Source organism: Pseudoxanthomonas sp. 68-E7, assembly GCF_057773145.1.
The window spans coordinates 168,131-225,801 of sequence record NZ_JBYMTI010000003.1 but is presented as its reverse complement, the minus strand read 5'-3'; the positions used below and the strand labels follow the sequence as shown (position 1 = coordinate 225,801).

Sequence of the window (57,671 nt, the reverse complement as noted above, 5' to 3'; positions counted from 1 at the left end):
CGGCGATGATGCCGATGTCGATGCCATAAAGCAGGCCGCCCATGCCGGCGATGAACAGCAGGTAGCGCACCTGCCAGCGTGGCGAGGCATCGCGGGCGGACGTGGCCAGGGTGGCGGAGCTGTCGTTCATTCGGAAACCGGTCCTGTCGATGCGTGCGCGCAGGGCGCGGGAAGCACCGGGCGCGAACGCACCGGCGCGGGGAGCGGAGAGGGAATCAGGCCAGCGGAATCTCGTCGCCTTCGACGAACACCTGTCGTACCTGCAATTGCGCGTCCAGTACCACCAGATCCGCGTGCGCACCGGCTTGCACGCGACCGCGATCGGACAAGCCCAGATAGTCGGCCGGATAGCGGGAAAGGCGATTCGACGCGTCGGCCAGATCCAGTCCCAGCGAGACCAGGTTGCGCAGCGCCTGATCCATGGTCAGCGCGCTGCCGGCCAGCGAACCGGCCGCCAGGCGCACGCAGCCCAGGCACTTGAACACCCGCTGCGAACCCAGCGCGTATTCGCCGTCGGGCATGCCGGTGGCGGCGGTGGCGTCGGTGACGCAGTACAGGCGCGGAATCGCGCGCAGCGCGGTGCGGATCGCGCCGGGATGCACGTGCTTCAGATCCGGAATCAGTTCCGCGTACTCGGCGTGCGCGAGCGCGGCGGTGGCGATGCCCGGGTGATAGTGATCCACGCCGGTCATGCCGTTGAACAGATGGGTGAAGCCGGCGGCGCCGGCTTCCAGCGCGGCCACGCCGTCCTCGTAGCTGCCGGCGCTGTGGCCCAGCTGCACGCGGATGCCGAGTGCGGCGAGTTGCGGAATCAGCGCCTGGTGCCCGCCGATTTCCGGTGCCAGGGTCAGCACCCGGATCGGCGCCAGCGCGTGCAGGCGGCGCACCTGTTCGAGCGTGGCCTCGACCACCAGCGGCGGCTGCGCGCCCAGCCGTTCGATGCTGATGTAGGGGCCTTCCAGATGGACGCCCAGCATCCGCGCCATGCCCGGTGAGCGTTCGGCGATGGCCGGCGCCAGGCCCTGCAGCGCCTGCACGATGTCGCCCTCGTGCGCGGTCATGGTGGTGCCCAGCATGGCCGTGGTGCCATGGCGCGCGTGTGCGCGCGCCACGGTGCGCGCGGCATCGCCGCCCTGCATGATGTCCACGCCGTCGCCGCCGTGCACGTGCAGGTCGACGAAGCCGGGCAGGATCAGTGGCTCATCGGTGCCTCGGTCATCGTTGCCGGCATCCGCCACGGGATGGAGCGCACGCACGCGCTGGTCGAACCCGATGGTTCCGCGCATCCAGCCGTCGGCGGTGAGGATGCGGCCCTGCAGCGTGCGTGTCGCGGTCATGGTGGTGGCTCGGCGATGATCACCTCGATGCCCAGCCGCTGCAGTCCCTCGCGGTAGTCGTTGCTGATGCCGTCGTCGGTGATGATGGTGTGGATCTGATCCAGGCGGGCGATGCGGTGCAGGCTGACCCGTCCGAACTTGGAGGCGTCGGTCAGCACCACGATGCGGCGCGCGCGCTCGACCATGCGGTGATTGAGGCTGGCTTCGGCCTCGTGGTGGGTGGTCAGCCCGAACTGCAGATCCAGCCCGTCCACGCCCAGGAACACGGTGTCGAAGCTGTAGGTGTTGAGGCTGGCCTCGGCCTGGCTGCCGTGCAGCGACAGCGACTGCTTGCGCAGCAGCCCGCCGGTCAGCAGCAGTTCCACGCCCGGCGCGTTGGCCAGTTCCCAGGCGATGTTCAGCCCGTTGGTCATCACGGTGACGTCGCGGTGGTCGCGCAGGTGCCGCGCCAGGGTCATCGTGGTCGAGCCGGAGTCGATGATGATGTTGTCGCCGGGTTTGACCAGGCGCGCGGCATGCGTGCCGATGGACTCCTTCAGCGGATGGTTGAGCGCATCCTTCTCGTGGATGTCCTGCTCGGTCGGCGGCGTGCGCACCAGGGTGGCGCCGCCGTGGTTGCGGGTGGCCAGGCCCTGCGATTCGATGTGGGTGAGGTCGGCACGGATGGTCACCGACGACACCTCGAAGCGATCCACCAGGTCCGCGACCTGCACGTTGCCGTGCTGGACCAGCAGCTGGAGGATCTGTTGCCGGCGTTGGCGGGTGTTGCGCATGGCGGACCTGTGGACGTTCGTAAGCGGAACCGGAAGCTTACCGTTCCGAAAGCGCGTTGGCTGCGGAAGTTTCGTTTCCGGTGCGCGGACCGGCCTGGTTGCGGGCGCAGGCACGGGCGTACTCGTCCAGCCGCAGGGCGATCCGGTGCTGGATCAGCGCCAGCGGATCGGTGCCGAGGGTGCCGGTCTCGATCGCGCGCTGCTGCTCGGGCAGGAACTGGCTCAGCAGGATCATCGGCGGCACGTGTCGGCGCAGGTTGGCGACCAGCCTTTCCACCGCCGCGCGCACCTCCGGTTCGCCCCAGTAGTAGCGGCAGCGATCACTGAGCGCGTAGCGGCGCAGCAGGCGCAGCCCGGCATCGTCGCCGCTGTAGTGGTTCTGCCAGTGCTTCGGATTTTCCACCATGCAGTGGTCCAGCACGTCGGGCAGGTGCGAGCGTTCGGCGTCCGGCAGCAGTTCATCCTCGATGGCCGCCAGCGCGAACAGCGCTTCGCGATAGGCGAAGGTGGCGGCCGGGCCGACCTTGAGGATGGCGAAGTGATCCCGCACCAGCGCGTGCAGCGCCGCCTCGGTCTGGTAGTCGGTGGAATGCGCCTCGAACACGATGCGCGGCTGGGTCTGGACGAAATCCGACAGCGCGGTGGCGGCGGCCGGATCGTAGCCCTGCACCTGGCTGTGATCGAAGTCCACGCCCGGCTGCACCACCATCGCGATCACCCGCTCCCAGGCCGGCGCCAGGTCGGGATCGGCGAAGGCCTGGCGGTGGATTTCGAGCGTGCGCGCCGCGGCCGCCGGCGTGGTCACCGCCACCCCGCTTTCCAGCGAGGCCTCGCCGCCCGGCACCGGCACTTCCGTGCCGATCACGTAGACCGGCGGCGGCAGTCCGGCTTCGGCGGCGATGCGTTCGGCGATGCGGGCCAGTTCCGCCGAACGGGCGGCGACGATCTCGTCCGGCAGCGGATGCGGGTCACCGGCGCAGGACATGCTGCAATCCAGGTGGATCTTGTGGAAACCGGCGGCGACGTAGGCGGCAATCAGATCGCGCGCATGCGCCATCGCCTGTTCGGCCGGCAGCTTCTGCCACGCGTTCGGGCCCAGATGGTCGCCACCGAGGATCAGGCGTTCGGCGGGAAAATCCTGCTGTCGCGCCAGCGCTTCCACGTAGGCGCGGAACCGGGCCGGATTCATGCCGGTGTAGCCGCCGAACTGATCGACCTGGTTGGAGGTCGCCTCGATCAACAGCACCGTGTCGTAGCGCCGCGCCACCTGCATCGATGCCAGCAGCACCTGCTCGTTGCTGGAGCAGATGCTGTACAGGCCGACGTTCTCGCCTTTGCGATGCGCGGCAATCAGGGATTGGACAGCGGGCACGGAACAGCCTCCGGGGAAGGAAATCAGGAAATCGGATCGTGCTGGCGCGCCAGCAGTGCGGCGCCGCGCGCGCCGCCGGCGTCGCCGAACACCGGCGGCAGGATCGGCGGCACCCGCACGCCGGTGAACAGGTGGGCCGAGATGGCGGCCGGCAGTTCGCGGTACAGGCGCTCGTCCTTGGACAGGCCGCCGCCGAGCACGATCACGTGCGGGTCCACCGCCAGGATCAGGCTGGCCAGCGCGTGGCCAAGCAGATCCCGATGCACATCGAGTGCCTGCATAGCGAGCGCATCGCCCTGGCCGGCGCGCGCGATGAGGGACGCGGCATCGATGTCGGCGCCGCCGAGATGGCGGTGGATCATCGCCAGCCCGCCACCGGAGACGTAGCGCTCCACGCAGCCGCGCAGGCCACAGGCGCAATCGATCACCGGCAGTCCGTGCTTCGCCAGCAGGTGCGCGGCGACGCTCCAATGGCCCCATTCACCGGCGATGCCGTTGTAGCCGCTCACCAGCCGGCCTTCGACGCAATAGCCGCCGCCCGCGCCGGTGCCGAGGATGGCGCCGAACATGCTCGGCTGGCCGTCGGCCGCGCCGCCGTGCGCTTCCGACAACGCGAAGCATTGCAGGTCGTTGCCGAAACGCAGGGGCCGGCCCAGCCGTTCCCGCAGATCGCGGCCGACGGTGCGTCCGGTCAGCGCAGGCACGTTGGCGCTGAGCTGCAGGCCGGTGGCGCGATCGACGACGCCGGGCAGGCCGATGCCCACCGCGCGGGCGGGCTGGCCGAGCAGGGCGTCGGTCCCGCGGATCAGGCCGACGATCGCGTCGAGGAAGGCCGCGTAGTCGTGCGGCGTATCGATGCGCTGGCGATGCCGCACCTCGAGCGTCGCGTCGCAGGCGATCAGTTCGATCTTGGTGCCGCCGATGTCGATGCCGTAGTCGAGCTGCATGGCGCGTTCCCGCTTTCAGCCGTGGCGATGGATGATCACGCCCTGCACGACCCGGTTGACGGTGCCGTCGGGGAAGGGATTGTCCGGGGTCAGATCGAGCGCGGCCGAACGGCGCAGGGCGTATCGCTGGGCGAGCGTCAGCCACACCGGCGCCAGCCAGGGATCCGGCAGCGCGGGCACCGCGAGGGTGAAGTCGCCCGGCGCGGCGGGTTCGCCGTCGACGCGCGGTCCCACCGAAATCACCCGGCCGGCGACGCCGTCGCGGCGCAGTTCGTCCAGCAGGTCCTGTTCGTAGCGACGGGCCACCGGCTGCGCGCTGCGCAGCACGACCACCAGCGTACCGGCATCCAGGGTGGACTTGGGCCCGTGGCGGAAACCGAGCGGCGTGTTGGCCAGCGCGAGCACGCGGCCGGCGGTCAGCTCCAGCAGCTTGAGCGCGCACTCGCGCGCGAGGCCTTCCAGCGGGCCGCTGCCCAGGTAGATCACGCGGGTGCCGCTGCCATTGGCCAGGAAGGTGCTTGCCTGTTCCCAGTCCGACAGCGCGCGCCGGCCGAGCGCGGCGACGGTATGCAACTGCTCCAGGCGCTGTTCCCAGGGCGCGCGATCGAACACCGCCAGCGCCGCCAGTTGCATGCAGGTCAGGCTGCTGGTCATCGCGAAGGCGCGATCACAGCTGGCCGGCGGCATCAGCAGGGTCAGGGTGTCGTCGCGATCGCGACCACGGCGTGCCAGCTCGCCTTCGCCATTGCAGGTGATGTCGAGGAAGCGGCTCAGCGCCACCTGTTCGCGCACCAGATCGACGGCGGCGATGCTTTCCGGGCTGGAACCGCTGCGCCCGAACGACACCAGCAGGGTGGGCCGCTCGCGCTCCAGGTACAGCGCCGGATGGGTCAGCAGGCTGGTGGTGTGCACGGCGCGCGCTTCCGCGGGCCATTGCGCGTTGATGGTGTCGGCGACCATTTCGGCGATGAAGCCGGAACTGCCGGCGCCGGTGAAGATCACGCGGTTGCCGGGCTGGCGCAGCCAGTCGCCGAGGAAGGCGTCGATGGCGGATTGCATGTCCGCCAGGGTTTCCGCCAGCGCATCCCATAACGCGGGCTGCTGCGCGATTTCTTCGGCGGTGTGTTGCCCGCCGAGGCGCTGCCAGGCGGACAAGTCGGAAAGCAGAGGAGCGTCCATTCATCGTTCCTGTTGGGCCTGCGCACGATCTGTGTTTTCTTTCGAAATGTCAAATATCGAAAGATATTGGAAAGTTTGACGTGATCGGCATTTTCCCACTTTCGGGAATCGAAATCGCCATGCGGGAGCGAATGGGCCCACCTGTTAAGCGTCCTGAAGGAGCCATTGCGAAAATGAATAGCGGGTTCTGAAAGTATTGCTTCGCAACAACTTTCGATATCAAGAAAATATCCTTCTTTTTTCTTTGCAATTTGTTGACATATTTCGAGACGCTGCCCTAGAGTCGGCCGCAATGGTTTCGTACTCCCGCTCCGGCGGGCTTGGGGAGCAAGTTGGAAACCCGCGTTTGGCATCGCTGCAACCGGTTCGTCGCCCTCGCCTGGCTGGCGCTGGCCGCGAGCGCGCCCGCGGTCGCCGAAAACATCGGCAACGTGCGCACGTTGCAGGCCGCGCCGTCCCGCGATGGCACCCCCGGCTGGGACATCACCACCGACAGCGGCGCGAAGTTGCGCGTGGATCTGCTGCGTGCCGACACCCTGCGCGTGCAGGCCGGACGCAAGGGCAGGCTGATGCCCGCCGGCGACAAGGCCGCGCCGATCGTGCTGCCGCAGGCGGGCGGCAACGTGGAGTTCGGCTTCGAGGAAGACGCGCAGGAAGCGCGCATCCGCACCGCCGCGCTGGTGCTGCATATCCAGCGCCAGCCGTTGCGCCTGTCGCTTGAACGCGTGGCCGGCGATCGGGTCACGCCACTGTGGCGCGAACTGCAGCCGCTGGATCTGGACGCGCAGCAGAGCGTGCAGGTGCTGTCCAGCGAAGCCGGCGAACATTTCTACGGCGGTGGGCAACAGAACGGACGTTTCGAGTTCAAGGGTCGTGAACTGGAAATCGCCTACTCCGGTGGCTGGGAGGAAGGCGACCGCCCCAGTCCCGCGCCGATGCTGCTGAGCTCGCGCGGCTGGGGCATGTTGCGCAACACCTGGAGCGACGGCAATTACGACCTGCGCCAGCCGGACCAGGCGACGCTGCTGCATCGCGAGGATCGCTTCGACGCGTATTACTTCGTCGGCGCCGGCCTGCACGAACTGCTGGACCGCTACACCGCGTTGACCGGTCGACCCGGCCTGCTGCCGCGCTGGGCGCTCTCCTACGGCGACGCCGATTGCTACAACGATGGCGACAACAAGAAGAAGCCCGGCACCGTGCCCGAGGGCTGGAGCGATGGTCCGACCGGCACCACCCCGGACGTCATCGACAGCGTCGCGCGCAAGTACCGCGAACATGACATGCCCGGCGGCTGGATCCTGCCCAACGACGGCTATGGCTGCGGCTACACCGATCTGCCCAAGGTCGTGCAGGGCCTGGCGCGCTACGGATTCAGGACCGGCCTATGGACCGAGAACGGCGTCGACAAGATCGCCTGGGAAGTCGGCAAGGCCGGCAGCCGCGTGCAGAAACTGGACGTGGCCTGGACCGGCAAGGGCTACCAGTTCGCGATGGACGCCAACCAGTCCGCCTACGACGGCATCCTCAACAACTCGGATTCGCGTCCGTTCCTGTGGACGGTGATGGGCTGGGCGGGCATCCAGCGTTACGCGGTGGCCTGGACCGGCGACCAGAGCGCCAGCTGGGATTACATCCGCTGGCACATCCCGACCCTGATTGGTTCGGGCCTGTCCGGCATGGCCTATGCCACCGGCGACGTCGACGCGATCTTCGGCGGCAGCGCCGAGACCTACACCCGCGATCTGCAGTGGAAGAGCTTCACGCCGGTGCTGATGGGCATGTCCGGCTGGTCGTCCGGCGCGCGCAAGCATCCGTGGTGGTTCGACGAACCCTACCGCAGCATCAACCGCGACTATCTCAAGCTGAAGATGCGGTTGACCCCGTACATGTACGGACTGGCGCGCGATGCGGAAACCAGCGGCGCGCCGATCGTGCGCGGCCTGATGTGGGATTACCCCACCGACCCGCAGGCGTGGACCGAGGCGCACAAGTACCAGTTCCTGCTCGGCCGGGAACTGCTGGTCGCGCCGGTGTACCGCAGCCAGGCCGCGAGCCGCGGCTGGCGCCGCGACATCCACCTGCCGCAGGGCCGCTGGATCGACTATTGGGACGGCCGCCAGATCCAGGCCGACGCGCAGGGCCGGCAAATCGATCGCCAGGTGGAACTGGCGACCCTGCCGGTATTCGTGCGCGCCGGCGCGATCCTGCCGATGTATCCGGCCATGCTGTTCGACGGCGAGAAGCCGTTGGACGAACTCACCCTGGATCTGTATCCGCAGGGCGAGTCGAGCTACACCCTGTACGAGGATGACGGCAACACGCGCCGCTACGCCAAGGGCGAATTCAGCGAGCAGATCATCCGCATGCAGGCGCCGGCGCAGGGCAGCGGCGAAGTGCGCGTCGCCGTCGAACCGGTGCGCGGCCAGTACGCCGGCCAGCTGCCGCAGCGCCGCTACGCGCTGCGCGTGCTGAGCCGCGCCAGGCCGAACGCGGTCGAACTGGACGGGCGCGCGCTGCCGGTGCTGGCCGATCGCGCCGCCTTCGACGCGGGCGCCGAAGGCTGGTACTTCGATGCGCAGGAGCGCCAGGGCACCGTGCACGTGCGCGGCGCGTCCACCGACATCCGTCGCGCGCTGGCGTTCCGGCTGGACATTCCGGTCGCGGCGGCGCCGGCCGACGACGCGTTCCCGGCCGCGCCGGAGCTGGGTCGCGCGCTGCCGGCGGACAGCCTGCTGGTGGTCGGTCGTCCCGCCGAGGAACCCGGCCATCCGCTGGAGAACGCCTTCGACGATGATCCCGCGACCTGGTTCCGCACCGTGCGCAACCAGGCCGTGCGCACCGGCGCGCACGAGTGGACGCTGGGCTTCGGCGAGCGCCGGCTGATCGACGGCGTCGAGCTGGCGCCGCGCACCGATCAGCACTGGAAGCATGGCCAGGTGCGCGATTACGAAATCTACCTGGCCGACAGCAACGGCGAATGGGGCGAACCGATCGCCCGTGGCCGCCTGAAGCTGGAGCAGGGCACCCAGACGATCAGTTTCGCGCCGCGTGCCGGCCGCCTGTTGCGTTTCCGCGTGCTGAGCACACAGAACCCCGACGGCGATGGCGCCGCCGGCAGCGATCCGATGGTGACCGCCGCGCAGGGCGCCACCGCGCGCGCGTTCGATGCCCTGCAGCCGCGCGAAGTCGGACCGATCACCCTGTCCACCTTCCGCGTGCTGGAACACCAGGACGCCGAGCGTCCGGCGCAGCAGCGCTATCTGTCCGAACTCGAACCGCCGGCCGGCATCGCGCGGGACCGCGCATTCGGCGGCCAGGTCGAAATGCGCATGAACGGCCTGCATTTCCGCCGCGGGCTGGGCGTGGGCGCGGACAGCCGCATCGATATCGAACTGAAGGGCGGTTGGCGCCTGCTGCGCGCCGACCTCGGCATCGATGACAGCTGCCGGGAAGCAGGCGGCATGCAATTCCAGGTCTGGGGCGACGACCGCCTGCTGTACGACAGCGGGATGGTGCGCGCGCCAGGCGTGGTCAAACCCGAACTCGACATCCGTGGCCTGCACCGCCTCAGCCTGCGCACCCTCGGCGCGCAGGGCGCGCGGCCGGCGCAGGTCTGCGGCAACTGGGCCAATGCTGTCCTGATGGGACAGGAGGGCGATATCGCCACCATTTCCCCGCCGTAACCCCGCTCCAGAAAAGTTTCACGCCATCTCCCCCGCCTTTGCTGCGGCCCGCCGGCCGTGGCCTGGGACCGCTGTTGCCTCACGCAAGCCCTTCCACCACAGCAGCGCCGCGCGCTGCACCCCCGAAACGAGGAGAGAACCCGATGTCGTCCGCAAGCCGCCGCCAACGCTGTATATCCATCACGCCCCTGGCCCTCGCGCTGGGCACGGCGCTCGCCATGGCCGCTCCGGTCTCGGCGCAGACCGCCGAGACGCCGAAGGAAGACGGCAAGGCCACCGAACTGGCCCGCATCGAGGTCACCGGTTCCAACATCAAGCGCACCGATGTCGAGACCGCCTCGCCGGTGCAGATCATCAGCCGCCAGGACATCGAGAACATGGGCGCCCGCACCCTGCTGCAGGTGCTGGACAACCTGCCGGCCGCGCGTCCGGCGCAGCAGGACTTCAAGTCGCTGTTCACCGGTTCGGATGGCGCCTCGCAGGCCAACCTGCGCGGCATGGGCGCGCAGGGCACGCTGGTGCTGCTCAATGGCCGCCGCCTGTCGTACTACGGCGCTCCGGCCGGCTTCCAGACCCAGTTCGTCAACATCGATGCGATTCCCGCCGCCGCGATCGAGCGGATGGAAGTGCTGACCGACGGCGCCTCGGCGGTGTACGGCACTGACGCGATCGCCGGCGTGATCAACGTCATCACCAAGAAGTCCTACCAGGGCCTCGAGGTCAACCTGACCACCGACAGTTCCTCGCGCATCACCAGCTACGGCGAGCACCAGGCCAGCATCACCGGCGGCTTCGGCAACCTCGACGAGGATCGCTACAACGTCTACGCCTCGCTGAACCTGTACCGCCGCGACCCGATTCCGCTGAGCGACTGGTACGACAAGAAGCCCGGCCAGTACTACGTCAACAACCCGAACTACATCAACAATTTCCGTTTCGGTACCGGCAGCGCGCCCGGAACGCTCAACCCCGGCAGCTACTTCGCCTTCGATCCGGTCACCGGCAGGCGCGTGCAGGAAGCCGCGCCGGGTTGCCAGAACGTGGTCATCGAAGCCGCGGGTCCCCGTTGCATCTGGCAGACCTGGATGAACAACGAGATCGACGCGGGCGCGAAGTCCGAGCGCATCACCGCCTACGTCAATGCCCACTTCCTGATCGGCGAGACCACCGAGGCTTTCGCCGAGGCGACCTACACCGACATCGACCTGCGCGCCAACGGCGGCACGCCGCGCGCGTTCGGCACCACCACCGGCAATCCGACCAGTTGGTTCGCCCGCAACACCGGCACCAACGTCAACCAGTTCTTCTATCCCTACCTGGGTCCGAACAATGTCTACAACCACGCCAGCCCCGAGCTGCGCGCGCTGATGGGCGGCGTGGTCGGCCTGCAATACCTGATGCAGGACGTCGGCAAGAACCACTTCGGGCAGCGCAACACCGACAAGAGCTATCGCGGCCTGGCCGGCCTGCGCGGCAGTTTCGGCGACTGGAACTGGGAAACCGCGTTCGCCACGGCCGGCACCCATTCAGTCACCTACCAGACCGTCAACGTCAACCTGGATGGTTTTGCCCGGGCCTTCGGTCCGTTCACCGTCGATCCGGGCACCGGTCGCGTGATCATCTCTGACAATCCGGCGTACAAGTTCGGTGAGATGAGCGAAGCCAATGCGAAGCTGCTGCGCGAGGCGTATCCAACCTTCGACATCCAGTCCTGGACGCGCCTGCATACCCTGGACGGCAAGGTCGAAGGCCCGCTGTTCAACCTGCCCGCCGGCGAAGTGCGCGCGGCCTTCGGCTTCAACGTCAGCCGCGAGACCTTCTATACGCCGGGCAACATCGACGCGGCCAACGGCAAGATCACCCAGCAGGGCGGTTCGTGGTTCGACGGCAGGCGCACCACCAGCGCGCTGTTCGCCGAAGTCGTCGCCCCGCTCACCGAGAAGCTGGAACTGGACGCGGCGCTGCGCGTGGACAAGTACCCGAACTTCGACGCCAACGTCGCGCCCAAGATCGGCCTGAAGTACCAGGCGCTGCCCACGGTGATGCTGCGGGGCACTTACTCGGAAGGCTTCCGTGCCCCGAGCCTGGCCGAGGCCGGCACCGGCGGCGTGTTCGCCCAGCTGGGTGGCTTCGAGGATGACGTCCGCTGCGACGAAACCAACGCGATCGCCAATCTGCTGCTGCAGTCGAATCGCCCGGGCGACGTGGATCTCGGCAATTCGCTGCTCAACGTGGATTGCAGCCGCACGGTGGCGCGCATGACCCAGCCGAACCAGAACCTGCAACCGGAAAAAGCCAAGATCGCCACCCTGGGCGTGGTGCTGGAGCCGTTCGACTGGCTGTCGGTGTCGGCCGATTACTGGTTCATCTACCGCCGCAACCAGATCGCCGCGCCGGACTACAGCAAGGAAACCGACATCGTGTCGATGACCCGCAATCCGATCACCGACAGCGACCGCGCCGCGGAAGCCGCGGTGGCCGCGATGTGCGCGGATCCGGCCAGCGGGGTGACCTGTCCGGGCACGCTGCCCACCTACAGCGTGGGCAACGTGGCCAGCGTGGTCGGCCAGTACAAGAACCAGGGCCGTACCCTGATCGACGGCTTCGACGTCGATGCGCGCGGCCATTTCCCGTTGGGTCAGTGGGGCGAGCTGAACGTCGGCGTGGCCGCGACCATCGCGCGCCGCAACGAGGCCTACCTGGACGATGAAACCCGCTGGTACTACGGCAACACGATCGGTTACTACGGCAACCCGCGTCTGCGCGCCACCTTGAACGCCGACTGGACCTACGGCGAGGTGACCACCAGCTTCTTCGTCAACTATGTCGGCAAGACCAAGTGGGCGTGGGACCGCGTCGATGCGCAGGACAATTCGCCGGAAACCTGCACCGCCGGATCGCTGCCGGTGGATCCGGACCACTGCGACGGCGTGCCGGCCTGGTGGACCGCCAACCTGGGCCTGTCCTGGCGGCCGGATGATCATTGGCATGCCGGCTTCACCATCAAGAACCTGTTCAATCGCATGCCGTTCTACGATCCGAACAGCTTCCTGGGTGATTCCAGCGACTACGCCAGCATTTTCGGCCGCAGCTACAGCTTCACCGTCGGCTACAAGTTCTGACATAGAATCCGCGCCGGTCCGCCGGCGCCTTGTCACAGGGAGTTACGCTGCAAATGAAACGTAGAGAGTTCATCCTCGCGGGAGCCGCGCTCGGCGCGGCCACCCTGCTGCCGACCACGCCGGCCTGGGCCAGCAAGCGCAGGATACGGCTGGGCATGATCGGCACCGGCATGCGTGGCCAGGTCCTGCTCAAGGAACTGCTGCGCCGCGAGGACGTCGAGGTCGTAGCGCTGTGCGACATCGAACCGATCATGCTCAAGCAGGCGCTGGACATGGCGGCCAAGGCCGGCAAGCCCGCGCCGAAGGCGTACGGGCAGGATGGCGACACGCACGCCTATCGCCGCCTGCTCCAGCAGCGCGGACTGGACGGCGTGATCATCGCCACGCCGTGGGAATGGCATGCGCCGATGGCCATCGAGGCGATGGAAGCCAAGGTGGCGGTCGGCTGCGAAGTCGTCGCCGGCGTCACCCTGCAGGATCACTGGGACGTGCTGGCCGCGCAGCAGCGCACCGGCACGTCCTACATGCTGCTGGAAAACGTGTGCTACCGCCGCGACGTGATGGCGGCGCTGCAGATGGTGCGGGCCGGCCTGTTCGGCGAACTGGTCCATCTGCAGGGTGGCTACCAGCACGATCTGCGCGCGGTGAAGTTCAACTCCGGCAATCCGGCCGAACCCTACGGCAGCGGCGTGGAGTTCGGTCCCAAGGGCTGGTCGGAGGCGCGCTGGCGCACCGAGCATTCGGTCCGCCGCAACGGCGAGCTGTATCCCAGCCACGGCATCGGCCCGTGCGCCATGTATACCGGCATCAACCGTGGCAACCGCTTCACCCACATCAACAGTTTCGCCACCAAGGCGCGCGGTCTGCACGAGTACACCGTGGCCAGGAGCGGCGGCACCACCCATCCCAGCACGCAGGTGAAATTCAAGCTGGGCGACGTGGTCACCACCACCCTGGCCTGCGAGAACGGCGAGACCATCATCCTGCAGCACGACACTTCGCTGCCGCGCCCGTATTCGCTCGGTTTCCGGGTGCAGGGAACCAAGGGCCTGTGGATGGATCTCAACCAGTCCATCCACATCGAGGGCCGCAGCCCGGGGCACAAGTGGGAACCGTTCCAGGCCTACCAGGACGAGTTCGATCACCCGCTGTGGCGCAAGTACGCGCAGGATGCGGAAGGCGCCGGCCACGGCGGCATGGACTACTTCGTCATCCACGCCTTCGTCGAGGCGGTGAAGGCCGAGGCGCCGATGCCGATCGACATCTACGACGCGCTGGCGTGGAGCGCGATCACGCCGTTGTCGGAACAGTCCATCGCCGAGGGCTTCAAGACCCTGGAGTTCCCGGATTTCACCCAGGGCTTGTGGAAATCGCGCAAGCCCATCTTCGCGTTCGACGCCCGCTATTGATCTTGCAGCGCCGGGTTCGCCTAGCTCCCGCCCATCCTCTCTCCACGGAGTCGGGCCGGCCCGGCGCTGCGAACCGCGCGGATTAGCGGAAGCGTCGCGCGTAGCCCAGGTAGATCTGCAGATCCGGGCTGTCGTCATCGAGTCCGGCGTTGACGCCCGCGTCCCATTGGGCGTCTTCGTCCGGCTGCCAGCCGAACGAAAGGCCGGCCAGCGCCTGCGTGCCGTGGCCCGTGGGATCGCGATCGCGCGACAGCGAAACCTCGAACGAACCCGACACCGCATCGGACACATTGAATCCCAGCCCCGCCACCGAACCGTAGGCCAGGTGCCGGCCATCGCCGTCGCTGTCGACGGCCGCTTCGATGTTCGGAGTCAGGCCCAGCGATACGGCGCCCAGCTCGATGCTCATGGGCAGGTTGATGCCCGCGCTCCAATCGTCCGCACCGACCGGCGCGCGGCCCGTGGGCAGGCTCACGTAGGGCATCAGCGCCAGCGAGACGCCGCTGCCGTCGGGATGGCGCAGGTTGCGGCGCAGGGCGAGGCTCACATCGCCGAAGCGCGATGCGCGCGTGGTCGTCGCTGAAACCGTGTCGCGCTCGCGCACGCGGCCGTAGGCGGTCCAGCCCACCTGCGCTTCCAGCGTGTCGGTCAGGCCGAAGCGCAGCAGGGCATCGCCGAACAGGAACTGCTCCGCGCGCAGGCCGGGCGCATCGTCGCCTGTCCAGTCGGCCAGGCCGACTTCCAGCACCGTCGCGCCGCGCTCCACCGTGCAGGCCGGGGTGCCCAGGCCCGGACGGTCGGGACACAGATCGCGCGGTTCCGCGGCAGGCGCGGACGCCGAGGCCAGCCATGCGGCGGCGAAAAGCAGACCACGCATCCTTCTCTCCCTCGATCCCGTTCCTGGCATTGAACCGGGGCCGGTGGCGGGAATCAATGCCGCGCGCGGGCGTGCGTCAGTCGTCGTCGCCGTCGGGTAGCGGTGATGCGGGAGCGCCGGGAGTGAACGTCCCTGGTTGGACATAGGCGGCGAAAACGATGTCGATGACTTCGGCGCCATCGCGCATCAGATCGAACAGTTCCGGTTCCAGCATGGCGCTGTACAGCACGCCGGACAGGCTGGCGTGCAGGATCCGCGATGCGATCGCCACGTCGGCATGCTCGCGCAACTGGCCCAGATCCCGCGCGCGCTGGAAGGCCAGGGCGATGATGTCCAGCTCCTCGCGGGTGCTGTCGCGCTGCAATTCCTGCATCGCCTGGCTTTCGGCCGACAGATCGTTGCGCAGCATGATCTCCATCATGTTGCGCAGGCGTTCGTCGTCGGCCAGTTCCTGGAACGACACCAGCAGCGCCGAGCGCAGGTCGATCACCGGCGTGCTGCGCTTGGTGGACGAGGTCCGGCGCAGTCGCTGGATGAAGGGGATGCGGTCGCGGTTGATCAGCGCCTCGAGCACCTCGGTCTTGTTCTTGAAGTGCCAGTAGACAGCGCCGCGGGTGTAGCCGGCACGCGCCCCGATCATCGCCAGGGTGGTGCCGACGACCCCGTGTTCATGGAAACAGGCCTGGGCCGCGTCGAGGATGCCCTCCCGCGTGGCCTGCGCCTCTTCTTTGGTTTTTCTGGCCATCTGCCTTGCGCATTCGCTGGGTGAAACCGGGCTGAATTGTACCGGTTTGCAAACAAACATTCATGCATGTATATTTCGCGTCCCGTTGCTTTCCAGTTGCCGGCCGGCACCTTTCTGGCTGCTGCCCAGGCTGGTTTTTATCTTCTTTTTGGCGGCTATTCACCCATCTTTCCGGGCAGTTTGCCGCCAATCGATACCGAACTTCCTTTTCGAACCCACCCCACCGCCATGTCCCGAACCTCCCTTCCCCTCCTCGCCCTGTCCCTGGCGATCGGCCTGACCCTGTCCGCCTGCGGCGGCGGTGAACCGGAGGCGCCGCAGGGCGGCCCCGGCCAAGTCACCGTGACCACCCTCAAGACCGAACAGGTGGGCCTGACCCGCGAATTGCCGGGCCGCACCAACGCCTTCCTGGTCGCCGAGGTACGCCCGCAGGTCAACGGCATCGTTGCCCGCCGATTGTTCACCGAAGGCGGCGAGGTCAAGGCGGGACAACCGCTGTACCAGCTCGACGACGCCAGCTATCGCGCCCAGGCCAACACGGCCCGCGCCCAGCTGGCGCGCGCCGAGGCCACCGCCCACGCCGCGCGCCTGAGTGCCCGCCGCATCAGCGAGCTGGCGAAGATCGATGCGGTCAGCCAGCAGGATCTGGAGAACGCGGTCGCCGCGCAGAAGCAGGCCGAAGCCGATGTCGGCGCCGCCCGCGCTTCGCTGGACGTGGCCAATGTCACCCTCGGTTACGCGCGCATCACCGCGCCGATCAGCGGGCGCATCGGCAAGTCCACGGTCACCCAGGGCGCGCTGGTCAACGCCGGCCAGGCCGAAGCGCTGGCGACGGTGCAGCAACTGGATCCGATCTACGTCGACCTGAGCCAGTCGTCCGCCGAACTGCTGCAACTGCGACGCGAGCTGACATCCGGACGGTTGCAGGACAACCAGCAGCTGCCGGTGAGCATCCTGCTCGAGGACGGCAGCACCTTCGAGCACAAGGGCACGCTGGAGTTCTCCGAGGTCAGCGTCGATCCCGGCACCGGCAGCTTCGGCCTGCGGGTGAAGGTCGACAATCCCGAGGGCGTGCTGATGCCGGGCATGTACGTGCGCGCGGTGATCGGCGGCGGCGTGCGCGGCAACGCGCTGCTGGTACCAATGCAGGGCATCGCCCGGGATCCGAAGGGCGACACCAGCGCGATGGTGGTCGGCAAGGACGGCAAGGTCGAAGTGCGGCCGGTCAAGGTCAGCCGCGCGCTGGGCGACAAGTGGCTGGTCGAGGAGGGCCTGAAGGCCGGCGACAAGGTCATCGTCGAAGGCCTGCAGAAGATCGGTCCCGGCATGCCGGTACAGGCCACCGAACTGGGTGCCAAGCCCGCGCGGACCGCCGCCACCTCCGCGGCGCCGGTCGCCGCCCCCGGCGCGCGGTAAGCGGAGAATCCCATGGCACGCTTCTTCATCGACCGACCCATCTTCGCGTGGGTCATCGCCATCATCATCATGCTCGCCGGCGGCCTGGCCCTGTTCAAGCTGCCGGTCTCCATGTACCCCAACGTCGCGCCGCCGGCGGTGGAAATCAGCGCGACCTATCCCGGCGCCTCGGCCAAGGTGGTCGAGGATTCGGTGACCCAGATCATCGAGCAAAACATGAAGGGCCTGGACGGGCTGATCTACTTTTCGTCCAACAGCTCCTCCAACGGCATGGCCACCATCACCCTGACCTTCGAGAGCGGGACCAATCCCGACATCGCGCAGGTACAGGTGCAGAACAAGCTGCAACTGGCGATGCCGCTGCTGCCGCAGGAAGTGCAGCGGCAGGGCATCAACGTGGCCAAGTCCAGTTCCGGCTTCCTCAACGTGCTCGCGTTCGTGTCCGAGGATGGCAGCATGGACGAGAACGACATCTCCGACTACGTCGGTTCCAATGTCGTGGACCAGCTCAGCCGCGTGCCCGGCGTCGGCAACATCCAGGTGTTCGGTGGCAAGTACGCCATGCGCATCTGGCTGGATCCGAACAAGCTGCACACCTACCACCTCTCGGTGCCGGAAGTGGTGGCCGCGATCCAGGCGCAGAACGCACAGGTTGCGATCGGCCAGCTCGGCGGCGCGCCGGCGGTGAAGGGCCAGCAGCTCAACGCCACCATCAACGCCCAGTCGCGCCTGCAGACCCCCGAGCAGTTCCGCGACATCGTCGTGCGCAGCGGCCAGGACGGCTCGGAACTGCGGTTGAGCGACGTGGCCCGGGTCGAACTGGGCGCTGAGTCCTACGACTTCGTCACCCGCTACAACGGCCAGCCGGCCAGCGGCCTGGCCATCACCCTGGCCACCGGCGCCAACGCGCTGGACACCGCCGCCGGCGTGCAGAAGACCCTGGACGAGCTGACGCCGTTCTTCCCGGCCGGCCTGAAGGCCGAGACGCCCTACGACACCACGCCGTTCGTGCGGGTGTCGATCAAGGGCGTGGTGAAGACCCTGCTCGAGGCGATCGTGCTGGTGTTCGTGGTGATGTACCTGTTCCTGCAGAACTTCCGCGCCACCCTGATCCCGACCATCGCCGTGCCGGTGGTCCTGCTGGGCACCTTCGGCGTGCTGGCCGCGCTGGGCTTCTCGGTGAACATGCTGACGATGTTCGCGATGGTGCTGGCGATCGGCCTGCTGGTGGACGACGCCATCGTGGTCGTGGAGAACGTAGAGCGGATCATGTCCGAGGAAGGACTGTCGCCGCTGGAGGCCACCCGCAAGTCGATGGGCCAGATCACCGGCGCGCTGGTCGGCATCGGCCTGGTGCTGTCGGCGGTGTTCGTGCCGATGGCGTTCATGAGCGGCTCCACCGGCGTGATCTACCGCCAGTTCTCCGCCACGATCGTTTCCGCGATGGCGCTGTCGGTGCTGGTCGCGATCGTACTGACCCCGGCGCTGTGCGCGACCCTGCTCAAGCCGCTGAAGAAGGGCGAGCACCATGTCGCCCATCGCGGCCCGGCCGGGCGCTTCTTCAACGCCTTCAACCGCGGCTTCGACCGCTCCAGCGAAAGCTACCAGCGCGGCGTGCGCGGCATCCTCGCCCGGCCGTGGCGCTTCATGGGCATCGTGCTGGGCATGTTCGTGCTGATGGGCGTGCTGTTCGTGCGCCTGCCCAGCGCGTTCCTGCCCAACGAGGACCAGGGCGTGCTGATGGCGCTGGTGCAGGCGCCGGTCGGCGCCACCCAGGAGCGCACCCTGACGTCGATCCGGGCGCTGGAGAACCACTTCCTGGAAAACGAGAAGGGCGCGGTGGAATCGGTGTTCTCGGTGCAGGGCTTCAGCTTCGCCGGCATGGGCCAGAACGCGGGCATGGCCTTCGTCAAGCTCAAGGACTGGGGCGCGCGTGGCGAGGAGGATGGCGTGATGCCGGTGACCGGGCGCGCGATGGCCGCGCTCGGCGGCATCAAGGACGCCTTCATCTTCGCGTTCCCGCCGCCGGCGATTCCTGAACTGGGCAACGCTTCGGGCTACACCTTCTTCCTGAAGGACAACGGCGGCCAGGGCCACGAGGCGCTGCTGGCCGCGCGTAACCAGCTGCTGGGCATGGCCGCCGAAAGCGGCAAGCTTGCCAACGTGCGTCCCAACGGACAGGAAGACACCCCGCAGTTCCGCATCGACGTCGACGTCGCCAAGGCCAGCGCGCAGGGCCTGTCGATGGACCAGATCAACAGCACCCTCGCCACCGCCTGGGGCAGCCAGTACATCGACGACTTCGTCGATCGCGGCCGGGTCAAGCGCGTGTTCGTGCAGGCCGACCAGCCGTTCCGCATGGTGCCGGAGGATTTCGATCTGTGGTCGGTGAAGAACGCCGAGGGCATGATGGTGCCCTTCAGCGCCTTCGCCTCCAAGCACTGGGACTACGGCTCGCCGCGCCTGGAACGCTACAACGGCGTGTCGGCGATGGAGATCCAGGGCGAACCGGCGCCGGGCGTGGCATCCGGCGACGCGATGGCCGAAATCGAGCGCCTGGCCGCGCAGTTGCCCCCGGGCTTCGGCATCGAGTGGACCGCGCTGTCCTACCAGGAACGCCAGGCCGGCGCGCAGACGCCGCTGCTGTACACGTTGTCACTGCTGATCGTGTTCCTCTGCCTGGCCGCGATGTACGAGAGCTGGAGCGTGCCGACCGCGGTGCTGCTGGTCGCGCCGCTGGGCATCCTCGGCGCGGTGCTCGCCAACACCTTCCGAGGCATGGAGCGCGATGTCTATTTCCAGGTGGCGATGCTGACCACGGTGGGCCTGACCAGCAAGAACGCGATCCTGATCGTGGAGTTCGCCAAGGAAAACCTGGAGAAGGGCGCGGGACTGATCGAGGCGACCATGAACGCGGTCCGCGATCGCCTGCGCCCGATCATCATGACCTCGCTGGCATTCGGCCTGGGCGTGCTGCCGCTGGCGATCGCCTCCGGCGCGGGCTCCGGCGCCCAGCGGGCGATCGGCACCGGCGTGCTCGGCGGCATGATCGTCGGCACCGTGCTGGGCGTGTTCTTCGTGCCGCTGTTCTTCGTGGTGGTGCAGCGCGTCTTCAGCCGCAGGAAGCGTGCCGGGGATGTCGAGCGCACCGAGGACGCGGAGCACGCGGATAATCCGGGAGAAACCCATGCATAAGCCTTCGACCGCCGGCCTGGCGCTGGCGATGACGCTGGTACTGTCCGGTTGCGCGACGCTTGCGCCGCGCGGCAGCGAAGTGGCGCCGTCGATTCCCTCGCAATGGTCGGCGGCACGGGCGACCGGCGAGGCCGGGGATACGCCCGTCGTGGCGGATGTCGCCAACATCGGCTGGCGCGAGTTCTTTCCGGATCCGCGCCTGCAGGCCCTGATCACCCAGTCGCTGGACAACAACCGCGATCTGCGCGTGGCGGCGCTGAATGTGGTGCGCGCCCGCGCGCAGTACCGCATCCAGCGGGCCGATCGGGTGCCGTCGTTCAACGTGCAGGGCCAGATGACCCGCAGCGGTGGCGATGCTCCGGTCAGTGAACAGTACGGCGCGAACCTGGGCGTGGCCGACTTCGAACTGGATCTATTCGGCCGCGTGCGCAACCTGGGCGAAGCGGCGTTGCAGCAGTACTTCGCCGAGACCGCGAACCGGCGCAGCGCACAGTTGTCGCTGGTGGCCGAGGTCGCCAACGCCTGGCTGACGCTGGGCGCGGATCGGGAGCAGCTGCAGGTCGCCCGGGCCACCCTGGCGGCGCACGAGGATTCGCTGCGCCTGATCGAGGCGCGTCATCAGCGTGGCGCCGCATCCGCGCTCGACGCCAGCCAGGCCCGCACCCTGGTCGAGACCGCGCGCACCGACGTGGCCCGGTTCACCGGCCAGGTGGCGCAGGATCGCAATGCGCTGTTGCTGCTGGCGGGCGGGCCGATCGATGAGGATCTGTTGCCGCAGGACAATCTCGCCGACATCGCCGCGTTAAGGCCGCTGCCCGCCGGCCTGCCGGGTGACGTGCTGCTGCGGCGCCCGGACGTGATGGCCGCCGAGCACGTCCTGCTGTCGGCCAACGCCAACGTCGGCGCCGCGCGCGCGGCGTTCTTCCCCTCCATCCAGCTGACCGGATCCATCGGCTCGGCGTCACCGGAGCTTTCCGGCCTGTTCGACAGCGGCACCCGCGTCTGGAGCTTCATGCCCCGGATCACCCTGCCGATCTTCCAGGGTGGGCGCCTGCGCGCCAACCTGGGCATGGCCACCGCGGATCAGGACATCGCCTTGGCCCGGTACGAGAAGGCGATCCAGTCGGGTTTTCGCGAAGTCGCCGACGCGCTTGCGCTCAACGACAGCCTGGACGGACAACTGGCTTCGCAACGCGCGCTGGTGGCCGCCACCGAGCAGGCCGAACGCCTGTCGCAGGCGCGCTACGACGCCGGCCTGGACAGCTTCCTCACCCTGCTCGATGCGCGCCGCGCCGCCTACGGCGCCCGCCAGTCACTGGTGAGCACGCGGCTGGCGCAGCAGTCCAACCAGGTCGCGCTGTACAAGGTGTTGGGTGGCGGCTGGCGCGAGGGCGGTTGAATGCGCGCTCCACGCGATGCGATGGAATGGCATCGCACCGCCGATGGCAGGCGGGCACAGGCCGGGCGCACCGGCGGGAAATCGAAGACACGCAGGACGGCAAAAGCGGTCTCAGGAAAAAGACGGGCTTGGCCCTGCTGGGCGTGGTGCTGCTCTACTGGATATCGTTTCCGTTCCTTCCATTCCTGGCCATCCCCCACAAGGCGATCCTGATCCCGGCGGCGGTGGTCATCGGCGAAGTGTTGTTGCTGATCGCCATCGCCCTGCTGGGAAAGGAATACTGGGGACGCATCAGGCAGTGGGCTGCGAACACCATGTCCCCGTTCCGGCGCAGGAAGCGGACTGACGGGCGGGAATGAATCCCGACGACCGCCGCATGGACGGCGAACGTTGATCTCGTCTGTGCTCCGGCCGTCGGCGGCACATTTCCTAGCCGACCGTTCCGGATGCCTGCGCGGTGGGCTGCGCCAGCCGGCGCTCCAGATCCTCGCGCATGCCGACCAGTTCGGTGCTCAATTGCTTGCGATGGGCCATGCCTTCGCGGTGGATCTCGCGGACTTCCTCGACCGTGCGGATCAGGGTCTCGTTGACGGTACGCAGGGTATCCACGTCGATCACCGAGCGCTGGTTGGCCCGCGCGGTGCCGACCGAGGTGGCATGAACCAGCTCCGCGTTCTTCCGCATCAGCTCGTTGCTGGCATCGTCGATGGCATTGGCCAGTTCGACCGCGTTGCGCTGATCGGCCAGCGAGAGCTGGATCGCGAACTGGTTGCGCCACATCGGGATGGTGACGTCGCGCACCGCGCTGAACTTCTCGATCAACTGGATGGCATTGGCCTGGATCAGCCGGATCATCGGCAGGGTCTGATCGGCGGCGTGCTGCAGGACCTGCAGATCGGAGACGCGCTTGTCGATCAGGCGCAGGGCGGTATCCACCGCCGCGCGCTGCGTGCGGGTGGCCGGATCCTCACCGCCGGCCAGGCTCGCCAGCTCGGCCTCCAGTTCGGCGATCCGGACCTTGCCGGCGGCCACGTGGACGCCGAGTTCGCGGCGCTCCTCCAGCACGATCGCGTGCATCTGGTCGTACTCGCGCACCCGTTGCTGCTGGATCTGCTGGGTCTTGCCGACATCGGTCATCAGTTGATCGATCTGGCGATTGGTCGAGCTGTAGCGCTGCACCAGCTCGTCGCGACCGGCGCGCATGCGATCGATCAGCGGCCCGAGGATGGGCAGTTTGGAGCGGCCATGGAAGGACTGCAGGTTCAGCGAGCGGGCAATACGCACCACTTCGCCCAGCTTGTCCCCACTGCTGTCCAGATCCGAGTTCCGGACCTTGTCCAGCAACTGGGTGCTGTAGGCGCTGGTCTTGCTCGTCGCATCGCGGCCGTAGCCATGCAGGTTGCCCGGAGCGATGTCCTGGAGCGCCTTCGCGGTCTCCTGTATGCGCGGAATATCGGAGGTATCCAGACCCAGGTCGGAGAGCAGTTGCGGCGACAGCGCGGCGGGAAGCAGTGACTGTTCGGGATTCGGCGTGGTCATGGGATCTCCTGGGTCTTGTTCTCCGGCTTGGCCGGGGAGGGCAGGTGGTCGATACAGGCTTCCAGCTCATCCAGCGCCTGCCGTGCGGAGGATAACTGCATTCCCTGCCCGCTACCGGATTGCACGCCGCGATGCTGTGCCAGCAGCAGGGTGAGCCGGGGCAGTTGCTGCGCATGGCGCTCGGCGACCGCCAGCGTGCCGGCGGCGACCAGCTGCAATTGACCGGCGGTCACGGCGCAGGTCGCATGCAGCGTGCCTAGGCGCGCGAGACGACGTTCGCGGCCGTCGTCTTCGCCATCCCGGGAAGACGGATCGGACAAGGCTTCGATCTCGGCACGCAACCCGGCCAGCGCTTCGTTCAGGCGTTCGGCGCGCAGCGCCAGGGCGGCATGGTGTTCACGCAGCCGCGCCACTTGGCTTTCGGCGCGGAGCAGCAGGACGCCGCTGCCCTCGCGCAGCGCGCGGGCTTCGGCATCCATGCGGATGTCGCGTCCGATCAGGCGACCCCAGAAACCGGCGTTGCGTCGGGCCGCTCCCGGATCGGCGATCAGGAGCAGGGCGCGCAGATCACGCAGCGTGGCCTGCAGCGCATCGGTGGCGCCCGTGCCCAACACCTGCACCGCCGCTGCGTGCTCGGCCAGCACCCGTGCCTCGGCGTCGCCGGCGGGCGCCGGGTTCATGGCTGCGCATCCCCCTGCTCCTGTGCGGAAGGAGACACGTCCAGGGTCGGGGTCGGGCGTTCTTCCTTGAATTCCAGGTTGGCGATCACCTTGTCGAACTCGGCCTGCCGGGGCGACTTCGGCTTGCCCTTGCGCGGTGTCGGCGCGGGTTCCGCCGTCGCATTGGTGCGAAGCGCCTGGGCAAGGGCGACAAGCGCGGCATTGAGCTGATCCTGGCGGCCCAACGTCTGCCGCAGTGCGGCCAGCAACGGCGCCGTGTCGGACGCGACCGCCTCCGGAGTGACCGCCGGCATCGGCGGCATCGGCGGCGCCGCGGGAGCCGGACGCAGGCCGTGCAAGGCTTCCAGCAGCGCTTCCCAGGGCACCGCCGCCGCAGCGGGTTCGTCCGGAGTGGCGGGTTCACCGAGGCGCTGCAGTCCCACCGCGATGTCGGCCAGCTGCGCCACGACGCGTCCACCGACATCGGCATCCTCCGCACCCATGGCCTTGTTGCGCAGGAAATCGACCTTGATCTGCTTCCAGCGCGCCTGCGCTTCGACGCCCAGCGTCCCGCGGAGCTCGCCCAGCTTGAGCAGGTTCTCCTCCGCGCCGGTGGTCAGCAACTGGGCTTCGCCCAGATAGTGATCGGAGATCAGCTGCTGCAGCTCGGACTCGTTCATCACCGGCGAGATCTTCTCGGCGAGCTTGTTCATGTTGCGGTAGCTGCCCTGCAGCTTGAACGGTGGCTCCACCCGGTACCGATCCGCCTGCGCGGCACTGGCGATGTATTGCTGGTTGACCCGGTAGACCACGTCGCGAACGCTCAGCAGCCGCTGCAGCACGGCGACGATTTCGTTGATCTCCGCGCCGCTGTAGGCATGGGAGAGCTGGTTGCTGCTGACATCCTTGCCGCGGGCCCGATCCACCAGCAGGTAGAGATCGGCCATGTCGCGGGTGGCCAGCGGCGCCAGCACCGGGTTGGAGGTCAGGCAGTTCTCCACGTAGCTCAGCAGGAACGCTTCCTCCATCCCGCCCAGCACGTCGCCGAGGTTGTAGATGTCGGCGCGGTTGGCGAGCATGTCCGGTATCTTGAAGACCTCGCCGGACTCGGTATACGGATTGCCGGCCATCACCACCGCGAACTTGCGTCCGCGCATGTCGTAGGTCCTGGTCTGGCCGCGCCAGACGCCCTCGATGCGGCGGGTGCCGTCGCACAGGGAAATGAACTTCTGCAGGAACTCCGGATGGGTATGCTGGATGTCGTCCAGGTACAGCATCACGTTGTTGCCCATCTCCAGGGCCAGGTTCAGTTTCTCCAGTTCCTGCCGCGAGGTCGCGTCCGGTGCCTGCGCCGGATCCAGCGAGCGCACTTCGTGCCCCAGTGCCGGGCCATTGATTTTCATGAAGACCAGGCCGAGGCGGTGGGCGACGTACTCCATCAGCGTGGTCTTGCCGTAGCCGGGAGGCGAGATCATCATCAGCAGACCCATCAGGTCGCTGCGCTTGCCCTCGCCGGCGGTGCCCATCTGCTTGGCCAGGTTGTCGCCGATCACCGGCAGGTAGACCTCGTTGATCAGCCGGTTGCGCACGAACGAGGTCAGCGGACGCGCCTTGAATTCCTCCAGCCGCATCGCTCCGCGTTCGCGCTGCACGACTTCGCCGCGCAGGCCCTGGTAGCGCCGCCATTGCGGCAAAAAACCAACCAGATGGGCATCGAAGCGGGCTTGGAAGTCATCCACGGCCAGGCTCATCCGGCCCTGCTGGATGCGCGGATGTTCACCGAGCAGGCCCTGTACTGGGACCATCAGGTCGACCGGATCGACCACATGGCGCAGGCGTGCACCATGCAGGTGGAGTGCAATCGCTTCCGGCGCATACGTGGCCAGGGGCGCCAGTTCCGCCTGCGCGGTCAGCGCCGCGAATGCGTGCTGCAACAGCGTCCAGGTGGCGACCGGGCGATCCTGCAGGCGCTGCAGCGTCTGCCTGAGCACGGTGCCCGCGTCGCCCTCGGCCATTTGCCGGGCGAACGCGGTGGCGAGTTGCTGCGCATACTGGGTGAAACGGAATGCCGGCGTGGCCGAATCGATGCTGTCGGCGAGGAAGCCGGCCGCGCTGTCGGCCATGCCGGCCGGAAGCTCGCCCGCCTGCTGGCGCTGTGCGATGGAGGCGGCGAGCTCGGCCCGCAGCGCCGGCAACGCGGCACCGGTCGGGCCCAGCGCATCGATCGTGCGCGCGGCGCGGATGCGGTCCACCCATTCGGCCGCCGACTCTTCGGCCAGTCCGCACCAGTAGGCGATCGCCAGGGCGCGTTCGGCGGGCGGATGCACGAGGGCCCCGGCCGCGCGCTGCAGGGGTAGCAAGGCGCGCAGGATGGCGGTGGCGTCGTGATCGTGGATGCCTTTCTCGTAGCCCTCGCGATAGCGCGGCGCGGCATAGTCGCGCACCAGTCTGGCCAGCGCTTCGGGATCGGAGAGCGCATGCTCCAGCGCGGGAAGCGCCAGGCCGTTCCGGCCCGCGCGCGCATCGGCCAGCATGCTGCCGGCCAGGTATTCGCCGCGATACAGCTGCGGGGATTCGGATTCGATCATCACGTCCCAGAAGGGACGCAGCGCTTCCAGCGCCGGATCGTGCAACGGCTGCAGGTAGTCCGTGCCGGTCAGGTGTACGGCCAGCGTGTCGGCGCGGGGAATCAGGGTGAGATCCAGCGGCTGGGTGTTGACGCTGAAGCGATGGCGCGCGCCGATGCGGATGATGTTGCCGCCGTCCTCGAACAGGTCGCTGCGATCGCGCAAGGCGCGGATCGACTGGTCGCGGACGGATTTGATGCGGGCCTCGACATCGTCGGCCTTGACCGGATCCTTGAGTTCGCGCAGGCGCCCGGCGAGTTCACGCAGCTTGAGGATCAGGGCATCGCCGGCGAAGAACGCATTCAATTCATCCGCGGTGGCGAGGCGTTCGGTGCGCCGGCCCAGGCCCTCGAGAATGCGGTTGGCGGCATCCAGCACCGCCTGGGCCTTGCGCTGGCGTTCGTCGAGCAGGGCCTGCTTGTGCGCCTCGAACGCCTCCAGCACCTCCTCGCGCTTGGCCAGGATGTCGCCGAGGAACTGTTCGTGCTCGCCGAACTGGCTCTCCAGCTCCTCCAGTTGCACGAGCAGCCGTGAGGATTGCTCGTCGGTGCGCTCGGGCGTGTTCGCCAGCGCCAGCCCGTTGGTGACGGCCTGGGCGAACAGGGTGAACTGGGCGCCGAACTGGGCGACCGACTCGGCCGAGCCCAACTCGCGGCGCTTGGCGGTCGCGCGTGCGCGCGACTGGTTCAGTCGCGCATAGATGGCGGAGATGGATTCGACCACGCGGGTACGCCGGGTGGCATCGTCGATCTTCAGCGTCGCCATCAGCTCCGACAGCATGTCCAGCTCGCCGGACATCGCCTGCATCGCCGAGATCGCCTCGCCCAGTTCGCGCGCGGTGGTCGCGGCGGCCGCCTGCGCGTCCAGGGCCGCCAGTCGCTGGAGGAAGGGCGCCAGCGCCTTCTCGCCGGCCAGGAAATCACCGGTGGCCAGGCCGACCCGGTCCTGCGCCTCCTGCAACGCGGCCGTCATCGTGTCGACGGCGGCGGTATCGATGTAGCGATAGTCGCGGATGGTCAGCAACTGGCCGCGCTGGCGCGAGATCGCTCCCAGTGCTTCGACGAACTGATCGATGCCGTTCCAGCCTTCCGGCTGCAGGCGGCCGATCAGGGCGCGATGATCGCTGCGCGCCTGGGTCATCGCGGCGTCGGACTGGCGGCGGATCTGCTGGACCTTTTCGTATTCGTCCAGCACCGATTCGCCGGTGTCCGCGATTTCGTGCAGCAGGCCGGCCAGGCCGTCGCACTCGGTATCGTCGATCCAGTGGTGCAGGTCGAACAGGCGGCGGGTGGAATGGGTCAGCAACTGGTAGCGCTGCGCGGAGACGTCCTCGCGTTCGATTTCGCGGGCCAGGTCGAGCAGGTTGGAGACCGCGCGGACCAGTTCCGCGTTGCCGAGCCGGCCCATGAACGAGGTGCCCGGCGCGCGGGTGGCGGCGAATTCGTCGGAACTGAAGGGTGTCTGCCAGACCTGCATCTGGTGGACACGGGTGGGATCGTCGTTCTCGGCCCGGAACAGCACCATGCGCCCGTCATGCAGGCGGGCGTAACCGTGCGCCAGCACCGGCGGCTGCAATTGGCGCTGGATCAGGTTGTACACCAGCAGCGCGGCCTGGCCGGTTTCCCGCTCGTAGAACACGTACAGCACGTCCTCGCCGTTGGGCGAGCGGATCGTGCGCTTGTACTGCATGTCGCGGACGATGGCGTCGAAAGCCTTGTGTTCGCCGTTCTGCAGGTAGTAGCCGCCCGGGAAGATGATGCCGTGGTCTTCCGGCAACTGGATGCAGGCCTGCACGATGGCATCCAGGCGCGTGACCTTGCCGGTCAGGGTGTTGTAGACCAGGCCGCGCCAGGCGCTTTCGCGATAGGGCAGGACCTTGAGCAGGATCAGCGAACCGACCCGTGCGTATTCGAACTGGGCGTCATCCAGCGACTGGGTGCGATCCTCGACCGGCTCGCTGTAGACGCCGGCGCCGGTGTCGGTGTTGTTCTCGACCTTGATGGTCAGATCCCCGCCGGTCGTCTCGACGAACAGGGTATCGAGGATGTTCAGGTGCGGATGCCGGCCGCTGACCTCCATGTCCTTGGTGGCGCGACTCCATTCGAAATCGAACGGTGGTGGCAGCACGATGTCGCGCTCGCCGCGCGCGTCGAGGTAGTTGATCGCGCCATCGGAGGCCAATGTCCAGCGGAACACGCGTACGTCGGTGGATTTCAGGCCGATCTGGAACGCCATCAGCAGGCGGCTGTCGCGGACGATCAGCTGCAGCAGGCGCGCATCCTTGTAGTAGCTGTACAGCTCGCCGAAATCACGCTGGAAGCCGGCATCGGCGAGGAAGCTCCCGGCGATGTCCACGGGCGCGACGTCGTAACCCTCGGCCGTTTCCACCAGCCGGTACAGGCCGAACACGTCGGCAATCGACGTGGTGGTCTTCAGCCCCATGTAGACATTGAAGCCGAACAGCAGGAAATCACCGACCTGGACGATGTCGCGGCCGACCGAGTTGTGTTCGGTGCGGATGCGCAGGCGGCCGATCGCCTCCATGCGGCTGTCGCCGAATTCCTGCAGGCGACGCGTGTTGAGCGCTTCGACCAGGCCATGCAGGCGCGTGCCTTGTTCGCCCAGGCGGCGACGCAGCACTTCGTATGCACCGCCCTGGGCGACGGCCTGGTCGACCTGGCTGTCGGCGGTGGGTTCGGGATTTACGGTTGCGGACATCGGACCTCATCCTCGCCCGTCCTGGGCGGTCGATGCGAGATTTCAGGGCCGGCGGACATGCGTCCGCCGGCCCGGTTCAGTGGCGCGGTTTCAGGCGTCGGTGGCTTCGGACTGGCGCGCGGCCGCCGGCAGGCCGGCACCGCCGGCCAGCCGGCCGAGCAACTGCGCCGCGATCGGGCTCTCGCCGACGATGCCTTCCAGCGCCTTGCCCAGCGAAACACCCTTGGTCAGCGCGTTGAACACGCCGCCGTCGCCGCCGATCAACTCGATGTTGGCGTTCTTCAGCGCGCCGGCCAGGATCTCGGCGTTCTCGCGCGAGATCGCCTTGCCCGCGTCGAACGAGGCCAGCAACTGGCGCAGCTGGGTTTCCAGCAGCATGCGGTACTCCTCGTGGCTGCGCGCTTCCGGACTCATCTTGCCCATCGCGTCGAACTTGGAGGTCAGGCCCTCGGCCTCGGCCGCCATCTTGCGGCCGATGTTGCTGGCTTCGGCATCGCCCATGGCCTGGGTGGCGGTGGCATTGGCGCGGCCGATCTTCTCGGCGCCCTCGGCTTCGGCGGCCAGGCGCTCGCTGAGCACGCGCGCGTCGGCGTTGCCCTGCTTGTAGGTGGCATCCGCCTTGGCTTCCAGCACGCGGGCCTCGGCCAGGCCGGTCTTCTCCATCGCGGCCGCATTGGCTTCCTGCACCTGCGCGTGGGCCAGGCCCGGCGCGGCGGATTCGGCCCGGGTACCTTCCGCCAGCACGCGCTTGGCCTCGGCCTGCTTGCCGGCGGCCTGCAATTCGGCATCCGCCAGCACCGTCAGTTCGACCGCGCGGTGGCGGGCGGCCTGCTCGGCGGCTTCGGCGGCCTTGACGTCCTTCACCAGCGTTTCCTGCGCGGCCGCTTCGGCGGCAAGCACGGTCACCTGCTTGGCGCGGTCGGCTTCGGCGACCTCGCGGGTCTCCTTGATCTTCTCCTCGGCCACGGCAACCGTCTGCTCGATATGGGTGCGCTCGCGGACGACGTTGGCCACTTCCATCCGGCCCTGCTCGACGACCTTGTCGCGCTCAACTTCCTGCAGCTGCACTTCCTTGTTGGTGCTGACCCGTTCCAGTTGCTCGGCGCGGGCGACGCGCTCCAGCTCGATCGCCACCGCGCGGCGGCGGTTCTGCTCTGCCACCTCGACCTGGCGCAATTGTTCCTGCTCGCGGATCTTGATCTGTTCCTCGGTTTCCAGGCGCGCGCGCTCGGACACCTGGCGCTGCTCCTCGATCACCTTGGCGGTCTCGGCGGCTTCGCGCGCACGCACCGTCTCGACTTCGCGCTGCTGGCGTGCCTCGGCCTCGGCCTGCTGGCGTTCCAGCGCCAGCATCGCCTCGCGCGCCTCGGTATTCTTCTTGGTGATCGCCAGCTTTTCGTTCTGCTCCAGTTCGTTGGTGCGCACGTTCTGCAGGGCGGTCAGCTCGGTGATCTTGCGGATGCCTTCGGCGTCGAGGATGTTGCTGGGATCCAGCAGCGACTTCGGCGTCTGTTCGAGGTAGTCGATGGCCACGTCCTCGAGTACGTAGCCGTTCAGATCCTGGCCGATCACCGCGACGATCTCGTCACGGAACTCCTGGCGCTTGTCGAACAGGTCGGTGAAGTCGAACTTCTTGCCGACCGTCTTCAGCGCCTCGGAGAACTTGGCGTTGAACAGCTCGTCGACCGCGTGCTTGTCGGAGGCGCGGTCCGCGCCAATGGCCTTGGCCACGCGCAGCACGTCCTGCGGAGTCTCGTTGACGCGCAGGTAGAACGCCACCGCGATGTCGGCACGCATGTTGTCGCGGCAGACCAGGCCTTCCTTGCCGCGGCGATCGACCTGCAGGGTGATCAGGCTGATCTTCATCAGCTCGGCCTTGTACAGCACCGGGATGATCAGGGCGCCGGTGAAGTGCACCTTCGGTTGCGAGCTCATGTCGTTGACGATGAGCGCGGTGCCCTGCTCGACCTTCTTGTAGAAGGCCTTGAAGATGCCGATGAAACCCAGCCCCAGCACCAGCAGGACGCCGAGGCCGATGAGGAAGGGAAGGATGTTGGCGGTGCTCATGGCGGAACTCCTTGTAGGCGCGGTGCGTTTACTGCTGGTGGAAAGTGGATTCGGAGATGACGCGGTAGGTGTCGGAAGCGACCAGGTGTTCAATGAGGACGACCCGGTCGCCGCGCGCGAAGCCCTGGCCGGGCATGGCGCGGACCTGGAGGATCAGGCCGGCGCCACCGTCGTCGAACTGGGCGCGGCCGCTGGTCTCGTCGACCCGGGGCGAAATGACGCTGCCGGTGCGTCCCAGCACCGGCGCGGGCAGCGGCGGACGCAGGCGGGTGATCAGTGTGGCCAGCGGCCGCAGCAGCAACGAGGTCGCCACCACGCCTGGCACAAGCGCGGCCAACAGGACACCCGCGCCGGCCAGCCAGCGCAGCGCGTCGGGCACATGCGGCAGCAGCCACAGCTGGACGAAATAGGTGATGAGCCAGCCGAACCAGGACAGCACCGTCAGCACCAGCATCATCGGCACGCCGGACAGGCCCAGCCGGGCGATCATGCCGGCGATCTGGCTGGGTTCGACGCTGTCGCCATCGCTGCCCAGCCAGCCGTCAACCGCGTCGAAATCGAGGATGCCGGTGGCCGCGAGCAACCAGTAGATCACGCAGAACGCCAGCAGCACGCTGTAGACGAGGGTGGGGAAACTCAGGGCGGTGGTGAGGAACGCGGTCATCGGGGCTCCTTGCGGTCAGCGCTTTCGCGGGGACGACTTGATGCGTTTTTCCGCCCGCGCCAGCACCGCCTGCGCGGGGTCCTCCGCGGGCATCCGGGGAGCGCCGGCTTCCCGGGCGGCCGTGCCGGCGCCGCGCCGCTTCATCCGCTGCGCGGACGCGAACGCCGGTTCCGGATGCGGCGCCTCGCCGGGTTGCCGCCGTGCCACCGTAGCCTGCGCACGTTGCAGGCTGATGCTGGCGCGCAGGAGGTCGAGCTGATGCTTGAGCCGGCGCAACCGGCCTTCGAGCTGCTCGGCCACGTGGGCGAACTGCTGTTCCTGTGCGGCGAGATCGCGCGCAAGGCGGGTCCATTCGTCGCGCTGTTCCTGCAACCGCACCACCTGCTCGGCCGCGGTCCGTGCCTGTTGGGTGCGCCGCTGGCGCAGCGCGGACTCGACCCGCGCCTCGGCGGTCGCCAACTGCGCGGTGGACGCGGCCAGGTGCTGTTCGTTGGCGATGCGCCGCGCCTTCGCCGCCGCATGTTCGCCACGTGCCCGGTGCAAGGCGTCGTCGACCGTGCGGATCTCGTCATCGAGCAGGCGCTCCGCGCGCTCGCCGAGCACCGCGTCGGCCAGGCCCTCCATGCCGTCCTGGATGCGCTTGAACAGGAGCTTCAGCGTTTCCGGCATCAGGCCCTCGCCTTGCGCGGCGGGCGCAGGTACGGCTGATAGGCCTCGGTGGCATGGATGACGTTCTCGGCGAGCGTTTCGATCTCGAACATCAGGTTGGCCAGGCTGGAATGGGTATCCAGGGCGCCGAACATCACGTAGCCCGCGACGCCGCCAATCCGTTGCAGGCCGATGGTCGACAGGGGCAGCAGCACATGGGTGCCCAGCACGTGGGCGTTGAACGCGGCGGGGTCGATCACGTCGCTGACCGGCCACAGATAGGCTTCGACCAGGATCTGCTCGCCGCCCACGGCCAGGAACACCGACAGGTCGCCATGTTCATGAAGGACGAGATGCAGGCTGGGCTCGGCGCCCTCGATGGTCTCCAGGCTCACCAGGCCGTCGCGCACCGCGCTGGTCTGGGCAATCGCATGCCGGATCGCCGGTACCGTCCAGCCGGCCTCGGTCGGCTGCGCCGGCAGGTAGGGAATGCCGGCATCGCGCTGGGCCTCGCGCATCGATTTCTCGATGGCCGTCAGTTCTGCCGCGTACTCCGGCCGGATCCATACGTCCTTCTTGACCAGGCCCTGCTCGCGCATGCGCTCGCGATAGTTGCGAACGTGCAGGGTCGAAGCTTTGATGGCCGGCTTGCGGGCTGTCATGTAACCAAGCTATTCGATTACATGTAATGGCGTCAAGGCCTCCGGTCGGGCCATTCTCGGCGCATTCCGGTGCCGGCGGCCCGTCGCTGCTCGGAAAGCATTACCAGCCGGCAAGGCAGGCAAATTCGCCCGCGGTCGAGGCGACATCGACCGCGGGGGATGCTAACCGGTGGCGCGAACGCCGCTCGGGGTTCAGTAGCGGGCCGCGCTCAGCGGCGCGTCCGCCCATTGCCAGGCCGCGGCCTGCCGGCGCGAGGTTTCGCGGGCCGCATCGGCCTGTCCGAGTGCCTGCTGCGCCTGCGCGAGGCCGAACAACGACCAGCCGTTTTCCGGGTAGGTCTTCAGATCCTGGCCGAATGCCTCGGCCGCTCCCTTGGCGTCGCCTGTTTCAAGCAGCGCCGCGCCCAGGTACGGGCGTACCGGAAGCGGCCAGTCGGCCGGTTCGTTGTAGGCCAGCGCGTCCTCGGCGGCGACGGCTTCGCGCAGCGCGGCGATGGCTTGCGCGTGCCTGCCCTGGGCAAGCAGCAGTTCCCCGCGCAGCAGGGCATCGGCGACGCGCAGCACGCCATCGGCGTGGTTGATGTCGAAGAAGCTGATCTTCGCCATGTCGGGGTTGCGCGCGATCGCGCCGAGGGCATCGGCTTCGCGGGTGGCCTCGGCCAGCGCGCCCTTGCGCAGGTGCGCCATGCCGCGGGCGAAATGCCGGATCGCGGCCGGATACGGCAGTGCCGGCGGCGCGGAGGTGTCGGACAGGATGGCATCCCAGTCACCGAAGCGGACCCGGGTGAGCAGTGGCGTGACCACGAACTGCTGCATGAACTCCATCGGCGGCGCGCCCATCGTCGTGCGATCCGCGCGCTGGGCGGTCTGTTCCGCCGCCTGCAACGCCAGGGTGCGCGAGCCGGTCAGGCCGGTGGTCATCGTGGCGAAGTGCCAGTTGTGCGGCACGTAGCCCAGTGGGTAGACCCCGTTGCTGCCGCGGCATACCGCCAGGAAGTCCTTGTCCGCCGTGGTCGCGGCGAAATTGGTGAGCGTCGCGTCGTGGTAGCGGCCGATCCGGATGTAGATGTGCGCGGGCATGTGCACCAGGTGGCCGGAACCGGGCGCCAGCGCGGCCAGCGCGTCCGCGTAGCGTTCGGCGCGTTGCGGCGTGGACGAGGCTTCGATGGCGTGGATGTAGTAGTGCATCGCGCCGATGTGGCGCGGATTGCGCGCCAGTACGCGCTCCAGTTCACCCACCAGGCGCGGGGTGAATTCGGCCGGCGTGCCGTCCGCGTTCCAGTACGCCCATGGCGAAAGATCCATCAGCGCTTCCGCGTACAGGGTCGCCGCGTCGTCGTCGTCGGGGAACTGCTCCACCACCCGTCCCATCGCATCGGCATAGGCGCGATCCAGTGGCTTGCGGTCGTCCGGCGCCGGGTCGGCGTAGCGTGCCTGCAAGGCCAGGATCAGCGCCCGGTCGGCCGGGTGCGCGGATTCCGCGAGGGCCGCCGCGCGCGCGGCGAGGGTGGTGGCGTCCTTCGCCTGCTCCGGATCCATCGGCAGGTTGATGTTCGGGCCCAGCACCAGCGCCTGGCCCCACACGCACATCGCGCATTGCGGATCGAGCCGGGCCGCCTCGGCGAAGGCGCGTCCCGCGGCCTCGTGATTGAACCCGTAGGCCATGCGCAGGCCCTGGTCGAAGTAGCGCTGCGCCGCGGGCACGCGGGTGCCCACGTCGCGGTGCAGGTCGCCGAACGTGTCGAACAAGGGCAGGGCGGCAGCGGCCTTCGGCGATGCGGAGGCGTCACCGGTCGCCTTCGGGGCCGGATCGCAGCCCGCCAGCAGCATGGCCAGCGGTGCCGCCAGCAGTGACAGGAGCACGGAACGATGGGTCATCGCAGACTCTCCCCGGGGTCGGTATATGGCTGTAACGGCGCCAGGACGGGAAAAGCGGACAGGGGACCAAGGGCCGACGCGGTCAGCGTGCTGGCGCGGGGCGCTGCTGGCGCAGGTGTGAAGAGGGAGGGGGACCAAGATGCGCCCGGTCCATCGGGGGCGCCCAACGGGCGGCTTTCCGCCTGTCGGCTGTTGTTCCCCGCGTCGGCGGAGGCCGGAAAAAATGGCGCGCCCGGAGGGATTCGAACCCCCGACCAATGGCTTCGGAAGCCACTACTCTATCCGGCTGAGCTACGGGCGCGCAGACGGCATAGCTTACCTGAAGCCGGCGGCCAGCCCAATGGGCGACGGCGGCATGAAGGAACCCCCGGAACCGGAAACACCACCGGACGCCACGGCCCCGCGCGGCCGGGCGGTAAGATCGGCGATGCGGTGTCCCCCGGCCTGTGTGCCGCGGATGTCGCTTCCCGCTGACACCCGGTACTCCTGCTGAAGATGGGTTACGAACGTTTTGAAGCTCCCCCGGCGTCGCGCTGGCGCGAGCGCCTGGGCCAATACTGGAAACTCACCCGCGGCGATCGCCCCATCGGCGTGCTGCTGCTGCTGTGGCCGACCTGGTGGGCCCTGTGGCTGGCGGCCGGCGGCACCCCGCCGTGGTGGACGCTGTTCGTGTTCACCGCCGGCGTCTGGCTGACCCGTTCGGCCGGTTGCGTGATCAACGACTACGCCGATCGCTGGCTGGATCCGCATGTGGAGCGCACCAAGGCGCGCCCGCTGGCAACCGGTGCGGTCAGCGGCCGCGAAGCGCTGATGGTGTTCGCGGCGCTGATGATCGTCGCCTTCACGCTGGTGCTGACGATGAACGCGCTGACCATCGGCCTGAGTTTCGTCGGCCTGTTCCTGGCGGCAAGCTATCCCTACCTCAAGCGCTACACCCACCTGCCGCAGGTGTACCTGGGCATGGCGTTCGGCTGGGGCATCCCGATGGCGTTCGCCGCCGTGCAGGGCGAAGTGCCGCCGATCGGCTGGGTGCTGTATGGCGCCAACATCCTGTGGTCGACCGCCTACGACACCTGGTACGCGATGGTCGATCGCGACGATGACATCCGCATGGGCTCCAAATCGACCGCGATCCTGTTTGGGGATCTCGATCTGATCATCCAGGGCGTGCTGTACGCGCTGGTGTTCCTCGCGCTGGCGCTGGTCGGTCGGCAGGCGGGCCTGGGCATCTGGTACTGGGCGGGCCTGGGCGTGGCCGTGCTGCTGGTGGCCTACGAGTTCTTTCTCGCCCGCCACCGCGAGCGCGGGCCGTGCTTCCGCGCGTTCCTGCACAACAACTGGGTGGGCGCGGCGGTGTTCGCGGGCATCGCGCTGCATTACGCACTGGCGGCCCGCTGATCGTCACTCCCACCAACCGCGACCGCAGGGTCCGGCACCAGGCCGACGGAGGCCGCATGAAGCCCATGATCCCGCTGCTGTTGTTGTGCCTGTCCGCGCTCGCGGCTCCCGTGGCCGCGCAGGAGGCGGCTCCCTCACGGGAGCATTTCGCCGCGCCGGGTGAAGAAGCGGACTACCACCAGTGGCATTACTCGCCGGTGATCAAGGTGGGCGACATGGTGATCGTGTCCGGCATCCCGGCTGGTGGCGAGGGCAGCTACGAGGACAGGATCCGGCGGATGTTCGAGGTGTTGAAGGCACGCCTGGCGCTGGCCGGCGCCAGCCTGGCCGACGTGGTGGAGTTGACCAGCTACCACCGGCAGCCGACCGATACGGCGGCGTTCCAGCAGGAGTTCGACAGCTTCCTGCGGGTGCATCGCGAATTCTTCCTTTCGCACTACCCGGCGTGGAGCGCGGTAGGCACCACCGCGCTGCTCAACGAGCGTGCGCCGGTCGAACTGCGGGCGGTGGCGGTGATCGGCTCCGGACGCGCGCCGAAGGCGGACATTCCGCTGCCTCCGGCACGCTGAGCCTGCTCAGGTCGATGAACGCAGCCGCTTGAGCCGGAACGCCACGATCAGCTGCAGCACGCCATAGATCAGCGCGCCCACCGCGATCCAGACCGCGATGGTGATCAGGCCGACGCCCGGATTGGCCAGGAACAGCACGCCGAGCAGGATCGCCAGCAAACCGCTGAGCGCCAGCAGCCATTCGCCATTGATCAGCTTGCGTACCTGGATGGCGAACACGATGCGCGCGACGCCGGCGATGATCAGCCAGATCGCCAGCAGCCACAGCATGGCCTCGGCCATCTGCGCCGGCTGGGTGATCGCGAGCACGCCGAAACCGATCGAGACCAGCGCGTAGAGAATCAGCAGCCAGTTCGGCAGGGCGATGTCCTTGCGGAAGATGCTGAGCAGGCTGACGATGCCATCGGCCAGCGACAGCGCGCCGAATGCCAGCACCAGCGCAAGCACCGAGCGCCCGGGCCAGAGCAGGGTGGCGATGCCGAACACCAGCGCCAGCACGCCGTAGAGCAGGAATACCCACCAGCCACGCGAGACGTTCACCAACGGATTGCTGCCCATGATCCACTCCTTTTCCGGGAAACCGCGTGACGAATACGCCCCGGGCAGGAGGGCGTCAAGTCGCGATGTCGCGGTTGCGGGCAATCGCAAGCGACTCATGTTCCGGGAGGGCGTGGCGCGTGAACCGTGCTGGCGGGATAAGCATCCAGGAAAGAGAAAGCATGCCTGTCATGCGAAGGGCAAATCCTCCTCGGTCGCCCTTCTTAGAAGAGGTGGGCAGGTGCCCGCAGGGATTGGAGTTGCACGCGTGTCGGATTTACCCGCGCGCCGGGTGCGCCCAATCAGGGCTTGGCGCGGTAGGGCACGTAGGTCGCGCTGGCCAGTTTCCAGGTCGCGCCTTCGCGCCGGAACTCGAACACCGTGCGCAGCTGCTTCTGCTGCTCGGCGCCCTGGATGCGCAGCGTCGCGGTGTTCAGGGCGATGAGCCGCGCATGGTTGCCGTCGACATGAACCTGCGGTTCTCCCAATGTGGCCGAAACCGGCTCCACGCCCTTGGCCAGCATCTGCGCGCGCGCTTCAGGGGCATAGAAACCCAGCACCTCGGCGCGCGTATCGACGTCGCCGACGGGCGAGATTTCCACGTAGTCGGGCGCCAACACCTCATCGAGCGCCGGAACATCGAAGCGGATCTGCGCATCCAGCACCGATTGCGCGATCGTGCGCAGGGCCGCGTCGTCATCGGCGAATGCCGTCAAAGGCAGGGCGGAAGCCGTGAACAGCGACAGGACCAACAGCAGCGACGGAGCCTTCATGGTGGATGCCTCGCGGGGGAAGTCCGCATGCTGAAGCCGAAGGGGCGCCGGCGCCCCTGCCGGAAGTCGGGTCAGGGCACCCGCGCGCAGATCCAGGCATCGACCCGCGCCACCCCGGCCCGGCGCAGGGCCAGGGCTGCTGCGTGCAGGGTCTGCCCGGTGGTCATGACGTCATCCACGAGAGCGACATGATCCGGAAGCGGGGCGGGTCCGGCCTGGAACGCGGCGCGCAGGTTGCGGCGACGCGCGCGCGCGTCCAGCTCAGACTGCGGCGCGGTGTTGCGGATTCGCCGCAGCGCCCGTGGCAGCAGGGGCAGATCCAGGCGGCGCGCCAACGGCCGGGCCAGTTCCAGCGTCTGGTCGTAGCCGCGTCGGCGCAGGCGCTCCCGATGCAGCGGTACCGGTATCAGGGCCCGGGGGCGAGGCTGTGTCGCCAGCGACGGGGTCATCAGTTCCGCCAGCAGGCGTCCGGCGGCCAGATCGTGATGGAACTTGAGCCGGGGCAACAGACGATCGACCGGTGCTCCATACAGGAAGACCGCGCAGGTCGCTTCTACCGGCGGCGGTCGGCGCAGGCAACGGCCACAGCGGCCCGGCACCGGCAATGGCAGCGCGCAGCGGTCGCAGGCGGACCGGTTCCAGGGCAGGCAATCGAAACATCTTCCGCACAAATCAAGGCCATTGTCGCCACTTTCACGGCAGATGAGGCATCGAGGCGGGAGCAGGACGCGGCTCAGCGAGCGCAGCCAATTGTCAACTTTCATCGCTTCCTTGCGGTTGACAGGGTGGGACAGGGTTTCCAGACTGGCCGACTTTATCCCCGCGAGTCCGCGATGTCCGCTCACATTGAAACGCCCGAACTCCGCCACGACTGGCGGCGCGACGAACTGCTGGCCCTGTTCGACCTGCCCTTTCCCGAACTGCTGTACCGGGCCGCGGTCGTGCACCGGGCCCATTTCGATCCCGCCGAGGTGCAGGTCTCGACCCTGCTGTCGGTGAAGACCGGCGGCTGCCCGGAGGACTGCGCCTACTGCCCGCAGGCACAGCGCTACGACACCGGGGTGAACGCGCAGAAGCTGATGGATACCGAGCAGGTGCTGGCCAGGGCCCGCCAGGCCAAGGCCGCGGGCGCCTCGCGCTTCTGCATGGGCGCGGCCTGGCGTTCGCCGAAGGACCGCGACATCCCGAAGGTCGCCGAGATGATCCGTGAGGTGAAGGCACTGGGACTGGAGACCTGCGCGACCCTGGGCATGCTCAGCGGCCCGCAGGCCGCGGCGCTGAAGGACGCCGGGCTGGACTACTACAACCACAACCTGGACACCGCACCGGAGTTCTACGGCGACATCGTCCGCACCCGCGAGTACCAGGATCGCCTGGACACGCTGGCGCACGTGCGCGACGCGGGCATGAAGACCTGCTGCGGCGGCATCGTCGGCATGGGCGAATCACGCGACCAGCGCGCCGGCCTGCTGCAGGCGCTGGCCAACCTGCCGGCGCATCCGGATTCGGTGCCGATCAACCGGCTGGTGCAGGTGGCGGGCACGCCGCTGCACGGCACGGTGGAGCTGGATCCGTTCGAGTTCGTGCGCACGATCGCGGTCGCCCGCATCGCGATGCCGCGCTCGATGGTGCGGCTGTCGGCGGGACGCGAATCGATGGGCGACGAACTGCAGGCGCTGTGCTTCAGTGCCGGCGCCAACTCCATCTTCTACGGCGAGAAGCTGCTCACCACCGGCAATCCGGATACGGAACGCGATCAGGCCCTGTTCGCCCGCCTGGGCCTGCGGCCGATGGCGGTACAGGTGGAGAATTTTGACGATAGTCACAGAAGCAATGTTACCGGCGGCGCTACGGTGCACGCCGACATCACCGCGCCGGCCGCCTGCTGCGACCACGCGGCGTAGTCATTGTGCTCAGGGGGAATCTGGCAGACAGGCACGGCGCCGGACAGGCGGCGTCGCCCTGCGTCGTGTTTCCGGCCGTGCGGCGCAATCGAGGAGTTTCCTTGCCGTCCCGCTGCCAGGCTGCCCGTCCGCCATGACCCGTCCCGATCTGCTTGAACGCGTCCACAGCCAGCGCAAACTGCGCGCCGCGCAGGGGCGCTCGCGCGTGCGCCGCACGGTCACGCGCCGCGACGGCGTGCGGGTGGAGGTCAACGGCCGCTGGCTGATCGAGTTCGCCGGCAATGACTACCTGGGCCTGTCGCAGCAGTTCGAGGTGCTGAGCGCGCTGCAGGACGCCGCCAGCCGCGAAGGCGCCGGCGCGGGCGCCTCGCACCTGATCACCGGCCATCATTTCGCCCACGACGGCCTGGAGCAGGACGTCGCCGACTGGCTGGGCTATCCGCGCGCGCTGCTGTTCGGCAGCGGCTTCCTTGCCAATCTCGCCGTGCAGCAGGCGCTGCTGGAGGACGGCGACGTGTGCGTGCAGGACCGCCTCAACCACGCCAGCCTGATCGACGCCACCCGCCTGGCTGGATGCAAGCTGCGCCGTTATCCGCATCTGGATCCGGAAGGCGCGATGCGCCAGCTGCGGCAGGCGCCGGAAGGCGCGGCGATGCTGGTGACCGACGGCGTCTTCAGCATGGATGGCGATGCCGCGCCGCTGCGCGCGCTCAGCCTGGTCGCGCGGATGCAGCAGGCGATGCTGTATGTGGACGATGCCCATGGCGTCGGCGTGCGCGGCCCGGACGGGCGCGGCAGCGTCGCCGAGGCGCGCATGGGCGTGGAGGAAGTGCCGCTGCAACTGGTCACGCTCGGCAAGGCGCTGGGCGGGTATGGCGCCGTCGTGGTCGGCAGCGATGCGCTCATCCAGCATCTGGCGGAAACCGCGCGACCCTACATCTACACCACGGCGTTGCCGCCGGCCTTGGCCGCGGCCACCCGGATCGCGGTTCGGCACGCGCGGCGCGATCACTGGCGGCGCGAAAAACTGCAGATGCTGGTGGACCGGTTCCGCACCGCCGCGCAGGGACGCGGGCTGGAACTGATGGCATCGGACACGCCGATCCAGCCGGTCCTGTGCGGCAACGAGGCCAACGCGCTGGCACTGTCCTCGGCGCTGGAGAGCGCGGGCTTTTGGGTGCCGGCAATCCGCCCGCCGACCGTGCCCGAGGGCAAGGCGCGCCTGCGTGTCACCCTGTCGGCGCTGCATACGCCGCAGGACGTGGATCAACTGGTCGAGGTGCTGGCGCGCTCGTGGGACGCGGTGCGCCGCATCCGCAACGTCGGCACCTGAACGCGCGGCGTCCGGCCAACGGTCGCGGCTCCGGAATCGGCGACAATGGCCGCCGTCATCACGCCGGCCCCGCCGGTGGCATTCCTGCTTCTTACGCATGCATATCGAAGTCGTGGGCCGCGGCCCTTCGCTGGTTCTGATTCATGGCTGGGCCCTGCATGGCGGCGTATTCGCGCCGCTGGTGGAAAGGCTGTCGGCGCATTGCACGTTGCACCTGGTGGATCTGCCGGGCCACGGCCACAGCCGCGAGTCGGCCACCACGCTCGAGTTGCAGGCGTGCGCCGCGGAGATCCTGGCGCGCACCCCGCCGGCGGTCTGGCTGGGCTGGTCGCTGGGGGGCCTGTTCGCGATGCAGGCGGCGGCGACCTCCCCACAGGTGAAGGGGCTGGCGCTGATTGCCGCCACGCCGCGATTCGTCCGCGGCGATGACTGGCCGCACGCGGTCGATCCCTCGGTGTTCCTGCAGTTCGGCGAGGAGCTGCGCGGCGACTATCGCGGCACGCTGGAGCGGTTCCTGGCCCTGGACACGATCGGTTCCGAGCACGCGCGCGAGGAACTGCGCACGCTCAAGCAGACCCTGTACGCGCGCGGCGAGCCCTCCCCGCAGGTGCTGCAACAGGGGCTGCGCCTGCTCGAACACTCGGACCTGCGCGATGTGCTTGCCGGCCTGGCCCTGCCAAGCCTGTGGATCTCCGGGCGACGGGATCGGCTGGTGCCCGCCGCGGGCATGCGCGATGCGGCCGCGCTGGCCCCATGGGGCCTGCATGTGGACATTGCCGGTGGCGGACATGCACCGTTCCTGGGCCACGCGGATCGGGTCGCGCACGAACTGACCGACTTCCTCACCGCGATCGGCCACGCGCCCGACGCTTCGCACGGGTGAACGCGACAGCCCGCTTTCCGCCCTCGATTAGAATCCCCCGATGAATTCCCAGTTCGATCACCGCCATATCCGCCGCGCGTTCTCGCGCTCGGCCGCCGGCTACGACGCCGTCGCCGTGCTCCAGCACGAGGTGGAGAAACGCCTGCTGGAGTCGCTGGACTATCTGGCTGATCGCTCCCCGCGGGTGGTCCTCGACGTGGGCAGCGGGCCGGGCCATGCCGCCGCGGCGATGCACAAGCGCTGGCCGAAGGCGCAGGTGCTGGCGCTGGATCTGGCGTTGCCTATGCTGCGGGAGGCGAAGAAGCAGGCCGGCTGGTGGAAGCCATTCCCGCGGGTGTGCGCGGATGCGCGCGCGCTGCCGCTGGCCGAGGGCAGCGTGGACGTGCTGTTCTCCAACCTGTGCCTGCAATGGGTGGAGGATCTGCCGGCGGTGTTCGCCGGTTTCCGCCGCGTGCTCAAGCCGGGTGGCCTGCTGTTGTGCTCCACCTTCGGCCCCGACACGCTGCATGAACTGCGCGATGCCTTCGCCGAGGCCGACGATGCGCCACACGTCAGCCGCTTCACACCGATCGCGCAGTTCGGCGACGCGCTGATGATGTCCGGCTTCCGGGATCCGGTGCTGGACCGGGATCGTTTCACCCTCACCTATGCGGATCTGCCGGCGCTGATGCGCGAGTTGCGCGCGATGGGCGCGACCAACGCGATGAGCACGCGCCGGCACACGCTGACTGGCCGCCGTCGTTTCGCTGCCGCCAGCGCCGCCTATGAACCCCTGCGCGGCGCGGACGGCAAGCTGCCCAGCACCTGGGAAGTGATCTATGCCCACGCCTGGGCACCGGAACCGGGTGCGCCGATCCGTGGCCAGGGCGAGGAGATTGCCAGCGTGCCGCTGTCGCGGATTCCCATCCGTCGGCGCGGGGAGTAGCGCTGGCGGATTGCGCCCACGCGCCGGATGGATTGCGCGACGGATGCCGGCTTTGCCGTCACGCGCTGCATGGAGATGCCGGGCCTTCCCGCATCCCACGCAAATCCCCAGTCGCCCGCTGGCGCCCGCCCCCTGTGTCGCTTTCAACCGCCGAATGGCTGATCAAGGGGGCTCCCGAACCGAAGCCCGCCGTTCCTCCCCCTTCGCGGAAGGGGGACCGAGAGGGATTTGCCGTCCGCTCTTGCCGAAACCAGCTGCAGTACTACTTGCTCACCTGGGCAATCCAGTCCTGCAGGTTGTAATAGTTCGTGACCCGTGCGATCCGGTCATCGCGGATGTCGAAGAACGCGCCGCCGGGCAACACGTAGGCCTGGCCCTTGGCCGGCGGCAGGCCTTCGTCGGTGTTGAGGTATTCGCCATGCACGACGTATTCGGCGGCGGCGCGGTCGCCGTCCAGCGAGGCGAGCACGACGATGTCGCGCAACTGCTCGCGGTAACTGGCGTTCATCCGGCCGAGGAAGGCGGCGAAGGCCTCGCGCCCGGTTTCGCGCGCGCCCTGGTTGAGGTCGTGCACCACGTCGTCGGTGAGCAGCGCCAGCATGCCGTCCCAGTCGCCGCGGTTGAAGGCGGCGTAATAGGTCAGCACCAGTTCGGTGGCGCGATCCTGCCTGCGGTTGCCGTCGATCTTCATGCGCATGGCCTTGTCGGTGCAAACCCGGATGATACCCCCGGACGGGAGCCGGGGCGCCGTCTCAGCGCGATTGCGGCAACCGATCGCGGTGGAAGAAGTACACCTCGGCCAACAGGAAGCGCCAGCGGGTGGTGAAGCTGCGGAAACGGGTGGTCGGCGTGGGCGAGCCCAGTGCGTCGATGCCCAGTTCGTGGCTGATGCGCAGAGCGCGCGCCATGTGCAGCGGGTCGCTGACGACGATCGCGCGGTGCAGATCGTGGGTCTGCATCAGCGCGGCGGCCTGGCGCAGGTTCTCGTGGGTGTTGCGGGAAACCGATTCGATCAGGATGGCGCGGGGCGGGACGCCCTGGCGGATCGCATAGCGGCGACCGACCTGCGCTTCGGAAAAACGCGCGCCGGATCCCCCGTAGCCACCGGTGAAGATCAGGGTCTTGGCCATCCCGCGCTTGTACAGATCGATGCCGTGGCGGATGCGCTCCTCGAACACCGGCGAAGGCTTGGCGTCGTAGGCCGCCGCGCCCAGCACGATGATCGCGTCGGCCGGTGCGGCCTGATCGCGCTGGCCCACCCAGGTGATGTAGCCGGCCACGCCGGCCAGCCACAGCAGCAGCAGCACCAGCAGGCGCCGAAGCCAGCCCCAGAACCCCGTGCGCCGCCTGCGCCGCGCCACGCTCACGCCCACGCCGGCCCCCAGGGCAGGGCATCCAAATCGACGTTGCCGCCGGACAGCACCAGGCCCACCCGCTGGCCCGTGAAGCGATCGCGGTGCTTCAGCACCGCCGCCAGCACCAGCGCCGAGGAAGGTTCGACCACGAGCTTCAGGCATTGCCAGAGCAGGCGCATCGCGTTGATGGTTTCCTGATCGTCGGCCACCAGTACCTGCACGCCATGCGCGCGAAGGGCCGCGAAGTTGGGTTCGCCCACCGCCGTCCGCAGGCCGTCGCAGATCGTGTCCGGAGTGAAGTCGGCAAGGCGCTCGCCGGCCGCCAGCGAGCGCGCGGTGTCGTCGGCGCCGGCCGGTTCGGCCGCGTAGATCCGGCAGGACGGCGCCATCCGCGCGGTCGCGATGGCGGTGCCGCTGCTCAGGCCGCCGCCGCCGACCGGGGTCATCACCGCGTCGAAGGCCCCGTGGCTGTTATGCAGTTCCAGGATGGCGGTGCCCTGCCCAGCGATGACCGCCGGATGGGTGAAGGGGTGGATCAGGTGGGCGCCGGTCCCGGCCTGCACGCGGGCGCAGGCGGCCTCGCGCGCGGCCTGGGTGGGCGCGCAGCGGTGAATGGTCGCGCCGTAGCGTTCGATGGACGCGAGCTTGGCGGCCACGGCGCCCTCGGGCACCACCACGTGACACGGGATGCCGCGAGTACGGGCCGCCAGCGCCAGCGCACCGCCGTGATTGCCGGAGGAATGGGTCACCACGCCGCGCCCGGCGTCGGCCTCCGGCAGCGACCAGACCGCGTTGCAGGCGCCGCGGAACTTGAACGCGCCGCTGCGCTGCAGGGGTTCGGCCTTGAAGAACAACGAACAGCCCGCGCGTTCATCCAGTTCGCGCGAATGCAGCACCGGCGTGGCATGGGCGTGCGGGGCGATGCGGGCGGCGGCGGCCAGGATGTCGTCGAACGTGGGCAGGGTGTGCGGCATGGACAACAGGTTAACGCACCACCCGGCCGGACTGGATCCGCCGGGAGCGCAACGCGGGATGAAGCGCCGTGGCACGATGGCCAGGGTTAAGCACGGATTCAATCCGCCGGACCGATGCTGGCTACCGCAGGAAAAGTCAGGGGCTGCACATGAAACCAAGAATGCTGATCATCGCTGCGTTCGCCGCGGCCGCACTGAGCGGTTGCGCGACGTATGACCATGTCGGCGCCAGTGCGGCCGGCGGTTACTACCAGGGGCGCCCGGTGGTCCGCTATTACGATGCCTACGGCTATCCGGTCTATGGCGGCTACTACGGTGGCTACTACAACCGGCCCTCCTACTACGGCCGCCAGCCCTATTACGGCTATTACGGCCCGTATTACCCGTACTACCCGCCGCCGGTCCATCGCCCGCGTCCGGGCCACGACCATGGTGGCCACAGGCCGCCGCCGGGCAGCGGTCCGGGCGGCAATCGCCCGGCGCCCTGGCGCGACCCGACCCGCGGCGCCTGGCGCGAGCACGGCCAGCAGCCGGCGGTTCCGGGCCAGCCGCCCCGCCGGGTCAGCCCCGGCATGCCGCCAAGAGTCTCGCCGGGGGTGCCTCCCCGGGTCTCGCCGGGCGCGCCGTCACGGCCGCAATCGATGCCCCGCAGCATCAACGAACGTCCCGCGGGGACGCCGCGGATCCAGCCGCGGGGCGGGCGGATCCGGGTCATCGAGAACTGATCCGGGGGGTACGGCCCGCCGGCCGTCGGGCCGTTGGAACCGAAGTTGACCGGTTGCGTCGCTTTCTGACGTCACAGGCGATAAAGGTTCCATGTCGACGTCCGGTGGGGAGTTCTGGATCCCCCCTGTTCCGGTCCCTGCCGGGCGTCGGCGCCCCTTCAAACCCGGCTCCGGCCGGGTTTTTCATTGCCCGACGCGGTATCCTTCGCGCACAAAAAAGGGCCGGCAGTCCCCCGACTACCGGCCCCCGGCATCCCCGCTGTGCGCATGGCTGGCCCCTGTTCCAATCCCAGCCCACGCCCCTGTCGCTTGCCACATCGGGTGCCGCGGATACATCGCAGGAAGCGTGCCAATCCGGTACCACCGGTCCGATGCCCTCCAACGCGAACGCCGGCCGACAAGGCTGAACACGAACCATGAATCACGACTTCTACCGCTACGACGTCATCATCATCGGCGGCGGCCATGCCGGCACCGAGGCCGCGCTGGCCTCGGCCCGCGCCGGCGCGCGCACCCTGCTGCTGACCCACAACGTCGAGACCGTCGGCGCGATGAGCTGCAACCCCGCCATCGGCGGCATCGGCAAGGGGCACCTGGTCAAGGAAATCGACGCGCTGGGCGGGGTGATGGCTTGGGCCGCCGATCGCGCCGGCATCCAGTGGCGCACCCTCAACGCCTCCAAGGGGCCGGCGGTGCGGGCGACCCGCTGCCAGGCCGACCGCGCGCTGTATCGCCGCGCCATCCGCAGCGCGGTCGAGGCGCAGCCCAACCTGACCGTGTTCCAGGCGGCGGTGGACGACCTGATCATCGAGGACGAAAGCGTGCGCGGCGCGGTCACCCAGACCGGCTTGCGTTTCCACGCTCCGGCGGTGGTGCTGACCGCCGGCACCTTCCTGGCCGGCAAGATCCATGTCGGCGAGACCCAGTACGCCGCCGGTCGCGCCGGCGATCCGCCGGCGACCGCGCTGGCGCACAGGTTGCGCGAGGGGCGCTTCGTGGTGGACCGGCTGAAGACCGGCACGCCGCCGCGCATCGACGGCCGCACGCTCGACTATTCGGTGATGGAGGAGCAGCCCGGCGACGATCCGATGCCGGTGATGTCCTTCATCGGCGACGTGGCGGATCACCCGGCGCAGGTGTCCTGCTGGATCACCCACACCAGCGATCGCACCCACGAGATCATCCGCAACGCGCTGCACCGCTCGCCGCTGTACACCGGCCAGATCGAGGGCATCGGTCCGCGCTATTGCCCGTCCATCGAGGACAAGGTGGTGCGTTTCGCCGAGAAGGCCAGCCACCAGATCTTCGTCGAGCCCGAAGGCCTGGACGTGGTGGAGATCTATCCCAACGGCATCTCGACCTCGTTGCCGTTCGACGTGCAGCTGGATCTGGTGCGCAGCATCCGTGGTTTCGAGCAGGCCCACATCACCCGCGCCGGCTACGCCATCGAATACGATTTCTTCGATCCACGCGGGCTGAAGTCCTCGCTGGAGACCAAGGCCGTCGCCGGCCTGTTCTTCGCCGGCCAGATCAACGGCACCACCGGCTACGAGGAAGCGGCCGCGCAGGGCCTGGTCGCCGGCCTCAACGCGGCCCGCTTCGTGCAGCAGAAGGACGCCTGGTCGCCACGCCGCGACGAGGCCTACATCGGCGTGCTGATCGACGATCTGATCACGCATGGCACCAACGAGCCCTACCGCATGTTCACCAGCCGCGCCGAGTACCGGCTGCAGCTGCGCGAGGACAACGCCGACCAGCGCCTGACCGGCGTCGGCCGCGAGCTGGGCCTGGTGGACGACGCGCGCTGGGCGCGCTTCAGCGCCAAGCAGGAAGCGGTGCAACGCGAGACCGCGCGCCTGCGCGCGCTGTGGGCCACGCCCAACAACGCGCTGGGTCGCGAGCTGGAGAGCGTGCTGGGCGTGGCGGTCAGCCGCGAGACCAATGCGCTGGATTTGATCAAGCGTCCGGAGCTGGACTACGCCCGGCTGATGCGGGTGCCGGCGCTGGGACCTGCGGTGGAAGACGCCAAGGTCGCCGAGCAGGTGGAGATCGGCGTGAAGTACGCCGGCTACCTGGACCGCCAGCGCGAGGAAATCGAGCGCCAGCAGCGCAACGAGGCCACCCCGATTCCGCTGGGTTTCGACTTCGCCGGCGTGCACGGACTGTCGGCCGAAGTGCAGCAGAAACTGGCCCGCGTGCAACCGCAGACCGTCGGCCAGGCCCAGCGCATCCCGGGCATGACCCCGGCCGCGATCTCGCTGCTGCTGGTCCACCTCACCCGCGCGCGGCGCGCGCAGGTGGCATGATGCGCCTGGCTTGATTGCGAGCGGGCATCGAACAGGGAACCACGTGACGCAACCGGAAACGGACATCCATCCCATCGCGCCGGAGAAGCGCGCCGCCATCCTGGCCGCGCTGGCCGACATCGAGCGCAGGCACGCGGTACGCATCGTATTCGCCTGCGAATCCGGCAGCCGCGGCTGGGGCTTCTCATCGCCGGACAGCGACTACGACGCGCGTTTCATCTACGTGCACGACACGGCGTGGTATCTGACCGTCAATGAGCGGACGCGACCAGGTGCCCCGCAACGGGACGTGATCGAGCTGCCGATAGACGACGAACTGGATGTCAGCGGTTGGGATCTGCGCAAGGCGCTGCGCCTGTTGTCCAAATGCAATCCCACGCTGTCCGAGTGGCTGCGTTCGCCGATCGTCTATCGCGAGGACCCCGCGATCACCGGGCGGCTCCGCGATCTGACGGAAAGCCATTACTCGCCGTTGGCCGCCTGGCATCACTATCACAGCATGGCGAAGACCAACTTTCGTGGTTACCTGCGCGGCGAGCGCATCCGGACCAAGAAATACCTGTATGTCCTGCGTCCGATCCTGGCCTGCCTGTGGATCGAAACGTCCGATCAACCACCCCCGATGGCATTCGAGGCACTGCTGGACAAGCGGCTGCCGAACGGGCCGGTGCGCGAGGCCATCGATGCGCTGTTGGTGGTGAAGCGGGCCAGCGGCGAGGTCGCCGATGGTCCGCGCATTCCGGTCGTCAGCGATTTCATCGAGATGCAGCTCGAACGGATGGGGCGTGAAACAATGCAACTGCCCTTGCGCGAGGCGGAGGAAGGTTCGCCGGACGCCTTCTTCCGCCAGGCCATCGGTTTCTCGGCGCGCTAGGCGGATGCCGTCGTGGGCCGGGTACCGGCCCACCATTGCCTGTCACCCATAACACCGATGCCGCATCGGCGCGGTGCGTGGTGCACTCACTCCGCCGGCAGGCCCATTTCCTTCAGCAGATGCGGCGCCGGTTGGACCTTGGCCATCAGCCAGCGCATGTAGCGCATGTCCACGTGCACGGCGCGCTTGTAGCGCGGATCGAACATCCAGCTGGCGCTGACCGATTCCCAGTTGCTGTCGAAGTTGAGGCCGATCAGCTGGCCGCGCGCGTTGAGCACGGGTGAACCCGAGTTGCCGCCGGTGGTGTCCAGGTTGGTCAGGAAGTTGACCGTCTGGGTCTTCAGCGCCGGATCGGCGGTGCTGCCGAAATCGCCCTTGGCGATTGCCGCCAGCAGCGGCCTGGGTGCGTCGAACGGCACCGTGTTGGTGTTCTTCTCGACGATGCCGGCCACCGTGGTCACCGGCGAATAGGTCACGCTGTCGCGCGGGTGCAGCGATTCCACCTTGCCGTAGCTGACCCGCAGGGTGCTGTTGGCATCGGGATAGACCGAGCGTCCCTGGCTGCGGTACCAGCCGGTCAGCGCCTGCATGTAGGCCGGGCGCAGGCGCAGCAGGTCGCCGTCGCGCTGCTTGCGTTCGTTCTCCAGGCGCAGCAGGGCGGGCTGCAGTTGTGCGGCCAGCTTCAGCAGCGGATCCGGCGAGCCGGTGATGGCGGTGGCGTCTGCCTTGAGCAGCCCCACGCGGGTCGCTTCGTCGCCCAGTCCGGTGCCGCCGTAGACGCGCGCCAGGGTGGCTTCCAGGCTGGCCGCGTCGCGGCCGAAGGCGGCGTCGAACTCCGGCAGGCGCTGCGCGTCGGGCAGCTTCTGGTAGCGTCCGACCAGTTCGGTCAGGAATGCCCGCTCCATGCCGGCGTCATAGCGGCGCTGCACCTGCTTCAGCAGGCCTTCGATGAGGGCGAGGTCGCGCTCCTGGTAGCCGCTTTCGCGATCGGCATCGGCCTTGCCGCGCTCCAGCGCCAGGCGCTGCAGGGAGATCGCGCTGCGCAGCAGCTGGGTGCGGCCCTCGATCATGCCGATCAGCAGGTCGCGCTCGCGCATCGCGCTGCCCTGGTCCAGCAGGGCCTGGGCCTGGTCGATGCGCGCGCGCAGCGCCTGGGCGTCGCCGCCGGATTTCGCCAGCCATGCGTACATCGCCTGCTGTGCGTCGGCGCGCACCTGGATGGCGTCGCTGCGGTGCAATCCTTCCAGTTCGCCGCTGAAACGCTTGCTGCTGTTCTTCAGGCCGGACAGCTGGCTGGCGTACTTCACCCCGGCCGCCGGATCCGCCTTGCCGCGCTGCTGGACGATGTCGATCAACGCGTCCAGCACCTCGACATTGGCCGGCAGGCCCCATTCGATGCGGTCCTTGAACTCGCTGGCGAAGCGATGGCGATAGGTGATGCCCGGATAGCCGGCCAGCATGGCGAAGTCGCCTTCCTTCGGGCCGTCGAGCGCGACCTGCAGGTGCGCGGGCGCGCGGTAGGGCACGTTGTCCGGGCTGTACGCCGCCGGCTTGCCGTCCTTGCCGACGTAGGCGCGCAGCAGGGTGAAGTCGCCAGTGTGGCGCGGCCACATGAAGTTGTCGATCTCGTCGCCGTAATTGCCGATCGCGCGCGGCGGCGCGTAGACCAGGCGGATGTCGCGCAGTTCCAGCTGCTTGATGCGGTAGAAGTCGGCGCCGTAGTACATGGTGGCGACACTGCAGCGCATGCCCGCCTCCTGCTCGCATTCGCCGACGATGCGCTTGCTGGCGCGATCGACCGCGTCGTAATACTCGCGCCCGGTCTTGCCGCTGGCGGCCTTGAGCACTTCATCGGTGACGCGGTCGAAACCCACGGTCACCAGCACCCGGTAGTCGGGATTGGCCGGCAGTTCCGCGCCGCGATCGGCGGCGGTATAGCCTTCGTCGATCAGGTTCTTCTCCGGCTTGGAGTTGTACTGGATCACGCCATAGGCCACGTGGTGGTTGGTCAGCACCAGACCGTCCGTGGAGACGAACGCGCCGGTGGCACCGCCGACCTTGACCACAGCATTCAGCGGTGGCCGGGTGAGATCCGCCAGCGCGGCCGGATCGCCTTCGAATCCCGCCTGGCGCAACGGCCCGGCCAGTTGCGGCAGCTGCGAGGGCATCCACATGCCCTCGTTGGCCTGCGCGGGCAGGGCCAGGGCGATGCCCAGGGCCAGGGCGGTGAAAGACGTGCGTGCGCTCATCGGCGGGAACCTCGTGAAAAGACAGCCTGCGACGATAGCGGCCCGCGCCGTGCGGGGCAATTGCCGCCGTTGCGACTGTCTCAGTCCGCGTCGAACGCCACCGGCTGGCCGATGAATTCGCCGTAGCGCGCGGCGGCCCGCGCGAGCGGGGCGTGATCACGCTTGCGCAGGGGCTGCAGCGGCGTCAGCGCGAGCGTGGCGCCCTGACGGCCAAGGCTGCGTTTCCACAGCGCGGTGACGCGGCCATCGACGACCAGGCTCGGGCTGACCAACCCGTTGATCCCGATCACCTGCCGGTGGTGCGCGGCGTCCAGCACGGCGCTGCGATCCTTGTAGCCCACCAGGTATTCGTCGAAGGGCGGCAGCAGGTGCACGGCCGGGACCGCGGGCGCGGGAGGTTCCGCCACCCCGGCGAACCAGTACCGCGCGCCGTCGTGATCATGAGGGGAGAGTGCGGGCTTCGCGATGTCCACCGCCGCCTGCGCATCGCGCAGGGTCAGGCCCGACCACCATGCCAGATCCTGCACCGTCGCCGGCCCGTGCCCAACGAAGTAACGCCGCGCCAGTTCGCCCAGCGCTTCGTCGCGATCGCGCGGCGGGGTGGGCGGGATCCATTCGTCCAGCAGCACGAAGGTCGGCTGCTTGCCTTCGCGTGGTCCCTGGCAGATCAGGCCTTCATGGGCGAGCCGGCCGAGGATGTGCAGGCCGCGCGGTCCATCGGTCTCGATGCGGCGCTCGACCAGGGCTTCGTAGAGCGCGCCGCGGGTCATCCGTTTGCCACCTTCGAGCAGGCGCGTGATCACCTCGGCGCAGCGACGGGTGGTGCGCGCATCCAGGCCGAAGTCGCGCTCCTGCCGCGCGCGATCGCGGTCGAGCGCGCGGCTGGCCATCAGCGCCAGCATCCAGCGCGCATCCTCCGGCGCGACCAGGTGCAGCGTGCCGCGCATCGGCCAGGTGCGCACGATGCGGCCAGCGGCGATGGCCCGTTCGACATCGGCCTCGCGCGCTCCCGTGGTGCGCAGGCCCACCGCCCACAACGACCCGTAGTAGTCCTGCGCCTGCACCGCCAGCAGATGGCGGACGGTGATGGCGGGATCGTCGCCCAGCGGAGCGCTGATACCCTGCCGGTGAAGCCGCCATTGTGGGGTCGATGGAAGACTTGCCATCTCAGCGCTTGAGCTCGAACACCGCCCTGACGCTTGCCCGATACTCCACGGTGGGCTGGACGTAGCGTCCGGAGGCGCTCCCGGTGACGGTGACCTTGTCCAGCGTTTCCGCGTTGTAACCGAAGCTGTTCTGCGCCCCGACATTGTCGACGCTGTAGATCGGGCCGAGCCCCGCACCCAATGCCTCGGCGGTTTCACCTGCCTGCGTGCGCGCATCCTGGATCGCCTTGCGCTTCGCCTCGGAGCGGAGCTGTCCGGCGTGCGTGGATTCGAACTGGAGATTGTTGAAGCTCGTGGCACCGGAGGCGAGTCCGGTGTCAATCAGATCATTGAGGCGATCGATCTGCTTCAGCAGCACGGTGACGGTCCGGCTGGCTTCATAGCCGTTGGAAACCCGCCTGCCCGAATCGGTGTAGTCGACATCCTCGGAGGCCCGCAGGCTGCCCGCTTCGATGTCCTCGCCCTCGACACCGAACCGGGAAAGGGCCTCCAGCAACCGGTTGACGCCCTGATCCACGGCTTTCTTGGCGGGAAGCGGTTGCGCCGCGCGGGATTCGAACTCGAAACTCAGGCGCGCGCTATCGGGCTTGGCCGTGACCTTGCCTTCGCCCGACACCACGATATGCGGTGCGTCGGGAAGTGGAGTGCCGGCGAAGGCGGGGGGTGCCAGGATGACCAGCATGGCGAGAACAATCTGACGCATGAAATCTCCTTTTCAGCGAAGTGGGTGGACCGTCCTACTTTTCCTTGCGCCAGTTGATCGAGCCGCGGCTCTCGATGGTGCTGGACTCGATTTCGATGTCGAAGCCCTTGCGCAGCAGGTACTTCAGCGTGACCGCCGAACCCGAGCCAACCATCGACACGCCGTAGCTGACGTACAGCCGCGGCGAGAGGTACTTGCCGACGCCGAACACCGAGCCGCCCAGCGTGCGCGATTCCAGCACGCCGGCATCATCCAGGCCGATCTTGGCACCCAGCTGCGAGGCCAGCAGGCCGGCGCCGGCCGAAAGCGCGGAGGATGCGGCGTTGATGCGCTGGCTCTCGTCGCTGCTGGCGCTGTTGAGCGAACGGCCCAGCACCAGGTAAGCCAGCGCCTCGGATTCGGAACTGGCCGGATCCGACCATACCTTGGCGCGCGGCTGGCTGGCGCGGCCGGTGACGTCGATGCCGGCGGTGACGCCCGCGCTGATCACCTCGCGCTGGGCGCGGATGTTGATGCGCGGGTCGCTCACCGCGTTGTTGCTCCAGGTCAGTTCGCCGCGGGTGATCTGCAGTTTCTGGCCGTAGGCTTCGTAACGTCCGTCCACGTCCAGGCGCCCGGTGGCGACCATCTCGCGGCCCAGCCGCGAGCGCACCCGCATGTTGCCGGCCAGCGTGCCTTCCAGGCCGTAGCCCTTCAGCGCGACCTTGTCGCCCAGGGTGATGCCCAGGTCCAGATCCAGGCGCGAACTCGGGGTGCGTTCCGGATCGGCCGGATCCAGCACCACCACGTCCTCGGACGCGGACACGCCATCGTCGAGTTTTTCGACGTCGATGCTCGCCGATGGCACGGTGACATCGCCGCGCACCTGGATGGTGTTGTCGGCGAAGCCCACCTGGATGTCGGGCGAGGCGATGGCGCGCAGATCGGTGGTATCGGACACCAGCACGTTGTCGCCGCGCACGTTGAATTGCAGCGGCGTGGTGTCGTTGTTCCAGCCCAGGCTGCCGTCGACCCGCAGCACGCCTTCGCCGGATTTCACGCTGCCGTCGATGCGCGCGCTGCCATCGGCCAGCGCGACCAGGCGGGCGGTGCCGTCGGCGAGGGTGATGCCGAGCGCGGGCAGCTCGCCGGTGAATTCGGTCAGGTCCGCCTCGCCGGTGAGCGCCGGCCGGCCACGGGTGCCGGCCAGGCCGATGTGGCCGGCCAGCTTCCCGCGCGGACGCACCAGATCCGGCGAGAACAGTTCCAGCCAGAACAATCGCGAATTGTGGAAGTACAGATCGCCCCGCAGCGGCGAGAATTCGTCCCAACCGGTATTGACGGTGGCATCGACATAGCCGTTGCCCTTGAAGCCGCTGCCCAGGCGGGCCTGGATGCGCTGCGGGTTGAAGTCGGCGTCGAAACTGAAGTTGTCGTAGCTGATCAGCTCGCCCCGTGCGTTGTTGCCCAGCTTCATGCCGCCTTCCAGCGAGGCCAGGTGGATCTTGCCTTCCCAGGCGTTGCCGCGCGGACGCAGGCTGGCGTCGAGGGCCAGGTTGCCGCGCAGGATCAGCGGGCGGCCGCTGTTCTGCGGCAGCCAGGGATGCACCAGCGTCAACGGCAGTGAATCCGAATGCAGGCTCAGGCCCTGTCGCGGCCAGTCGGCCTCGGCGCACAGCGAACCGCCATCGTTGGAGGCGAGGCAGGTGCTGGTCAATGTCCAGTTGGCGCCGCGCTGGGCAAACCGCGCCGGCTGCTGCAGTTGCCAGGCGCCGCCCTTGGACGGGGCGATGCGCAGGGCATCCAGCGCACCCTGCCAGTTGTCGCCGCGCCGCTGCGCGCTTCCGGCCAATGCGATCGCGCCCATCGGATTGCGTGCGTCGCCGTCGACCCGTAGATCCTCCACCGCGCCGCGCGCGTCCAGGCGCAGCTCATCCAGCACCATGCCGACGTTGACCGCGCTGGCGCGAACGGCCAGTTCGCCGTTGCCACTGCGCCAGGGCAGGCGGCCGCGCAGGCTGACGGTGTCGGCGCTCCAGTCGTTCCAGCGCAATTGGCTGCCGGACAGATCGGCCTCGATGTCCGGCGCGGCGCGCGCGCCGGTCAGTTTCACCGTGCCCTGCAGGGTGCCGCTGCCGGTGGGCAGCAGATCCGCCAGGTGCAGCGGCGACAGCGACGCATCCACCGCCAGCCGGTCGCCCACCTTGCCCTTGGCCTGCACGCGGCTGCCGCCGAGCGTCATCGCCAGTTGGCCCTCGCCATCCTCGCCATGCAGGGCGAAGTTGCCGCGCGCGTCCAGCGGCCGGCCACGCAGCCGGCCCGCCAGCTTCGGCAGGTCCAGGGTGGCGTCGAAACCGCCCGCTTCGCGCGCCTGGCCCTGGCTGCTGAATTCGCCGGACAGGTGGCCGTCCCAGTCGGCGAGGAAATAGCCGGGATCGAAGCCGGCCAGCTTCGCCTTCATGTCCCACGCCAGGACCGGCGTCCATGCCACGTCGCCACCGGCGTCGAGCTGGCCGGTCGGCATTTTCGCCCGCAGCGTCTTCACGGTCGCGCGCTCGCCGTTGCCGGCCGCGTCGAACTCCACTTGCGCCTTTTCACCGGCGCGGGTGAAGTCGGCCTTGCCGACCGCCGCCCAGTTTTCCAGCTGGCCGGCCACGCCCAGATCGGCGCTGGCGCCGATGGCGGTCTCGGCGCTGTCGCCCCAGCGCAGTCCGCGCGCATTGATCGCGAAACGGAACTGCGGATTCGCCGGATCCTTGAAGTCGGCGCGTCCGCGCAGCGTGGTGATGCCTTCGAACGCGCGCACCACCAGCGGCTCGACCGTCAGCACCTCGTCGGCGATGGCGACCTGGGAGGGATCGATCACCAGCGTGGTCTTGTCCTGGACGATGCGTCCCTGCAGGGTGGCCTTGCCGCCCGCGCCGTCGGCCTTCAGATCGAAGGCCAGCGGCAGGCTGTCCTCGGTGACCGCCAGTGCCGCCAGATCCAGCAGCTCGGTCTTGCCGGTGAAATGCCAGGTGGGATTCTCGGCGCCGCGCAGGGTCAGCAGCACGCGCACCGGTGCCGGCGCATTGCCGGCCAGCGCCATGTCCATCCGGTCGATGTCGCCGCGCGCGACCAGGCCCACGCGTGCCGGCGCCTTGCCCGCCGGTGCGGGGAACACGCCGGTGACGACCAGGTCGGTGCGGTAGCCCTTGCCCGGCGCATAGCCGCCGTTCGCGTTGAAGTTGCCGCGATCGGTGTCGATGGCGAGTTTTTCGGCCAGGAAATAGCCGTTGCCGATATCGATGCCGCCACGGCCGCGACGGATGTCGATCACCGGCTTGCCGGCCTGCGAGATCGCGAACCCGTCGATGACCAGGGTATCGGCCTGGATCGCCAGCGGCATCTGGATCTGCGGCAGCGATTCGGGCCAACGCGGCAGCTCGAAGGGTTCGTCGCTTTCCGGCACGTCCAGGGTAGCGTTGCGGATCTCCAGCGCGTCCAGGCGCAGGCGCTTGCCCAGCAGCGGACGCAGATCCGGATCCAGGTACACGCGCTCGGCGGTGAAATGGATCTTGTCCCAGCGGAAATCCACGCCATGCAGGGTCAGCGGGCCGGCCAGCGGTCCCTCCACCTTTTTCCAGGTGAGCGAGGAGTTGGCCGGCAACCGCGCCACCACCTGCGCCAGCAGCACGTCGCGGCCGGCCACGGTCTGCAGCAGCCAGTACAGGCCGAAGCACAGCAGCAGCACCAGCACCCCGGTGCCGATCGCGCTGCGGACCGCCAGCACCCGCATGCGGGCGCGGCGGCGTGCGCGCAGTTCGGCGATGCGCGCCTCGCGTTCTTCCGGGGTGATGTCGTCGACGGGCCGGCTCACAGGTCGGTTCCGATGTTGAGGTAGATCTGGAACTGCGAATCGGGATCGTTCAGGCCATGCGCCAGGTCCAGCCGCACCGGGCCGATCGGCGAACGCCAGCGGAAGCCGATGCCCACGCCGGTGCTCAGGTCCGGCATGCCGCCATCGAAGGCGCTGCCGGTGTCCACGAACACCGCGCCGCCCCACGGACCGCCGCCGGGGTAGTACTCGTACTCGGCGCTGGCGGTGACCACGTTCTTG

The 57,671-nt window shown here is 68.4% G+C and carries 43 protein-coding genes and 1 tRNA gene (2 of these 44 running past the window's edge); 16 read left to right on the top strand and 28 right to left on the bottom strand.

Annotation, left to right across the window (positions count from 1 at the left end):
• The 6 genes from AC3DE2_RS09090 to AC3DE2_RS09065 form a co-directional block, all read right to left on the bottom strand.
• Nucleotides 1-130, bottom strand: the beginning of a protein-coding gene (locus tag AC3DE2_RS09090; RefSeq protein WP_488425930.1) for an MFS transporter. It extends 1,685 nt beyond the left edge of the window; the window shows 130 of its 1,815 coding nt (coding positions 1-130); its start codon is at nt 128-130; the stop codon falls past the left edge of the window.
• Nucleotides 131-215: 85 nt separating this feature from the next.
• Complete coding sequence (locus AC3DE2_RS09085) at nt 216-1,337, bottom strand: N-acetylglucosamine-6-phosphate deacetylase (protein WP_488425928.1); 1,122 nt, start codon at nt 1,335-1,337, stop codon at nt 216-218.
• The gene (locus AC3DE2_RS09080) at nt 1,334-2,110 is read right to left on the bottom strand and encodes a DeoR family transcriptional regulator (RefSeq protein WP_295381318.1); all 777 of its coding nucleotides are present in this window, start codon (nt 2,108-2,110) and stop codon (nt 1,334-1,336) included. The genes AC3DE2_RS09085 and AC3DE2_RS09080 overlap by 4 nt, the downstream gene beginning before the upstream one ends.
• 37 nt (nt 2,111-2,147) lie before the next feature.
• Entirely contained in the window at nt 2,148-3,482 is a 1,335-nt protein-coding gene (locus AC3DE2_RS09075; RefSeq protein WP_488425925.1) for a D-tagatose-bisphosphate aldolase, class II, non-catalytic subunit, read from the bottom strand.
• A 23-nt stretch (nt 3,483-3,505) separates the two neighbouring features.
• A complete protein-coding gene (locus AC3DE2_RS09070) occupies nt 3,506-4,429 on the bottom strand; it encodes an ROK family protein (protein WP_488425923.1) in 924 nt (307 codons plus the stop codon).
• A gap of 15 nt (nt 4,430-4,444) precedes the next feature.
• Complete coding sequence (locus AC3DE2_RS09065; protein WP_295381310.1) at nt 4,445-5,608, bottom strand: SIS domain-containing protein; 1,164 nt, start codon at nt 5,606-5,608, stop codon at nt 4,445-4,447.
• 383 nt (nt 5,609-5,991) lie between these two features.
• Here AC3DE2_RS09065 and AC3DE2_RS09060 point away from each other — a divergent pair, with 383 nt between their 5' ends.
• From AC3DE2_RS09060 to AC3DE2_RS09050, 3 genes are all read left to right on the top strand, one after another.
• Nucleotides 5,992-9,294: a TIM-barrel domain-containing protein gene (locus AC3DE2_RS09060; protein ID WP_488426143.1), complete on the top strand. Its 3,303-nt coding sequence runs from the start codon at nt 5,992-5,994 to the stop codon at nt 9,292-9,294.
• Nucleotides 9,295-9,437: 143 nt separating this feature from the next.
• On the top strand, nt 9,438-12,416 hold the full coding sequence (locus tag AC3DE2_RS09055; protein ID WP_295381306.1) for a TonB-dependent receptor plug domain-containing protein: 2,979 nt from the start codon (nt 9,438-9,440) through the stop codon (nt 12,414-12,416).
• A gap of 53 nt (nt 12,417-12,469) precedes the next feature.
• On the top strand, nt 12,470-13,825 hold the full coding sequence (locus tag AC3DE2_RS09050; RefSeq protein ID WP_488425920.1) for a Gfo/Idh/MocA family protein: 1,356 nt from the start codon (nt 12,470-12,472) through the stop codon (nt 13,823-13,825).
• A gap of 82 nt (nt 13,826-13,907) precedes the next feature.
• Here AC3DE2_RS09050 and AC3DE2_RS09045 read toward each other — a convergent pair whose 3' ends face one another.
• Both AC3DE2_RS09045 and AC3DE2_RS09040 read right to left on the bottom strand, forming a co-directional pair.
• Nucleotides 13,908-14,702 carry a transporter gene (locus AC3DE2_RS09045; RefSeq protein WP_488425918.1) on the bottom strand — a complete coding sequence of 265 codons (795 nt, stop codon included), beginning with the start codon at nt 14,700-14,702 and terminating at the stop codon, nt 13,908-13,910.
• Nucleotides 14,703-14,778: 76 nt separating this feature from the next.
• On the bottom strand, nt 14,779-15,447 hold the full coding sequence (locus tag AC3DE2_RS09040) for a TetR family transcriptional regulator (RefSeq protein WP_488425917.1): 669 nt from the start codon (nt 15,445-15,447) through the stop codon (nt 14,779-14,781).
• 228 nt (nt 15,448-15,675) lie between these two features.
• On the opposite strand from AC3DE2_RS09040, the gene smeD reads away from it, so the two are divergent.
• Genes smeD through AC3DE2_RS09020 form a run of 4 tightly spaced genes read left to right on the top strand, consistent with a single transcriptional unit; the run spans nt 15,676 to nt 21,816 of the window.
• Nucleotides 15,676-16,863: a multidrug efflux RND transporter periplasmic adaptor subunit SmeD gene (gene smeD, locus AC3DE2_RS09035; RefSeq protein ID WP_488425915.1), complete on the top strand. Its 1,188-nt coding sequence runs from the start codon at nt 15,676-15,678 to the stop codon at nt 16,861-16,863.
• Nucleotides 16,864-16,875: 12 nt separating this feature from the next.
• A complete protein-coding gene (gene smeE, locus AC3DE2_RS09030) occupies nt 16,876-20,058 on the top strand; it encodes a multidrug efflux RND transporter permease subunit SmeE (RefSeq protein ID WP_488425914.1) in 3,183 nt (1,060 codons plus the stop codon).
• Nucleotides 20,051-21,457 carry an efflux transporter outer membrane subunit gene (locus AC3DE2_RS09025; protein ID WP_488425912.1) on the top strand — a complete coding sequence of 469 codons (1,407 nt, stop codon included), beginning with the start codon at nt 20,051-20,053 and terminating at the stop codon, nt 21,455-21,457. The genes smeE and AC3DE2_RS09025 overlap by 8 nt, the downstream gene beginning before the upstream one ends.
• Nucleotides 21,458-21,483: 26 nt before the next feature.
• A complete protein-coding gene (locus AC3DE2_RS09020) occupies nt 21,484-21,816 on the top strand; it encodes a transporter suffix domain-containing protein (protein ID WP_488425910.1) in 333 nt (110 codons plus the stop codon).
• Nucleotides 21,817-21,886: 70 nt separating this feature from the next.
• Here AC3DE2_RS09020 and AC3DE2_RS09015 read toward each other — a convergent pair whose 3' ends face one another.
• The 9 genes from AC3DE2_RS09015 to AC3DE2_RS08975 form a co-directional block, all read right to left on the bottom strand.
• A complete protein-coding gene (locus AC3DE2_RS09015) occupies nt 21,887-22,996 on the bottom strand; it encodes a toxic anion resistance protein (protein ID WP_488425908.1) in 1,110 nt (369 codons plus the stop codon).
• A complete protein-coding gene (locus AC3DE2_RS09010; protein WP_488425906.1) occupies nt 22,993-23,676 on the bottom strand; it encodes a hypothetical protein in 684 nt (227 codons plus the stop codon). Before AC3DE2_RS09010 ends, AC3DE2_RS09015 begins: the two co-directional genes overlap by 4 nt.
• The gene (locus tag AC3DE2_RS09005) at nt 23,673-29,000 is read right to left on the bottom strand and encodes a DNA repair ATPase (RefSeq protein ID WP_488425904.1); all 5,328 of its coding nucleotides are present in this window, start codon (nt 28,998-29,000) and stop codon (nt 23,673-23,675) included. Before AC3DE2_RS09005 ends, AC3DE2_RS09010 begins: the two co-directional genes overlap by 4 nt.
• 90 nt (nt 29,001-29,090) lie before the next feature.
• Nucleotides 29,091-31,067: a hypothetical protein gene (locus tag AC3DE2_RS09000; RefSeq protein WP_488425902.1), complete on the bottom strand. Its 1,977-nt coding sequence runs from the start codon at nt 31,065-31,067 to the stop codon at nt 29,091-29,093.
• Nucleotides 31,068-31,095: 28 nt separating this feature from the next.
• Nucleotides 31,096-31,731: a hypothetical protein gene (locus AC3DE2_RS08995; protein WP_488425900.1), complete on the bottom strand. Its 636-nt coding sequence runs from the start codon at nt 31,729-31,731 to the stop codon at nt 31,096-31,098.
• 15 nt (nt 31,732-31,746) lie between these two features.
• On the bottom strand, nt 31,747-32,400 hold the full coding sequence (locus tag AC3DE2_RS08990) for a PspA/IM30 family protein (protein WP_488425899.1): 654 nt from the start codon (nt 32,398-32,400) through the stop codon (nt 31,747-31,749).
• Nucleotides 32,400-33,041, bottom strand: a complete 642-nt coding sequence (locus AC3DE2_RS08985; RefSeq protein ID WP_295381212.1) for a YjfI family protein — start codon at nt 33,039-33,041, stop codon at nt 32,400-32,402. Before AC3DE2_RS08985 ends, AC3DE2_RS08990 begins: the two co-directional genes overlap by 1 nt.
• 192 nt (nt 33,042-33,233) lie before the next feature.
• Complete coding sequence (locus tag AC3DE2_RS08980; RefSeq protein ID WP_488425898.1) at nt 33,234-34,919, bottom strand: tetratricopeptide repeat protein; 1,686 nt, start codon at nt 34,917-34,919, stop codon at nt 33,234-33,236.
• Between the two features lie 224 nt (nt 34,920-35,143).
• A tRNA-Arg gene (locus AC3DE2_RS08975) sits at nt 35,144-35,220 on the bottom strand.
• A 194-nt stretch (nt 35,221-35,414) separates the two neighbouring features.
• Here AC3DE2_RS08975 and ubiA point away from each other — a divergent pair.
• Nucleotides 35,415-36,317 carry a 4-hydroxybenzoate octaprenyltransferase gene (ubiA, locus tag AC3DE2_RS08970; protein WP_488425897.1) on the top strand — a complete coding sequence of 301 codons (903 nt, stop codon included), beginning with the start codon at nt 35,415-35,417 and terminating at the stop codon, nt 36,315-36,317.
• 56 nt (nt 36,318-36,373) lie between these two features.
• Nucleotides 36,374-36,886 carry a Rid family hydrolase gene (locus tag AC3DE2_RS08965; RefSeq protein ID WP_295381175.1) on the top strand — a complete coding sequence of 171 codons (513 nt, stop codon included), beginning with the start codon at nt 36,374-36,376 and terminating at the stop codon, nt 36,884-36,886.
• Nucleotides 36,887-36,892: 6 nt separating this feature from the next.
• On the opposite strand, the gene AC3DE2_RS08960 is transcribed toward AC3DE2_RS08965, so the two are convergent.
• The 3 genes from AC3DE2_RS08960 to AC3DE2_RS08950 all read right to left on the bottom strand — a co-directional run bounded on the left by AC3DE2_RS08960 (nt 36,893) and on the right by AC3DE2_RS08950 (nt 38,960).
• Nucleotides 36,893-37,444 (bottom strand): HdeD family acid-resistance protein, encoded by a 552-nt coding sequence (locus AC3DE2_RS08960; RefSeq protein WP_488425896.1) that lies wholly within the window; start codon nt 37,442-37,444, stop codon nt 36,893-36,895.
• Nucleotides 37,445-37,725: 281 nt separating this feature from the next.
• The gene (locus tag AC3DE2_RS08955) at nt 37,726-38,196 is read right to left on the bottom strand and encodes a nuclear transport factor 2 family protein (RefSeq protein ID WP_488425895.1); all 471 of its coding nucleotides are present in this window, start codon (nt 38,194-38,196) and stop codon (nt 37,726-37,728) included.
• Nucleotides 38,197-38,267: 71 nt separating this feature from the next.
• Nucleotides 38,268-38,960 (bottom strand): ComF family protein, encoded by a 693-nt coding sequence (locus AC3DE2_RS08950; RefSeq protein ID WP_488425894.1) that lies wholly within the window; start codon nt 38,958-38,960, stop codon nt 38,268-38,270.
• Between the two features lie 69 nt (nt 38,961-39,029).
• Here AC3DE2_RS08950 and bioB point away from each other — a divergent pair, with 69 nt between their 5' ends.
• The 4 genes from bioB to bioC all read left to right on the top strand — a co-directional run bounded on the left by bioB (nt 39,030) and on the right by bioC (nt 43,241).
• Nucleotides 39,030-40,100, top strand: a complete 1,071-nt coding sequence (gene bioB, locus AC3DE2_RS08945; RefSeq protein ID WP_488425893.1) for a biotin synthase BioB — start codon at nt 39,030-39,032, stop codon at nt 40,098-40,100.
• Nucleotides 40,101-40,233: 133 nt separating this feature from the next.
• Nucleotides 40,234-41,433: an 8-amino-7-oxononanoate synthase gene (bioF, locus tag AC3DE2_RS08940; RefSeq protein ID WP_488425891.1), complete on the top strand. Its 1,200-nt coding sequence runs from the start codon at nt 40,234-40,236 to the stop codon at nt 41,431-41,433.
• Nucleotides 41,434-41,530: 97 nt separating this feature from the next.
• Entirely contained in the window at nt 41,531-42,316 is a 786-nt protein-coding gene (bioH, locus tag AC3DE2_RS08935) for a pimeloyl-ACP methyl ester esterase BioH (protein ID WP_295381137.1), read from the top strand.
• Nucleotides 42,317-42,356: 40 nt separating this feature from the next.
• On the top strand, nt 42,357-43,241 hold the full coding sequence (gene bioC, locus AC3DE2_RS08930; RefSeq protein WP_295381114.1) for a malonyl-ACP O-methyltransferase BioC: 885 nt from the start codon (nt 42,357-42,359) through the stop codon (nt 43,239-43,241).
• Nucleotides 43,242-43,503: 262 nt separating this feature from the next.
• Here bioC and AC3DE2_RS08925 read toward each other — a convergent pair whose 3' ends face one another.
• From AC3DE2_RS08925 to AC3DE2_RS08915, 3 genes are all read right to left on the bottom strand, one after another.
• The gene (locus AC3DE2_RS08925) at nt 43,504-43,932 is read right to left on the bottom strand and encodes a ketosteroid isomerase-related protein (RefSeq protein ID WP_295381435.1); all 429 of its coding nucleotides are present in this window, start codon (nt 43,930-43,932) and stop codon (nt 43,504-43,506) included.
• 61 nt (nt 43,933-43,993) lie between these two features.
• Entirely contained in the window at nt 43,994-44,614 is a 621-nt protein-coding gene (locus tag AC3DE2_RS08920) for a YdcF family protein (protein WP_488425890.1), read from the bottom strand.
• Nucleotides 44,605-45,570 carry a threonine ammonia-lyase gene (locus tag AC3DE2_RS08915; RefSeq protein ID WP_295381106.1) on the bottom strand — a complete coding sequence of 322 codons (966 nt, stop codon included), beginning with the start codon at nt 45,568-45,570 and terminating at the stop codon, nt 44,605-44,607. The genes AC3DE2_RS08920 and AC3DE2_RS08915 overlap by 10 nt, the downstream gene beginning before the upstream one ends.
• A 161-nt stretch (nt 45,571-45,731) precedes the next feature.
• Here AC3DE2_RS08915 and AC3DE2_RS08910 point away from each other — a divergent pair, with 161 nt between their 5' ends.
• The 3 genes from AC3DE2_RS08910 to AC3DE2_RS08900 all read left to right on the top strand — a co-directional run bounded on the left by AC3DE2_RS08910 (nt 45,732) and on the right by AC3DE2_RS08900 (nt 49,475).
• Complete coding sequence (locus AC3DE2_RS08910; protein ID WP_295381096.1) at nt 45,732-46,295, top strand: hypothetical protein; 564 nt, start codon at nt 45,732-45,734, stop codon at nt 46,293-46,295.
• A gap of 416 nt (nt 46,296-46,711) precedes the next feature.
• The gene (gene mnmG / locus AC3DE2_RS08905; RefSeq protein ID WP_488425889.1) at nt 46,712-48,601 is read left to right on the top strand and encodes a tRNA uridine-5-carboxymethylaminomethyl(34) synthesis enzyme MnmG; all 1,890 of its coding nucleotides are present in this window, start codon (nt 46,712-46,714) and stop codon (nt 48,599-48,601) included.
• Nucleotides 48,602-48,644: 43 nt separating this feature from the next.
• Entirely contained in the window at nt 48,645-49,475 is an 831-nt protein-coding gene (locus AC3DE2_RS08900; protein WP_488425888.1) for a nucleotidyltransferase domain-containing protein, read from the top strand.
• A gap of 86 nt (nt 49,476-49,561) precedes the next feature.
• Here AC3DE2_RS08900 and AC3DE2_RS08895 read toward each other — a convergent pair whose 3' ends face one another.
• The 5 genes from AC3DE2_RS08895 to AC3DE2_RS08875 form a co-directional block, all read right to left on the bottom strand.
• Nucleotides 49,562-51,724 carry a S46 family peptidase gene (locus AC3DE2_RS08895; RefSeq protein ID WP_488425887.1) on the bottom strand — a complete coding sequence of 721 codons (2,163 nt, stop codon included), beginning with the start codon at nt 51,722-51,724 and terminating at the stop codon, nt 49,562-49,564.
• An 80-nt stretch (nt 51,725-51,804) separates the two neighbouring features.
• Entirely contained in the window at nt 51,805-52,890 is a 1,086-nt protein-coding gene (locus AC3DE2_RS08890; protein ID WP_295381073.1) for a winged helix DNA-binding domain-containing protein, read from the bottom strand.
• A 1-nt stretch (nt 52,891) separates the two neighbouring features.
• Nucleotides 52,892-53,593: an SIMPL domain-containing protein gene (locus AC3DE2_RS08885; protein ID WP_295381071.1), complete on the bottom strand. Its 702-nt coding sequence runs from the start codon at nt 53,591-53,593 to the stop codon at nt 52,892-52,894.
• A gap of 34 nt (nt 53,594-53,627) precedes the next feature.
• Nucleotides 53,628-57,350: a translocation/assembly module TamB domain-containing protein gene (locus AC3DE2_RS08880; RefSeq protein WP_488426142.1), complete on the bottom strand. Its 3,723-nt coding sequence runs from the start codon at nt 57,348-57,350 to the stop codon at nt 53,628-53,630.
• A 77-nt stretch (nt 57,351-57,427) separates the two neighbouring features.
• Nucleotides 57,428-57,671, bottom strand: the 3' end of a protein-coding gene (locus tag AC3DE2_RS08875) for an autotransporter assembly complex protein TamA (RefSeq protein WP_488425886.1). It continues 1,541 nt past the right edge of the window; the window shows 244 of its 1,785 coding nt (coding positions 1,542-1,785); its start codon lies beyond the right edge, outside the window; its stop codon occupies nt 57,428-57,430.

What these genes read in the sequence shown, in the direction of transcription:
- AC3DE2_RS09040 (WP_488425917.1), bottom strand. Translation starts at nt 15,447, where the DNA reads ATGGCCAGAAAAACCAAAGAAGAGGCGCAGGCCACGCGGGAGGGCATC.
- AC3DE2_RS08890 (WP_295381073.1), bottom strand. Translation starts at nt 52,890, where the DNA reads ATGGCAAGTCTTCCATCGACCCCACAATGGCGGCTTCACCGGCAGGGT.
- AC3DE2_RS09025 (WP_488425912.1), top strand. Translation starts at nt 20,051, where the DNA reads ATGCATAAGCCTTCGACCGCCGGCCTGGCGCTGGCGATGACGCTGGTA.
- AC3DE2_RS08885 (WP_295381071.1), bottom strand. Translation starts at nt 53,593, where the DNA reads ATGCGTCAGATTGTTCTCGCCATGCTGGTCATCCTGGCACCCCCCGCC.
- AC3DE2_RS08950 (WP_488425894.1), bottom strand. Translation starts at nt 38,960, where the DNA reads ATGAAAGTTGACAATTGGCTGCGCTCGCTGAGCCGCGTCCTGCTCCCG.
- AC3DE2_RS08925 (WP_295381435.1), bottom strand. Translation starts at nt 43,932, where the DNA reads ATGAAGATCGACGGCAACCGCAGGCAGGATCGCGCCACCGAACTGGTG.
- AC3DE2_RS08955 (WP_488425895.1), bottom strand. Translation starts at nt 38,196, where the DNA reads ATGAAGGCTCCGTCGCTGCTGTTGGTCCTGTCGCTGTTCACGGCTTCC.
- AC3DE2_RS08985 (WP_295381212.1), bottom strand. Translation starts at nt 33,041, where the DNA reads ATGACAGCCCGCAAGCCGGCCATCAAAGCTTCGACCCTGCACGTTCGC.
- AC3DE2_RS09080 (WP_295381318.1), bottom strand. Translation starts at nt 2,110, where the DNA reads ATGCGCAACACCCGCCAACGCCGGCAACAGATCCTCCAGCTGCTGGTC.
- mnmG (WP_488425889.1), top strand. Translation starts at nt 46,712, where the DNA reads ATGAATCACGACTTCTACCGCTACGACGTCATCATCATCGGCGGCGGC.
- bioB (WP_488425893.1), top strand. Translation starts at nt 39,030, where the DNA reads ATGTCCGCTCACATTGAAACGCCCGAACTCCGCCACGACTGGCGGCGC.
- bioH (WP_295381137.1), top strand. Translation starts at nt 41,531, where the DNA reads ATGCATATCGAAGTCGTGGGCCGCGGCCCTTCGCTGGTTCTGATTCAT.
- AC3DE2_RS09050 (WP_488425920.1), top strand. Translation starts at nt 12,470, where the DNA reads ATGAAACGTAGAGAGTTCATCCTCGCGGGAGCCGCGCTCGGCGCGGCC.
- AC3DE2_RS09005 (WP_488425904.1), bottom strand. Translation starts at nt 29,000, where the DNA reads ATGTCCGCAACCGTAAATCCCGAACCCACCGCCGACAGCCAGGTCGAC.
- AC3DE2_RS08965 (WP_295381175.1), top strand. Translation starts at nt 36,374, where the DNA reads ATGAAGCCCATGATCCCGCTGCTGTTGTTGTGCCTGTCCGCGCTCGCG.
- AC3DE2_RS08995 (WP_488425900.1), bottom strand. Translation starts at nt 31,731, where the DNA reads ATGACCGCGTTCCTCACCACCGCCCTGAGTTTCCCCACCCTCGTCTAC.
- AC3DE2_RS09070 (WP_488425923.1), bottom strand. Translation starts at nt 4,429, where the DNA reads ATGCAGCTCGACTACGGCATCGACATCGGCGGCACCAAGATCGAACTG.
- AC3DE2_RS08980 (WP_488425898.1), bottom strand. Translation starts at nt 34,919, where the DNA reads ATGACCCATCGTTCCGTGCTCCTGTCACTGCTGGCGGCACCGCTGGCC.
- AC3DE2_RS08910 (WP_295381096.1), top strand. Translation starts at nt 45,732, where the DNA reads ATGCTGATCATCGCTGCGTTCGCCGCGGCCGCACTGAGCGGTTGCGCG.
- smeD (WP_488425915.1), top strand. Translation starts at nt 15,676, where the DNA reads ATGTCCCGAACCTCCCTTCCCCTCCTCGCCCTGTCCCTGGCGATCGGC.
- ubiA (WP_488425897.1), top strand. Translation starts at nt 35,415, where the DNA reads ATGGGTTACGAACGTTTTGAAGCTCCCCCGGCGTCGCGCTGGCGCGAG.
- AC3DE2_RS08990 (WP_488425899.1), bottom strand. Translation starts at nt 32,400, where the DNA reads ATGCCGGAAACGCTGAAGCTCCTGTTCAAGCGCATCCAGGACGGCATG.
- AC3DE2_RS09020 (WP_488425910.1), top strand. Translation starts at nt 21,484, where the DNA reads ATGGCATCGCACCGCCGATGGCAGGCGGGCACAGGCCGGGCGCACCGG.
- AC3DE2_RS08915 (WP_295381106.1), bottom strand. Translation starts at nt 45,570, where the DNA reads ATGCCGCACACCCTGCCCACGTTCGACGACATCCTGGCCGCCGCCGCC.
- AC3DE2_RS08880 (WP_488426142.1), bottom strand. Translation starts at nt 57,350, where the DNA reads ATGCGGGTGCTGGCGGTCCGCAGCGCGATCGGCACCGGGGTGCTGGTG.
- AC3DE2_RS09055 (WP_295381306.1), top strand. Translation starts at nt 9,438, where the DNA reads ATGTCGTCCGCAAGCCGCCGCCAACGCTGTATATCCATCACGCCCCTG.
- AC3DE2_RS09065 (WP_295381310.1), bottom strand. Translation starts at nt 5,608, where the DNA reads ATGGACGCTCCTCTGCTTTCCGACTTGTCCGCCTGGCAGCGCCTCGGC.
- AC3DE2_RS08960 (WP_488425896.1), bottom strand. Translation starts at nt 37,444, where the DNA reads ATGGGCAGCAATCCGTTGGTGAACGTCTCGCGTGGCTGGTGGGTATTC.
- AC3DE2_RS09000 (WP_488425902.1), bottom strand. Translation starts at nt 31,067, where the DNA reads ATGAGCACCGCCAACATCCTTCCCTTCCTCATCGGCCTCGGCGTCCTG.
- bioC (WP_295381114.1), top strand. Translation starts at nt 42,357, where the DNA reads ATGAATTCCCAGTTCGATCACCGCCATATCCGCCGCGCGTTCTCGCGC.
- smeE (WP_488425914.1), top strand. Translation starts at nt 16,876, where the DNA reads ATGGCACGCTTCTTCATCGACCGACCCATCTTCGCGTGGGTCATCGCC.
- bioF (WP_488425891.1), top strand. Translation starts at nt 40,234, where the DNA reads ATGACCCGTCCCGATCTGCTTGAACGCGTCCACAGCCAGCGCAAACTG.
- AC3DE2_RS08895 (WP_488425887.1), bottom strand. Translation starts at nt 51,724, where the DNA reads ATGAGCGCACGCACGTCTTTCACCGCCCTGGCCCTGGGCATCGCCCTG.
- AC3DE2_RS09085 (WP_488425928.1), bottom strand. Translation starts at nt 1,337, where the DNA reads ATGACCGCGACACGCACGCTGCAGGGCCGCATCCTCACCGCCGACGGC.
- AC3DE2_RS09015 (WP_488425908.1), bottom strand. Translation starts at nt 22,996, where the DNA reads ATGACCACGCCGAATCCCGAACAGTCACTGCTTCCCGCCGCGCTGTCG.
- AC3DE2_RS09010 (WP_488425906.1), bottom strand. Translation starts at nt 23,676, where the DNA reads ATGAACCCGGCGCCCGCCGGCGACGCCGAGGCACGGGTGCTGGCCGAG.
- AC3DE2_RS09045 (WP_488425918.1), bottom strand. Translation starts at nt 14,702, where the DNA reads ATGCGTGGTCTGCTTTTCGCCGCCGCATGGCTGGCCTCGGCGTCCGCG.